Annotated in this window: 39 protein-coding genes (1 of these 39 cut by a window edge); 18 read left to right on the top strand and 21 right to left on the bottom strand. The window is 55.0% G+C overall.

Going from position 1 to position 43,779, the window contains the following annotated elements:
• Positions 1-393: 393 nt before the first annotated feature.
• The 13 genes from fcl to cutA all read right to left on the bottom strand — a co-directional run bounded on the left by fcl (position 394) and on the right by cutA (position 13,309).
• Positions 394-1,365, bottom strand: a complete 972-nt coding sequence (gene fcl, locus AC0IM9_RS14210) for a GDP-L-fucose synthase (RefSeq protein WP_482804444.1) — start codon at positions 1,363-1,365, stop codon at positions 394-396.
• 7 nt (positions 1,366-1,372) lie between these two features.
• On the bottom strand, positions 1,373-2,494 hold the full coding sequence (gmd, locus tag AC0IM9_RS14205) for a GDP-mannose 4,6-dehydratase (RefSeq protein ID WP_482804443.1): 1,122 nt from the start codon (positions 2,492-2,494) through the stop codon (positions 1,373-1,375).
• Positions 2,495-2,580: 86 nt separating this feature from the next.
• The gene (xrtD, locus tag AC0IM9_RS14200) at positions 2,581-4,188 is read right to left on the bottom strand and encodes a VPLPA-CTERM-specific exosortase XrtD (RefSeq protein WP_482804442.1); all 1,608 of its coding nucleotides are present in this window, start codon (positions 4,186-4,188) and stop codon (positions 2,581-2,583) included.
• Between the two features lie 186 nt (positions 4,189-4,374).
• On the bottom strand, positions 4,375-4,902 hold the full coding sequence (locus AC0IM9_RS14195; RefSeq protein WP_482804448.1) for a hypothetical protein: 528 nt from the start codon (positions 4,900-4,902) through the stop codon (positions 4,375-4,377).
• A gap of 195 nt (positions 4,903-5,097) precedes the next feature.
• Entirely contained in the window at positions 5,098-6,294 is a 1,197-nt protein-coding gene (locus AC0IM9_RS14190) for a class I SAM-dependent rRNA methyltransferase (protein WP_482804441.1), read from the bottom strand.
• A gap of 6 nt (positions 6,295-6,300) precedes the next feature.
• Positions 6,301-6,939: a zinc-ribbon and DUF3426 domain-containing protein gene (locus AC0IM9_RS20445; protein WP_505331667.1), complete on the bottom strand. Its 639-nt coding sequence runs from the start codon at positions 6,937-6,939 to the stop codon at positions 6,301-6,303.
• Between the two features lie 3 nt (positions 6,940-6,942).
• On the bottom strand, positions 6,943-7,827 hold the full coding sequence (gene prmA / locus AC0IM9_RS14175) for a 50S ribosomal protein L11 methyltransferase (RefSeq protein WP_482804440.1): 885 nt from the start codon (positions 7,825-7,827) through the stop codon (positions 6,943-6,945).
• A gap of 57 nt (positions 7,828-7,884) precedes the next feature.
• The gene (gene accC / locus AC0IM9_RS14170) at positions 7,885-9,228 is read right to left on the bottom strand and encodes an acetyl-CoA carboxylase biotin carboxylase subunit (protein ID WP_140912175.1); all 1,344 of its coding nucleotides are present in this window, start codon (positions 9,226-9,228) and stop codon (positions 7,885-7,887) included.
• A gap of 20 nt (positions 9,229-9,248) precedes the next feature.
• The gene (accB, locus tag AC0IM9_RS14165) at positions 9,249-9,692 is read right to left on the bottom strand and encodes an acetyl-CoA carboxylase biotin carboxyl carrier protein (protein ID WP_140912174.1); all 444 of its coding nucleotides are present in this window, start codon (positions 9,690-9,692) and stop codon (positions 9,249-9,251) included.
• A complete protein-coding gene (gene aroQ, locus AC0IM9_RS14160) occupies positions 9,682-10,143 on the bottom strand; it encodes a type II 3-dehydroquinate dehydratase (RefSeq protein ID WP_140912173.1) in 462 nt (153 codons plus the stop codon). Before aroQ ends, accB begins: the two co-directional genes overlap by 11 nt.
• A gap of 114 nt (positions 10,144-10,257) precedes the next feature.
• Entirely contained in the window at positions 10,258-10,671 is a 414-nt protein-coding gene (locus tag AC0IM9_RS14155; RefSeq protein WP_482804439.1) for a TlpA family protein disulfide reductase, read from the bottom strand.
• A gap of 113 nt (positions 10,672-10,784) precedes the next feature.
• A complete protein-coding gene (locus AC0IM9_RS14150; protein ID WP_482804438.1) occupies positions 10,785-13,010 on the bottom strand; it encodes a protein-disulfide reductase DsbD in 2,226 nt (741 codons plus the stop codon).
• Complete coding sequence (cutA, locus tag AC0IM9_RS14145; RefSeq protein WP_482804437.1) at positions 12,992-13,309, bottom strand: divalent-cation tolerance protein CutA; 318 nt, start codon at positions 13,307-13,309, stop codon at positions 12,992-12,994. The genes AC0IM9_RS14150 and cutA overlap by 19 nt, the downstream gene beginning before the upstream one ends.
• Positions 13,310-13,379: 70 nt before the next feature.
• Here cutA and AC0IM9_RS14140 point away from each other — a divergent pair, with 70 nt between their 5' ends.
• On the top strand, positions 13,380-13,817 hold the full coding sequence (locus AC0IM9_RS14140; RefSeq protein ID WP_445372909.1) for an FxsA family protein: 438 nt from the start codon (positions 13,380-13,382) through the stop codon (positions 13,815-13,817).
• A 51-nt stretch (positions 13,818-13,868) separates the two neighbouring features.
• Here AC0IM9_RS14140 and AC0IM9_RS14135 read toward each other — a convergent pair whose 3' ends face one another.
• The gene (locus AC0IM9_RS14135) at positions 13,869-14,123 is read right to left on the bottom strand and encodes a YgaP family membrane protein (RefSeq protein ID WP_140912168.1); all 255 of its coding nucleotides are present in this window, start codon (positions 14,121-14,123) and stop codon (positions 13,869-13,871) included.
• Between the two features lie 103 nt (positions 14,124-14,226).
• On the opposite strand from AC0IM9_RS14135, the gene uvrD reads away from it, so the two are divergent.
• Positions 14,227-16,389, top strand: a complete 2,163-nt coding sequence (gene uvrD, locus AC0IM9_RS14130; RefSeq protein WP_482804436.1) for a DNA helicase II — start codon at positions 14,227-14,229, stop codon at positions 16,387-16,389.
• A 96-nt stretch (positions 16,390-16,485) separates the two neighbouring features.
• Here uvrD and AC0IM9_RS14125 read toward each other — a convergent pair whose 3' ends face one another.
• The 3 genes from AC0IM9_RS14125 to gap all read right to left on the bottom strand — a co-directional run bounded on the left by AC0IM9_RS14125 (position 16,486) and on the right by gap (position 20,780).
• Positions 16,486-17,913, bottom strand: a complete 1,428-nt coding sequence (locus AC0IM9_RS14125; RefSeq protein WP_482804435.1) for a tyrosinase family protein — start codon at positions 17,911-17,913, stop codon at positions 16,486-16,488.
• Between the two features lie 410 nt (positions 17,914-18,323).
• Positions 18,324-19,757: a pyruvate kinase gene (gene pyk / locus AC0IM9_RS14120; protein WP_482804434.1), complete on the bottom strand. Its 1,434-nt coding sequence runs from the start codon at positions 19,755-19,757 to the stop codon at positions 18,324-18,326.
• A gap of 9 nt (positions 19,758-19,766) precedes the next feature.
• Positions 19,767-20,780, bottom strand: a complete 1,014-nt coding sequence (gene gap / locus AC0IM9_RS14115; RefSeq protein ID WP_140912164.1) for a type I glyceraldehyde-3-phosphate dehydrogenase — start codon at positions 20,778-20,780, stop codon at positions 19,767-19,769.
• Between the two features lie 190 nt (positions 20,781-20,970).
• On the opposite strand from gap, the gene ylqF reads away from it, so the two are divergent.
• From ylqF to AC0IM9_RS14100, 3 genes are all read left to right on the top strand, one after another.
• Entirely contained in the window at positions 20,971-21,879 is a 909-nt protein-coding gene (ylqF, locus tag AC0IM9_RS14110) for a ribosome biogenesis GTPase YlqF (RefSeq protein WP_482804433.1), read from the top strand.
• 153 nt (positions 21,880-22,032) lie between these two features.
• A complete protein-coding gene (locus tag AC0IM9_RS14105) occupies positions 22,033-22,674 on the top strand; it encodes a DUF2076 domain-containing protein (RefSeq protein ID WP_482804432.1) in 642 nt (213 codons plus the stop codon).
• A gap of 258 nt (positions 22,675-22,932) precedes the next feature.
• On the top strand, positions 22,933-24,924 hold the full coding sequence (locus AC0IM9_RS14100; RefSeq protein ID WP_482804431.1) for a HAMP domain-containing methyl-accepting chemotaxis protein: 1,992 nt from the start codon (positions 22,933-22,935) through the stop codon (positions 24,922-24,924).
• Positions 24,925-24,984: 60 nt separating this feature from the next.
• Here AC0IM9_RS14100 and AC0IM9_RS14095 read toward each other — a convergent pair whose 3' ends face one another.
• Positions 24,985-28,836: a DUF1631 family protein gene (locus tag AC0IM9_RS14095; RefSeq protein WP_140912160.1), complete on the bottom strand. Its 3,852-nt coding sequence runs from the start codon at positions 28,834-28,836 to the stop codon at positions 24,985-24,987.
• A 430-nt stretch (positions 28,837-29,266) separates the two neighbouring features.
• Between AC0IM9_RS14095 and dusA the strand changes: the two genes are divergently transcribed.
• From dusA to AC0IM9_RS14060, 7 genes are read left to right on the top strand one after another with little or no spacing between them, the layout of a single operon-like run.
• Positions 29,267-30,259: a tRNA dihydrouridine(20/20a) synthase DusA gene (gene dusA, locus AC0IM9_RS14090; protein ID WP_140912159.1), complete on the top strand. Its 993-nt coding sequence runs from the start codon at positions 29,267-29,269 to the stop codon at positions 30,257-30,259.
• A gap of 39 nt (positions 30,260-30,298) precedes the next feature.
• Complete coding sequence (gene folE, locus AC0IM9_RS14085; RefSeq protein ID WP_140912158.1) at positions 30,299-30,844, top strand: GTP cyclohydrolase I FolE; 546 nt, start codon at positions 30,299-30,301, stop codon at positions 30,842-30,844.
• 4 nt (positions 30,845-30,848) lie between these two features.
• A complete protein-coding gene (gene hemH / locus AC0IM9_RS14080) occupies positions 30,849-31,826 on the top strand; it encodes a ferrochelatase (RefSeq protein WP_482804430.1) in 978 nt (325 codons plus the stop codon).
• A 32-nt stretch (positions 31,827-31,858) separates the two neighbouring features.
• Entirely contained in the window at positions 31,859-33,451 is a 1,593-nt protein-coding gene (locus AC0IM9_RS14075) for a MutS-related protein (RefSeq protein WP_482804429.1), read from the top strand.
• Positions 33,448-34,644, top strand: coding sequence for a formate-dependent phosphoribosylglycinamide formyltransferase (gene purT, locus AC0IM9_RS14070; RefSeq protein WP_482804428.1), 1,197 nt, complete (start codon positions 33,448-33,450; stop codon positions 34,642-34,644). The genes AC0IM9_RS14075 and purT overlap by 4 nt, the downstream gene beginning before the upstream one ends.
• Positions 34,645-34,669: 25 nt before the next feature.
• Positions 34,670-35,245, top strand: a complete 576-nt coding sequence (locus AC0IM9_RS14065; RefSeq protein WP_140912154.1) for a lytic transglycosylase domain-containing protein — start codon at positions 34,670-34,672, stop codon at positions 35,243-35,245.
• Positions 35,246-36,094, top strand: coding sequence for an HDOD domain-containing protein (locus AC0IM9_RS14060; RefSeq protein WP_482804427.1), 849 nt, complete (start codon positions 35,246-35,248; stop codon positions 36,092-36,094).
• Here AC0IM9_RS14060 and AC0IM9_RS14055 read toward each other — a convergent pair.
• Positions 36,091-36,693 carry a Maf family protein gene (locus AC0IM9_RS14055; RefSeq protein ID WP_140912152.1) on the bottom strand — a complete coding sequence of 201 codons (603 nt, stop codon included), beginning with the start codon at positions 36,691-36,693 and terminating at the stop codon, positions 36,091-36,093. The genes AC0IM9_RS14060 and AC0IM9_RS14055 overlap by 4 nt on opposite strands.
• A 57-nt stretch (positions 36,694-36,750) precedes the next feature.
• Here AC0IM9_RS14055 and AC0IM9_RS14050 point away from each other — a divergent pair, with 57 nt between their 5' ends.
• From AC0IM9_RS14050 to fabG, 6 genes are all read left to right on the top strand, one after another.
• Entirely contained in the window at positions 36,751-37,269 is a 519-nt protein-coding gene (locus AC0IM9_RS14050) for a YceD family protein (RefSeq protein ID WP_482804426.1), read from the top strand.
• A 1-nt stretch (position 37,270) separates the two neighbouring features.
• Positions 37,271-37,453, top strand: coding sequence for a 50S ribosomal protein L32 (gene rpmF / locus AC0IM9_RS14045; RefSeq protein WP_054763470.1), 183 nt, complete (start codon positions 37,271-37,273; stop codon positions 37,451-37,453).
• Between the two features lie 202 nt (positions 37,454-37,655).
• Positions 37,656-38,684, top strand: coding sequence for a phosphate acyltransferase PlsX (gene plsX, locus AC0IM9_RS14040; RefSeq protein WP_482804425.1), 1,029 nt, complete (start codon positions 37,656-37,658; stop codon positions 38,682-38,684).
• Positions 38,681-39,649, top strand: a complete 969-nt coding sequence (locus AC0IM9_RS14035; RefSeq protein ID WP_482804424.1) for a beta-ketoacyl-ACP synthase III — start codon at positions 38,681-38,683, stop codon at positions 39,647-39,649. Before plsX ends, AC0IM9_RS14035 begins: the two co-directional genes overlap by 4 nt.
• A gap of 8 nt (positions 39,650-39,657) precedes the next feature.
• Positions 39,658-40,608, top strand: a complete 951-nt coding sequence (fabD, locus tag AC0IM9_RS14030) for an ACP S-malonyltransferase (RefSeq protein WP_482804446.1) — start codon at positions 39,658-39,660, stop codon at positions 40,606-40,608.
• Positions 40,601-41,329 carry a 3-oxoacyl-ACP reductase FabG gene (fabG, locus tag AC0IM9_RS14025; protein ID WP_482804423.1) on the top strand — a complete coding sequence of 243 codons (729 nt, stop codon included), beginning with the start codon at positions 40,601-40,603 and terminating at the stop codon, positions 41,327-41,329. The genes fabD and fabG overlap by 8 nt, the downstream gene beginning before the upstream one ends.
• Positions 41,330-41,408: 79 nt before the next feature.
• Here the strand turns inward: fabG and AC0IM9_RS14020 are convergent, their stop codons facing one another.
• Complete coding sequence (locus AC0IM9_RS14020) at positions 41,409-42,338, bottom strand: response regulator (protein ID WP_140912147.1); 930 nt, start codon at positions 42,336-42,338, stop codon at positions 41,409-41,411.
• Positions 42,335-43,779: the end of a hybrid sensor histidine kinase/response regulator gene (locus AC0IM9_RS14015; RefSeq protein ID WP_482804422.1), read on the bottom strand. Its footprint extends 1,927 nt past the window's final position; the window shows 1,445 of its 3,372 coding nt (coding positions 1,928-3,372); its start codon lies beyond the right edge, outside the window — the gene reads right to left on this strand; its stop codon occupies positions 42,335-42,337. The genes AC0IM9_RS14020 and AC0IM9_RS14015 overlap by 4 nt, the downstream gene beginning before the upstream one ends.

The raw sequence follows: 43,779 nt of genomic DNA, 5'->3' as shown, positions 1-43,779 counted from the left end.
ACTCGATTACAGAACGTAATTTATAAGCTTAAATTGACGTGGTCTGTACCGATAATTTCTAACAGAAATCGATCGCTACACATACCCACACAAATTATTTCGATTCAGTTTGTTAAAGAGCCAGAGCATTTCGCCCCGTTGAGCCGACATATTCTACAGCAATCAGGAATCGTGTCAACCACTTTTTTCAGCGACTTTCGATTCAAACCCTCCAAATCGAAATCACCAGCTCACCAACCCCAAAACAACAGAGCCAGTAAAGCCACCACCAAACCAGGATCCAACTTTCAATCCCAAAGCCGCCAGCAGTGAAGAGCCGCTCATTCTAGCCATAACTCTCCACTCTGTCAACACTTAACTTAATTTTAGCCGTTAAGGTGCGGCGAGAGACGGCTAATGACTCTTAAAGTGCCCCTGATGAGCCAAAAACCATTTATAGGTACCGCTTAGACCTTCTTCCAAACCAATCTTGGGCTCCCACCCCAAAGACTTCAGTTTGGATACATCCATCAACTTACGCGGCGTACCGTCAGGCTTACTTGTGTTCCAACTAATTTCGCCCTGAAAACCGACGACTCGACCGATAGTCTCTGCCAGTTCTCGAATAGTCACATCCGTACCAGTGCCAACATTCAAATGCGACAACATAGGCTCGGTGCAAGACTTGTATTCCGCCTCGGATAAGCCCATGACGTGTATACAAGCCGCCGCCATATCATCGACGTGTAAAAACTCGCGCATAGCCTTGCCAGTTCCCCACACCTCGACCGTCTGAGCATTGTTTATTTTTGCGTCGTGAAATTTCCTGACCAAGGCCGGAATAACGTGACTGTTCTCCAAATGAAAATTATCATTCTCGCCGTATAGGTTGGTCGGCATGACCGAACGGTAATCAACGCCATATTGGCGGTTGTACGATTCGCACAATTTGATCCCAGCGATTTTGGCAATCGCGTAAGGTTCGTTAGTCGACTCCAGCACTCCCGTTAGCAACGCATCCTCCCGCATAGGCTGCTCCGCAAACTTCGGATATATGCAAGAACTTCCTAAAAACAAAAGCTTACGACAATTCGCCAACCAAGCGGCATGAACGACATTAGCCTCAATCATCAAATTCTGGTATATGAATTCAGCCGGATACTCGTTGTTGGCATGAATACCGCCAACCTTGGCGGCAGCCAATACCACCCAATCGGGTTTCTCGGACGCCAAAAACTCGCGAACAGCGGCTTGATCAGTCAAATCCAATTCCGCATGGGTTCGAACCACAATATTCTGATAGCCGGCATCCGATAACTGGCGATATATGGCCGATCCAACCATACCGCGATGACCTGCCAGATAAATTTTCGAATTTTTATCCATTACAAACTTACTCCCTACTGACGGCTACACTATACCCTTGCTTTTTGAGTAAGGCATGCTTCTGCGCCTGCTCCAGATCATACGCCACCATTTCCGCGACCATTTCTTGCAGCGTAATTTGCGGCACCCAGCCCAACTTGTTTTTGGCGTTAGCTGGATCGCCCAACAAGGTTTCAACTTCTGCCGGTCTGAAATAACGGGGATCAATCGCCACGATGTTTTGGCCGACCGTCATTGCCGGGGCTTTGTCGCCGGTAATAGTCTCGACAAACCCTTTTTCGCTAACGCCTTTACCCTCCCAGCGAATGGTTACCCCTAATTCTTTAGCTGACATTTCGATGAATTGTCGCACCGAATATTGCACGCCGGTAGCGATTACAAAATCTTCCGGCTGTTCCTGCTGCAGCATCATCCACTGCATCCGCACATAGTCCTTAGCATGCCCCCAGTCACGCAGAGAGTCCATATTGCCCATGTACAAACATTGATCCAAACCAATGGCTATATTGCTAAGCCCTCGGGTAATTTTCCGAGTTACAAACGTTTCGCCACGACGTGGCGACTCATGATTGAACAGGATACCGTTGCAAGCATACATACCATAGGCTTCGCGGTAATTGACAGTAATCCAGTAAGCATACAGCTTAGCCACCGCATAGGGCGAACGAGGATAAAACGGCGTCGTTTCTCTCTGCGGGATTTCTTGGACCAAGCCATATAACTCGGAAGTCGATGCCTGGTAAAACCGAGTAGTTTTCTCCAATCCCAAAAATCGAATCGCTTCCAACAACCTCAGGGTACCTATTGCATCGACGTCGGCCGTATATTCGGGAGACTCGAACGATACAGCAACATGGCTCATCGCCCCCAAGTTGTAGACTTCGTCGGGACGGATCTCGCTGAGAATCCGCGTCAAATTCGAAGTATCGGTTAAGTCGCCATAATGCAAAAAAAACTTCGGATCCCTGATATGAGGATCTTGGTAAATATGATCGACGCGCTCAGTGTTAAAAAGCGAAGACCGTCGCTTGATACCGTGCACCTCATAACCCTTTTCCAATAAAAACTCAGCCAGATACGACCCGTCCTGGCCGGTAATTCCGGTAATCAACGCTTTTTTAGTACTCACTTAAAGCTCCTTTTCTGTAGGACAACATTCGAAAAATCCAATTTAGACTCAGCCACTTTAGAACCGACGCGGCTGTTCTTGCTCAATCAACCTGAAGTAGAAACATCTGTAGCTGGAACTATCGTTTTCCCAGGCAAATAATTTCCTAACTCAGGTAATAAATCGCGCAAAAAACTTTGCAAGCGACTGTCGGCCAACGCTATGTCTTCAGCCTTATTCACCGGAGTGACTAATCTTACCAACGCCCCGTCCGTCCGATTCATCATAATAGCATCGTAAAACAAATACCATTTGACCATGTATTCGTTAGTTATCGTTCTACCCCGTTGTTGAAACCAGAAATACACCAATTGGCGACTGTCGCCTTTTTGAATAACAGCCCGGTTCAATTCAAGCGAATGGCCGTCCAAGGCAAATTCAGGAAACTCTTTCTGACTGTAGCTAATAATTTGCCAACCGTCGCCCGGGATACAACTGCGCGGCGAATGCACCGCAGCGCCTTTACGCTGAGACTGATAGTAAGCGCTGTAAAAATTGACGCTGTTTTGGGTACCCAATTGGTTGAAATTAATAATCACATAGTCGGTCAACTTCAACTCGTTCAAATAGAACTGGCTTAAATAATCGTTGCGGCCCTGCCAATCGCCTAGCGTAGTCGGAAAATTTAAGAACGCTTTGCGCTGCGGAATTACATCTTCCCTACCTTTGGACATTTCCGCGACACTGGCTCCGGTAACAAGCAATATTGCAACTACAAATACCGACCGATTCAATTGCCCGACGGAAGAGCCAATGACCGGAGCCTTCCCCCATTCCGCGGGGATCTGCACCAATTCACCAAATGCCAGCTTTCTGCCGCTGATCCGACTAAAAATCCACATCTCGATGAACAACAGCACCATGCACAACAGAAATACAGCCCAACCTTCAAAATCGTGCAAAAAGCCTTCCGCCATCTCAGTACCCCAATTATCGACCAACACACCAATCACGCCGATACGAAAACTGTTCATGAGGATAGTCAACGGCATGGCCGACAAAAAAATCAGCAGCTTCTGCCAAAACGGCCCTTTAAACAGATAGGCGCACAAGAACGCCAAACTGGCCAGGGGGAACAGATAGCGCAAACCACTACAGGCATCAACCACTTGCAACTTATAATTGCCCAAGTCGATCACGTTACCTTCAAGGTACACCATGATGTCACAAGCCCGAATAAATTCAACACCGAGCCAAGAGGATATTAGCTGCAATTTTGATGACAAATTATTCAGAATAAATGCCGGGAAAGGCACCATAAAAACCAAAAACAATAAAGGTACAGAGGCAGTCTTTAACCCTGTTAGACCGAATGCACACACAAACATGCCGGTCAATACAATCAAGAACGCGTATTGCTCCATCGTCTTGATTGTCGCCAGACCACCCAATATAAAAATCAGTAGGCCCAAAACAATCACAGCCAACCCGGGCGTCGATTCTCTGAAGTTTTGTGCCAAGCTCAGCTCGCTACGCCGCATCCAGATCAGATAAACCGTGATACACGGAATGAAGAAACCGTGGCTATACTCCTCAACGTTAGTCCAGGTGTTAACCATTTCGGCCAAGCTGTCGCGAAAGACCAAACACAGCAGCAAAAAAGCCGCCCCCCAACAAGACCACACAACGGCCGCTCTAGTATTCTCTGTATTCATTCCGTGTCGACAATAAGAATTGGTTTTTAGACTCTGTAGGTTATGAGAGTTTGCGGCTAATGAATTTAACCAGCCTTCTCAACCACCCATCCCGGTCAAGTGCCGAAAAACTATATAACTCCAGCACCAGACCGATCCGCCATTATCCCTGGGCCGGATTAAGGCACTATGACAATCGCGGAACCACTAGGCATCCGGGTCGGCGGTAAAAATCGGATTGCTTTTATCCTCTTCATGCAACTTGGCCTTCTCTTCCGGGTAAATGTGCCAAAAAGACTGATCAATAGCACCTTGGGTGTAGCTGTTCTTACGATCATGGGTAAAAGGGCACCACCAATTTTCCACCACTTTCACCATGTAGGCATGCCATTCAAACAAACCCACGCTGTAAGGGCAATACCAAGTGCAATTTAAAATCCAAAATAGCTTGGACTGCGACATACTCAACTTGAACGAGCCGTCCATCGTAATCTGGCTTTTCAGATCATAGCGATGACTCGATCTGGCCGGCAAGAAATCACCCCAGGTTTTGACATTTTGCGCACCGACCAATTTCAGACTGAAGTAGGTGAGATAAGCGCTGCTAATGACAAAAGGCAAAGTCAGAATCGGCAAGTAAATAAACAACAAACCGACGGCCCTGGACCACACCGGCATCTGTTTATGATGGCAACCGATATTGACGCGGTCTGTACACGATTCGCAGGCTTTTATGCCCCCTTGGGTAGTCATGTTTGTTTCTCCTCTGTTGTCGTTATTATTATTTGCTCGGCATTGAGCAATTGAAAAATGCTGCGACAGCCCTCGCAGCAGAATTTTTTCGGCCCTTGCACGGTATTCAACTTGAATCCGCCAATCAACACCGGCTGCCCACACAGATCGCAGCCCGACTTCTGCGCCGGCATCTGGTCAGATACGTGCGCTAACCGCGCAAAAGAACGCTTTCAAATATTCGGTTTCGGCCATCGCCGGATGTATCGGATGGTCCGGGCCTTGGCCACCGGCGGCAAAAAACACCAAATGCCGATCAATATGCCGTGCCGACGATCGCAAAATTTCTTGCAGATTTTCCCGACTCAAATGGTGAGAACAAGACGCCGAAACCAAAATACCGCTGCCGGACAAGACCTGTAACGCCAAATGGTTCAAGCGTCGATAAGCTTCATAACCGGATTTAAAATCTTTCTTGCGTTTTATCAAGGCCGGCGGATCCAATATGATGACGTCGAACTGTTCGCGTTGCTCTCGAGCCTGCTTTAAAAACTCAAACACATCGCTGCGCACAAAACGCATTTTACCGGCGACACCGTTTAACTCGGCGCTGGCTTCGGCCAGTTTCAACGCGCTTTCAGAACTATCGACGCAACAGACTTCGGCCGCCCCGCCCATTGCTGCCGGAATGCCCCAGGCCCCGGCGTAACTGAACAAATCCAGCACCCGCATGCCGCCCACCAACTTTGCCAGCCGGGCACGGTTCTCCCGGTGATCGTAAAACCAGCCCGTCTTTTGACCCTCGGCAACATTCACCAAAAATCGGGAACCGTTTTCCTCGACCACCAAATGCTCCGGCAATTCCCCAAAAACCAACTCCGGCACCAGAGACAAGTTTTCAAGCTGGCGTTGGCCGGTATCATTTTTCAACAGTACCGCTGTCGGTTCAGCCAACTCGCATAAAACCTTGACCACTAAATCCTTGTGCCGCTCCATGCCGGCCGTGGTGATTTGCACCGACAATACCGAGCCGAACCGGTCCACCACCAAACCAGGCAGCCCATCGCTTTCGCCGAACACCCAGCGGTAAAACGGTTTGTCGAACAAACGCTGACGCAGATTCAGCGCCTGGCTCAGCCGCGATTTGAAAAAACTCTCGCCAATTTTCAGATTGCTTTTACGAGTCAACAACCGCATGCAAATCAAAGCATTGGGATTGACATAGGCTAGTCCGATCGGCTTAGCCTCGACATCGCATACGGTAGCCAAGTCGCCCGGACTAAATTGCTCCAGCGGTGAACGCCGGCAATCGACTTCATTGCTGAACACCCATAAATGGCCTTGGCGCAAACGTTTGTCTTCGTTCTTTTTCAGAAACAGTTCGGGATAACTCATGCGTATTTACGATAACTTAAAAACATAACCGCCCACCTGAGCCGCAGGTGCGGCGATATGCAATCGAATCGGCAATGTCTGGTCCGGCTTTAGCGCAGCGACACCGGCCAGTTGCGACAATGAAAAAGCCCGCTCCGCAATCGCTTGGCCGTTAAAGCCGAGCAGAGTCAACCTTAACATCGTACCTTCCTGCGACAAAACGGCATGATTGGTGATTGCCGCGCTGAAAACGTAACTATTGTCGGCTTGGCGCTGTAAATCGGTATGCGATACCGATAACTCAAGGTCATTGTTATAACCGGGAGGTCGGCAACCGACCATTCCGCACAAGCGCTGCCAATTCGCGGCAACGGTAGGCAAGCGGTAGAGTTTTTCGCCTTCAAAATAAAAAACTTGAGCGAGCAATACAGCTAATGCCATCGCGCCAGCCCATCGCCAGCCCTTGAAACTTGACTGTCCTGGTTTCGTAACGATCCCATTTGGCTCTCTAGAACAATCCGACGCTTCGCTGCCGTCCTCGCTTAACTCTGCCAGACCGTCGAAACGCTGACCGCAACTCGAGCAGGTGAACAATCCTCGCTGCCGACGCAATTGCCCGACCGTTACGGCTTGTGGTGCTTGGCAATTCGGACAGAGGGTGAACATTCGTCAACCAGGCTTGCAAACATCTAGCCGACACCAATCTTCACGACGCACCGGTTCGGCAACCGACAAACCGAGCGCGCGGTAGGCGTCGGCCACCACTTCGGCCTGTTCGTCCAAAATCCCCGATAACACCAGTTGGCCGCCGGGTTTGACCAATTCGGCGATCACAGGCGCCAATTCGACTAACGGTTTGGCCAGAATATTGGCGAGCACCACATCCGCGGCAAACGCCGAGAACTGTTCCGGCAGATAATAACTGATCCGGTCTTGCACCCCGTTCTTCTCGGCATTGTAACGGCTGGCAGTCAAGGCCTGCGGATCGATATCGATGGCGTGCGCGTATCCGGCGCCCAATAACAAGCCCGCCACCGCCAATATGCCGGAACCGCAACCAAAATCGATCAAGACTTTGCCGTTAGATTCGTGACTAGCCAGCCATTCCAGGCACAAGGCCGTGGTCGGGTGGGTTCCGGTCCCGAAAGCCAACCCCGGGTCCAAGGTCATGCACACCGTATCCGGCTCCGCTCTCTCCTGCCCACTAGGACAAATCCAAAGCTTGCCGCCGAACTTCATCGGCTGAAAATGCTCCATCCACGCCCTTTCCCAAGCCTGATCCTGCAACACTTCCGCCGACCACTCCTGCAAAGGTTGACCGATGAATTGATTGAACAACAGTGACTGCACGATATCCGGATCCGAGTCCAATTCGAACAGTGCCGTCACCCGCGTGCGGCTCCAAACTTTGGTTTGGTCGATAGCCGGTTCGTAAACCGGCTCGTCTTCCGCATCGCTATAGGTTACCGAAACCGCTCCCAATTCGGAAAAGAAGTCCGAGATTTCCGGAGCGGTGGTTTCGTCGGTTACGACCGAAAGCTGATGCCATGCCATAAACAAGCCCTGACTGGAGAATTAAACGGCGTACGCTTTGCCTTGGCCATTTACGGCTTAGTGGATGCCCAGTTTCTTTTCCAAATAATGGATATTTTGTCCGCCCTGAGCAAATGCCGCATCTGCCATGATGCTTTGCTGTAGCGGAATATTGGTTTTGATGCCGTCGATCACCATTTCGCTCAGCGCCGTCTTCATCCGGGCAATTGCGCTGGCTCGATCATCGCCGTGCGCGATCAGTTTACCGATCATCGAGTCGTAATACGGCGGTACCCGATAGCCGTTATAAATATGGGTCTCGCAACGAATGCCAGGACCGCCCGGCATATGGAATTGCTCGATCAGGCCCGGACTCGGCATAAAGGTTTTCGGATCTTCGGCGTTCAAGCGACACTCAATGGCATGGCCGGTGAACGTAACCTGCTCCTGAGTGATAGACAAAGGTTCGCCGGCGGCAATTCGCAACTGCTCCTTGACGATGTCGAAACCGGTAATCATCTCGGTGACCGGATGTTCGACCTGGACCCTGGTATTCATCTCGATGAAATAAAATTGGCCTTTTTCGTACAGAAACTCGAAAGTTCCGGCCCCCAAATAACCGATTTCCCGGCAAGCCTTGGCACAACGTTCCCCCATCAACTGACGCTGTTCCTCGGTGATGCCCGGCGCCGGTGCTTCTTCGACCACCTTTTGGTGACGGCGCTGCATCGAGCAATCGCGTTCGCCCAAATGGATGGCATTGCCGTGCGAATCGGCCAGCACTTGAAACTCGATATGGCGCGGATCCTCCAAAAACTTCTCCATATACACCGTACTGTTGCCAAATGCGGTACCGGCTTCAGCCTTGGTCATTGCTATCGCGTTCAACAAGGTGCTTTCGGTATGCACTGTACGCATGCCCCGGCCGCCGCCGCCGCCCGCAGCCTTGATAATCACCGGATAACCGATTTCCCGCGCCATTTTTAGGTTGGTTTCGTCGTCGTCGCCCAATGGGTCGCCGTTACCGGGAACGCATGGAATACCGGCCGCTTGCATCGCTTTCTTCGCAGAGATTTTATCGCCCATCATCCGAATGGTATCCGGCTTGGGCCCGATAAATACAAATCCGCTCTGACTGACTTTTTCCGAAAAATCGGCATTTTCCGACAGAAAACCGTACCCAGGATGAATCGCCTCGGCATCGGTAACTTCGGCAGCACTGATGATGGCCGGGATGTTCAGATAGCTGCCGGAAGAAGCCGCCGGGCCGATGCAAACCGCTTCGTCGGCCAGACGCACATGCTTCAGGTCGCGGTCCGCTTCGGAATAGACCGCCACAGTTTTAATACCCAACTCGCGGCAAGCCCGCAAAATGCGCAATGCAATCTCGCCACGATTGGCGATAACAATTTTTTCAAACATAAGCCAAGCCTCGAAACAGGTTATTCGATAATGAATAGAGGCTGGCCGTATTCGACCGGATGACCATTCTCCACCAGAATCTGCTTAACCTTGCCGCTTTTGTCGGCTTCGATCTGATTTAGAATTTTCATCGCTTCAATGATACACAAGGTCTGACCAACGCTAACGCTTTGACCGACTTCGACAAACGCAGCCGATCCGGGCGAAGCGGAACGGTAGAACGTTCCGACCATCGGCGATTTGACGGCGTGGCCGCTGATTTTCTCTTCCGCCGGAGCCGCAGCGGGCGCTGCCGCTGCAGGAGCCGGTGCAGCCGCTACCGGCGCAGGAGCTGCATATTGCATCGGCGCAGCCGCGGAGTAGCGGCTGATGCGTACCGACTCTTCGCCTTCGCTAATTTCTATCTCAGCAATATCGGATTCTTCGATAAGATCGATTAATTTTTTTATTTTTCTAATATCCATCGTTCTGAGTTCTCTCTTGTAATAACTGATGAGCGGCTTGAACAGCCAATTCGTAACCGGTAGCCCCTAATCCGCAGATAACGCCGACGGCGATATCCGAAAAATAAGAATGTCTTCTGAAAGGCTCACGGGCATGCACGTTCGATAAATGAACTTCTATGAATGCAATCTTGGTAGCCAGCAGGGCATCGCGAATCGCCACGCTGGTATGGGTAAACGCAGCAGGATTGATGATGATGAAATCGACACCTTGCCGGTAAGCTTGATGAATCTGTTCGACGATTTCGTGTTCGGCGTTGCTCTGCCAAAAACTCAGCTGATGCCCCAACGACCGCGCCAAACTCTCAACGCTGCCTTGGATATCCTGCAAAGTTTTGCTGCCGTATAACCCCGGTTCCCGAACGCCTAACATATTCAAATTGGGTCCGTTCAGAACGGTAAGGATCGCCATGAAAATATCGAACAAGAAAGAATCAAATAAAGCGAAATTCTGCCTAATTCGCAGGTTTTTGTCCAGATAAACCGCTTTCTAGCTGTCTAAGCAACGCTTTCCCTGTATTTGGCGTTAATTAGGCGGCAGTAGCGGCTCAATCACTTCCAGGATTTTTTCCCTGGACAATTCGCCTAATTGGCGGTGCACGATTTTGCCTTGCGGATCGACAATCACGGTAAACGGCACGGTATTGATCAAGTTACCCAAGCGCTGCGCCAACATCGCCGCGTCCTCGCCGCCGATCAGCAGCGGATAATTGACCTTCACCCGACTCTGGTAGTCCAACACCGGCTGCTTATCTTCCAGGGCAATACCGACAAATTGCACGCCGCGATCTTGATATTCGGCCTGCAATTTAACGAATTCGGGGATCTCCTTCAAACAGGGAGGACACCAGGTCGCCCAAAAATTGACTAGCAAAATCTTACCGCGCCATTGCGCTATCGACTGCGGCACGTCCTGCAAATCCGGCAGACTAAAATTCAACTCCGGTCCGGGCTCGGTTGTTGCAGGCGGGGTTTGGTCCCGGTACCCGTAAAAAGCGATACCCGCGACGACGGCTATTAACGCAACCAAACAAAAAACCAGTATTTTCCGCTTCATAATTGCTGCAAAGTGTTCAAAAAAGTGGCGGCATCCTGATAGCCGATCACGCGCATGCCGCTACGCTCATGGCCATCTGCGCCGAAGAAGATAATGCCGGGCGGCCCGATCAGATCGAAGCGTTTCAACAAGGCCTGGTCCGCTTCGTTGTTGGCTGTGACATCGGCCTGCAACAATACGGTATTGGCCAAGCGTTGTTTTACGCGCGGATCGGTGAAGGTATAAGCCTCCATCTCTTTACAGGACACGCACCACTCCGCATAAAAATCCAACATCACGCTACGGCCGCTGGCAGCGGCTTGGTGTATCCGCTGCTCGAGTTCCGGCAGGTTCGCCACTCGCTCAAAGCGCAGCCCCTCCGGTTCGGACTTCGAGCCACCACCGCCAGCCAAGCCTTGCAGCGGCTGCAATGGATTGGAATTGCCGGCGCTCAAGCCGATCAGTTGTAAAATGCCGAACACCAGCATGACCAACCCCAGGCCTTTCCATAACTTGCGCCAACCGCCGGCGGCTTCCGGCAATGGCTCAATCGCGCCAAGATAGATAGCCGGAATCACCAACAGCAAAGCCCACAACAGCATCGCCACGGAGGCCGGCAAAATACGCGACAGCATCCAGACCGCCACCGCCAACATCACCACACCGAACACGGCCTTGGTCGAATTCAGCCAACTGCCGGATTTAGGTAACAACTTGCCCGCCGACGCACCGAGCAACAACAACGGCGCCCCCATGCCCAAGCCCATCGCGAACAGGGCCGCTCCGCCCAGCACCGCATCGCCGGTCTGGCCGATGTAAATCAATGCCGCTGCCAACGGCGCCGCCACACACGGCCCGACGATCAGCGACGACAAAGCGCCCATGATTGCCGCCCCCCAATAAGAACCGTCTCGATGGCGATCGCTAGAGCGATGCAGCATGGTTTGAATCGACTTGGGCACTTCCAAATTGTAAAAACCGAACATCGACAAGGCCAGCAACACGAACAAGCCGGAGAAGGTCGCAATCACCCAGGGCTCTTGAAACGTTGCCTGCAAATTACTGCCGAACAGCGCGGCCAGAATGCCGAATGCGGTGTACATCAACGCCGAGGCCAAGACGTAACTCAAAGACAACAAAAACCCTTTGCGGACGCTGACCTGATGGCCGTGGCCAACGATAATCCCGGACAAAATCGGGATCATCGGAAACACGCACGGGGTAAAAGCCAGCAGTAAACCGAAGCCGAAAAAGCTGAGCAAGGTTAACGCCAGACTGTCGTGGCGCAAAGCATTGACGATCCGGTCTTGCTCCGACTCCCGCGGGTTGGCTGCCGCCGGTTCAACCGGTAACGAACCCGCCTCCGGCAAATCCAGGCTGACCGTCTGCTGCATCGGTGGATAACACACGCCGCGGTCGGCGCAGCCCTGAAATTTTGCCAGCAATTGGACGGTTTCGGCCGCCGATTGGCCGCGTATTAACGGCACATCGACATTAACCTGGTTACGGTAGATCTGCACTTGGCCGAATTCGGCATCGTGGTAGGCATCGCCTTCAGGCAGCGGGAGTTTGCCCAATTGCGCCGTCGTCGGCACCTGTAGCGCCAACGACAATTTGTCCTTGTACAGGTAATAACCGTCCGCAATCAGCCACGAGGCCTGCAGGGTATGCCCATCCTTGACGCTGGCAAAAAACCGGAAGGCTTGTTCGGCCGGCAACAAGTCTGCGGAAAATACATTGGCCGTCAAACCTTTCAAGCCCTTGACGAATTGTTGCACCGTTTCACCGCCGACGACCGCCGCCGTTGGCGCTGCCGGCAAACCGATATCCAGCACCACTTTTTGCGGCGGGTAACAAACGCCGGCGTCGGCACAGCCTTGATACTTCACCAGCAGTTTGAGCTGAGGCAAACCCTTGTCGTTTACCAGCGGCAACCCTACCTGAAACGAATTGCGGTAGACCACGACATCGCCCAAGCTGGGATCGTGTTCGCTAGCACCTTCGGGCATTTGCGCCTGACCCAGCACGATGCCCTCGGTCTGCGACTGAAACTTGGTCTTGTCCCGGTAAAGGTGGTAACCGTCGGCGATCTGCCAGTTAAGCTCGACACTATTGCCGCTTTGAGCGCTTGCGCTTAACTTAAACGCCTGCTCCGCCGGCAAAAAATCCTGGCTGTCTTCAGCCGCGACCAGCGATGACAACGCGACTAAAACCCAGAAAAAAATCAAACGCCAATCAAACATGAATTTATCCATTGCAAATAATCCTGAGACCCGCGTTCAATGTCGAGCGCGATGATTTCCGGAACTTCATAGGGGTGGAGTTTTGTCACGGCAGATTCGATCGCCGGATAACGGTCCTGCCGACTCTTGATCAGCAGCAAATGTTCCTGAGCGGTTTCTATTTGGCCTTGCCATTGGTAAACCGAACGGACGCCGGGCACGATGTTGACGCAAGCCGCCAGCTTTTCGGCGATGAGCGCATGCGCCAAATTTTCGGCGCAATCCGCATCGGGACAGGTACAGAGTATCAATTGGTACATCGCGATATTATCCTGGAATTTCTACTGGGATGCTCTTAGTATTAGCCGCTTTTTTCCCGGCCAGCTCACCATGAAAATCATGCACGCCCTGTTTCTGACTTTTCTGATCGTACCGTTTGTGGAGATTTACCTGTTGTTGCAGGTCGGTAGCGTCATAGGCACCTTTCCGACCGTGCTTTTGGTGGTGTTGACCGCGACCCTGGGAGCATGGCTATTACGGCAACAGGGCTTTGCAACCTGGAACCGGTTCCAGAACGGTTTGAGACAAGGAGAAATTCCGGCTTATGAAATGGTGGAGGGCCCGGTCTTGTTGGTCGGTGGGGCCTTATTACTGACGCCGGGATTCTTTACCGACTTATGCGGCTTCGCCTGCTTGATTCCGGCGGTCCGGCGAAAAATAGCCGATTATCTGATCGAGCGGCATTTATCCACCACCCAGGCTGGTTCGATATTCCGACACACTACCCGCGACCGGTCTGTGATTGACGGCGAATACGAGAAACACTAAAAATGACAGCAGCCTGAATTCGCGCTATCGCGAATTCAGGCTGCCCCGCATTTACTGGCCGTTGTCGGTGCTGGCATCGGTGGCGGCAAAACCGCCGCTCAGCGTGTTTTTTCCAAAACCTGAATACGCCGGGCACCAGCCGGAGTAGCTGGTGGCGACCAACACCAAACCGACCAGCAGCATTAACACGCTGGCGGTAAACAAAGACACGCTCAGCAAAACCACTCCTGAAACCATGCGCACTTTTTTGTCTTTATCGCCGATATTGTGCTCAAACTTGACCAAACGTTTATAATCGAAGCTCATTTCCAATCCTCTCTGTGTTGTATTTATTTAGTCCTGACGCAAGGCTCTCCCTTTAAAGGCAAGCAAATATACACAGCTCCCCGAAATCTGCAAGCTATAAAAAATGGATGTCTCTTCTATCATTGCTCCGTTGAACGACCAGCAACGTCTGGCCGTTTCGGCCCCTTCCCAAGCCATGCTGGTGCTGGCCGGCGCCGGTAGCGGCAAAACCCGGGTGCTGGTACACCGCATCGCCTGGCATATCAAGATCAACCACGTCTCGCCCTACCACATCCTGGCGGTAACCTTTACCAACAAGGCCGCCAACGAGATGCGCGGCCGGATCGAGGATTTGCTGAACACCTCTGCCCGCTCGATGTGGATCGGCACTTTTCACGGCCTGGCCCACCGATTGCTCAGGCAACATGCCAAGCAAGCCAAACTGCCGGAAACGTTTCAAGTGATGGACAGCGACGACCAATTGCGCATCGTCAAACGCCTGATCAAGAATCTGAACCTGGACGACAGCAAATGGCCGCCGAAACAAGCGCAATGGTTCATCAATGGGCAAAAGGACGAAGGCATCCGCGCCCGCCACATGCAGGACAGCGGCGATTTTTACCTGCGGCAGATGCGCCAGATCTATTTGGCTTACGAGGAATTGTGCGATCGCTCGGGCTTGGTCGATTTCGCCGAACTGCTGCTGCGCGCCCACGAACTGCTGCGCGACAATGCCGATTTATTGAGCTTTTACCGCGAGCGGTTCCAGCAAGTCCACGTCGACGAGTTTCAGGACACCAACACCATCCAATACGCCTGGCTGCGGCTGTTGACCGAAGGCAACAACAACCTGTTCGTGGTCGGCGACGACGATCAATCGATTTACGGCTGGCGCGGCGCCAAAATCGAAAATATCTACGCCTTCCAAAAACACTATCCGCAACATGGCGTGATCCGCCTGGAACAGAACTACCGCTCCAGCGGCCACATTCTGAAAGCCGCCAACACGCTGATCGCCAACAACGACAACCGGATGGGCAAGGAATTGTGGACCGATGCCGGCGACGGCCACGCTCTGGCCTTGTACTCTGCGTTCAACGAACAGGACGAAGCCTATTTCGTCGTCGAAAAAATCCGGCAATGGGTGCGCGAGGGCGGCCTACGCAGCGAAACGGCGATTTTGTACCGCTCCAACGCCCAATCCCGCCAGTTCGAAGAACGTTTGATGACCACCGCCACCCCATACCGGGTTTACGGCGGCCTGCGCTTTTTCGAACGGATGGAGATCAAGAACGCCCTCGCCTATCTGCGTTTGTCCAGTAACCCGCACGACGACGCCTCGTTCGAACGGGTCGTCAATACGCCGACCCGCGGCATCGGCGCCAAAACCCTGGACGACATGCGACTCCTGGCCCGCGAAAAGCAATTGTCCTTGTGGCAGGCGGCGCAGGCCATGCTGGAACAAAACCAGTTGCCGGCCCGCGCTGCCAACGCGCTGCGCGGCTTCATGAATCTGGTGCTTGAGCTGGCCCGGGCTACTCAGGATTGGAGTCTGCACGAAACCGTCAAACATATCGTCGAAACCAGCGGCCTGATCGAACTGTATAAAAAGGAAAAGCAGGATAAAGGCGAAGCCCGGGTGGAAAACCTGGAAGAGTTGGTCAACGCCGCCCGATTGTTCGACTATGATCGCGAGAATGCGGAAAACCTGTCTGAGCTGGACATGTTTCTGGCCCACGCCGCGCTGGAAGCCGGCGAAATGCAAGGCGAAGCCGACGAAGATTGCGTGCAGTTGATGACGCTGCATTCCGCCAAGGGCCTGGAGTTCAAGCTGGTGTTTCTGGTCGGCATGGAAGAAGGCCTGTTTCCGTCGCAACAGGCACTGGACGATCCCGGCCGGTTACAGGAAGAACGCCGGCTATGCTATGTCGGCATCACCCGCGCCATGCAACAACTGTATTTGACCCACGCCGAATCGCGCCGGCTATACGGCAAAGACAGCTATCCGCGGGCCTCGCGCTTTTTGCGCGAACTGCCGCAGGAATCGATACAGGAAATCCGCTTGCGCGCCAACGTCACCCGCCCTGCCGCCGCTGCACCGTCGGCGTCCGCCACTCTGGGCGGCAGCAGCTTCAAACTCGGCCAAACCGTCCGCCACGAGAAATTCGGTGAAGGCGTCGTACTGCAAACCGAAGGCGAAGGCGATCAAGAGCGGGTACAAATCAATTTCCGCAACGCCGGCTTGAAGTGGCTGATGTTGGCTTATGCCAAATTAGACAGGCTATAAGCGAATTTTGCGGCAGAATTGATGCCGACGCCTGGTCAATTTTAGTTCGGAAGAAGCGTTAATTCCGGCATCGGTACCTTTCCAATTCCGCTCTCACTAGCGAGTCACCGAAATTCCGTAAGCCCCGGTACCGGTTGGACTGTAATGACGCACCCTAACGAAATACTGACCGGGCAGCAGGACCCGAACAATTTGCGAATTAGTGCCGGGTCCGCTATCGTCGTCTTGCGTCACAAAACTGGTTTGGCTGTTGGGTCCATACAGACTGATAAAGGTATCTGTCGAACCGGATGTCGTAATCGCATGTCTGACGGCAGCGGAAACCATAAAGGTATATACATCGCTTTCGTTCGCAGCGGCGATATTACCTTGCACCACCGGACCGTTGACCAAAATTTCCGGCAACCCAGGCGGTGGATTGGGCGATACATTGCCGCCCACTGCAATGCCGTATGGACCGGTGCCGCCAGCCTGATAATGGCGCACCTCGATAAAATAGGTACCTGCCGATAATTGGGTTTCGATTCGAGCATTGGTTTCAGGGCCGCTATCGTCGTCGCTGGTAACCAGATCGGTCTGATTGTTAGGCCCGAATAGCGACATGAATACATCGGTAGGCCCACTTGTTTCCAGCGTATAGATCCCGGCTGTCGGCGCCAAAAAGCGATACCAGTCGCGCTCGCTGGCGAGTCCGATATTGGCCGACCGCGAAGCCGCCCCCACCGTCAAATCGATAATTTGCTGAGGTTGCGCCAATTCGTCGTCGTAGCTGTATCCCAGGGTCGTATGGTTAATAACACTCCCCGGCGTCGGTGGCGACACTTCATTTTGCCAGGGCTCTAGCGGCGTGTTCAAATTGAAATTGACATCGCCTTGGAACGCTGCCTGATCGGGGTGTTGGCGTTGCCACAGCGCCCAAAGCCGGTCTACATTGCAATGCAAAAGAAAAAAGATCGGATCGTTGGGCGAACTGGCGGTACCCGCGGCACCGCCGACCGACGTATGCACCGTGTTATGGCTTTGGTTCTCCGCGTTGCGCACGAATACTCGATAAGGCACGCTAGCCAATACGGCACGCACTGTATTGGCAGTGGGTAACTGACTGAGTTGCAGGTCGCGAGTAAGTTCGACGGGATCGCTAGGGGAATCGCGCTCAGTCAACGGCCACCGACCGCTACCGAATGCGAACGGGCCGTTTTGCACTGCGCCGCCGCGCGGAACGCCGTTGCCGCCCATGAAATCATCATCCCAAAGACTCGAGTTGGCGTTGCGGTCGGTAGTCCAATCCCAATAGGGTAAGCTTACTGAGGCGTCAATAGCCTGCAGGTCAAGTTCAAGTCGCCGCAAAAACTCCCGGTGCCATGGCAAAAACAACACGCTGCTATGAATCCCACTGTTGAACAGCTCACGGTGATGACGCACATATCGGTCGTAGACGCCGTTAGCTTTGAGTTGCAAAAGAGCGGCAATGAAACGCGCCTTTTCGTCCGGCGTTAATGTGGTGTGATTTTTTCTGATACCCATGGCAGATCCTCCTCTGAGTAACTACGGTAAGCTCACATTTTGAGCATCGTCACTCTAAAACAATCGTCGCGACTTGTCATGGCACCCGCGTACCGGTACGAAAGTACCTGGTAAGTCTATGAACTTACAGCGCGATATTCGGTGGTTCGTGCCTCGGTCTGGCCAGTGAATAATTTGCCAAGCCGTAATGATTCGCCGAATTTATCCTGGAATCCCGGTCGGGCTAAGCTGATGGAAGCCAGAGGAGACGGGATCTTCGACACGTTCAGGGCAAACGGTATTTAAGTACGGAGTTAATGGCACATAGAATAACCCAAGCCCCCACACTCCCGCTCGCCGATCCCACAAACAAAAAACGCGGCGTCCGGCCGAAGCCGGAACGCCGCGTTTTGATTTAGGGCAAAAACCGATCAGTCTTCTACGGTGACCACTTTCAGCGAGTTGGTACCGCCTTGATGGCCGGTCGCGTCGCCTTTGGTGATGATGTAGGTATCGCCTTTGTTGACCACACCGCGGGTACGGAGCTTATCGATGATGGCTTTGTTGACTTCGGCTTTTTCCATCGATTCGCGGCTGAACGGAATCGGGAATACGCCGCGGTACAACGTCACCCGGCCCAGCGTTTTTTCGTGGCTGCTGAACGCGTAAATGGGGATATTGGAGTTGATCCGCGACATCCACAACGGGGTCGAGCCGGACTCGGTCAACGAGGCCACGCCGCTGATCTTGGTGTGGTTGGCCATGTACATCGCCGACATCGCGATGGCTTCGTCGATCGCCGAGAAGCTATCGGTCATGCGGTGATGTGAATGAGTCACGCTCGGTTGCTTTTCGGTCTCCCAGCAGATGCGCACCATGGCTTGCACGGTTTTCACCGGATGCTTGCCGGAAGCGGTTTCCGCCGACAGCATGATCGCATCGGTACCGTCGACAATCGCGTTGGCAACGTCGAACACCTCGGCGCGGGTCGGGATCGGATTTTCGATCATCGACTCCATCATCTGCGTTGCAGTAATCACGGCCCGGTTCAATTCGCGCGAACGTTTGATCAAGTGCTTTTGCGCCGCCGGCAAGTTGGCGTCGCCGATTTCCACACCCAAGTCGCCGCGGGCGACCATGATCGCGTCGGACGCCATGATGATCTCATCGATCACGTCCATCGCTTCGGCCCGTTCGATTTTCGCCACCAAACCGGCATAGGAGCCGGCCGCTTCCAACAAGGCACGGGCTTCGTGCATGTCGTCGGCGGTGCGCGGGAAGGAGATAGCCACATAATCGGCCTGAATCACCGCGATGGTTTTGATGTCTTCCTTGTCTTTTTCGGTCAACGCCGCCGCCGACAAACCACCGCCCAGCAGGTTGATGCCCTTGTTGTTGGACAAGTCGCCACCGACCACCACTTTGGTGTTGACGCGGGTGCCGTTCTCGACGTTGACCACGTCCAGCACCACCCGACCGTCGTCCAGCAGCAGGCGAGTGCCCGGCTTGACTTCGCGCGCCAGCGGTTCGTAGCTGATACCGACCTGAGTATGGTCGCCGTCGTATTTACCAAGATTGATGTCCAGGGCAAAGTCTTGGCCTTCGTCCAGCCAGACTTTGTTTTCCTTGAAACGCTCGATCCGGATTTTCGGGCCTTGCAGGTCGGCCAGAATACCGACCCTGCGGCCGGTTTTCTTGCTCAGTTCCCGCACGCGGTTGGCACGGTCGATATGATCCTGAGCGGAACCGTGCGAGAAATTCAAACGGACGACATCGATACCCGCGTCGAACAATTCCTCGAGTACGCCCGGCTTGTCCGTGGAGGGTCCCAGCGTCGCCAGGATTTTGGTTCTTCTTAACAGCATGTAATCCCTTTATTTGGCGTTATGCAGCGCAATGGTGGTGTCCAACATACGGTTGGAGAAACCCCACTCGTTGTCGTACCAGGACAAGACTTTAACGAAGTTACCGCCGGTCACTTTGGTCAAACCCGCTTCGTAAATCGATGAGTGCGGATTGTGGTTGAAATCGGAAGACACCAAAGGCTCATCGTTGATCGCCAAAATGCCTTTCAAAGAACCGTTAGCCGCTTCGCGCAGAATGCTGTCGATTTCTTCCTTGGTGGTGTTGCGCGAGGCCTGGAAGCACAAATCGACCACGGAGACGTTGATGGTCGGAACCCGCATCGCGAAACCGTCCAGTTTGCCTTTCATTTCCGGTAATACCAAACCCACTGCGGCAGCGGCGCCGGTTTTGGTCGGGATCATGGACTGGGTCGCAGAACGGGCACGGTGCAAATCGCTGTGGTAAACGTCGGTCAGCACTTGGTCGTTGGTGTACGAGTGGATCGTGGTCATCAAACCGTGGTCGACGCCGATGGTGTCCATCAACGGTTTAACCAGCGGTGCCAAGCAGTTGGTGGTGCAAGACGCGTTGGAAATCACGGTATCGGACGCTTTCAGGGTTTGGTGGTTGACGCCGTAAACCACGGTGGCGTCGACGTCGTTACCGCCTGGAGCGGAAATGATGACCTTTTTGGCGCCGGCAGAGATGTGCGCGGAGGCTTTGGCTTTGCTGGTAAAGAAACCGGTGCACTCGTGCACGACGTCGATGCCCAGTTCACCCCAAGGCAATTTAGCCGGATCGCGCTCGGCGAAAACCCGGATGCGGTCGCCGTTAACCACAATGTAATCGCCATCTACTGTCACATCAAACGGGAACTTGCCATGAACGGTGTCGTATTTGGTCAAATGCGCATTGGTTTTGGAATCGCCCAAATCGTTGATCGCAACCACTTGAATTTCGTTGGTGCGACCGGCCTCGTACAGTGCGCGCAGAACATTGCGACCGATACGGCCGTAACCGTTAATTGCAACTTTAATTGCCATAGAATTTTCTCCGGGATGATTGTGAAGGACTGGGGTTGAGATGTGCCGAAAGCACCAAAAATTCGGCAGATTGTAGCAAACCCTGGCAAACAACGTCTACCGCCGAGACCGGATTAGCGCCGCTCGCCGCTGCCGCACCTACGCAACTACGTTACAATTGCGCTCCATTCCCGACCGCAGACAACCGCTCATGCAAATCCAGTGGTACCCCGGCCATATGCACAAGGCCAGCAAAGAAATCAAATATGCGCTGCCTGAGATCGATCTGCTGATCGAAATCCTCGACGCCCGCATCCCTTACAGCAGTCAAAACCCGATGCTGGCCAGACTGCGCGGCAGCAAACCCTGTATCCGGGTATTGAACAAAACCGACCTGGCCGATCCGGAACTGACCAAGCAGTGGCAGGCGTATCTGGAACGCGAGCAAGCGGTGAAAACCCTGGCGGTAACCACGCAACAACCCGACAAAATCAAACAGATCATAGACCTGTGCGGCAAAATGCTACCGGACAAAACCGCCGCCGGCAAAGTGGTCAGAACCATGATCATGGGCATCCCGAATGTCGGCAAATCGACCATCATCAACGTGCTGGCCGGCAGGACCATCGCCAAGACCGGCAACGAGCCGGCCGTGACCAAACAGCAACAACGCATCAACCTGGGCAAGAATATCGTGCTGTCCGACACGCCGGGCGTGCTGTGGCCTAACGTCGAGAACCGGCACAGCGGTTACCGGCTGGCCGCCACCGGTGCCGTCAAGGATACCGCGTTCGAACACGCCGATATTGCTTTGTATACGCTGGATTACCTGCGTCGTGTGTATCCGGAACTAATGCGCCAACGCTATCGAATGGAAACCCTAGGGGAAGAATCGCAGGCCTTGCTGGAAGCGATAGGTGCCAAACGCGGCTGCTTGCGCGCCGGCGGCATCGTCGAACTGGACAAGGCGGCCAAACTACTGCTGACCGAGTTGCGTGCCGGCACCATAGGCCGAATCACATTGGAAACCTCGGAGATGATAGAAGCCGAAATGACTGAACTGGCCGCTATCCGGGCCGAAAAAGCCGCCGAGCGCGAAGCGCGCCGGCAACGCTCCTGACCGGGACCTGCGCCGAGCCGGGCCGCCGTCCACGGTTTAAGCGTTGAAAATCGGCGCACCTTGCCCCATATCGTTTCGGAACCTTTAAGCCACCCCTGAAGTCTGCAGCGCAACCGCTAAGCGGCCAATATTCTCAAAGACGGAGCCATTCGAATGAATCCTCAAGAACGCGATCAACTCAACCTGTTCTTAAAGCAATTGACCGAGGCCAGAATCAGCGCCAAAGATGCGGAAGCCGCACAGTTGATTGCCGATAGCGTCGCCAAACAACCCGATGCCGCCTACCTGCTGGTGCAACGAGCCATGTTACTGGAACAAGCATTGAACAGCGCCAAAAGCCAGATCGCCGACCTGCAACAGCAACTGCAAAATAGCGCCGCGGCGGCACCGCGCGGCGGATTTTTGAGCAACGATCCGTGGGCGCCAGCACCGGCTGCCGGCGGCGTACCCGGCGCCGGCAATTACCAAATTCCGCGCAACGCGCCGATGCCGCCACAAGCCAGCGCGTTCGGCGGCGGCTCGAGCTTTCTGGGCAACATCGCCACCACTGCCGCCGGCGTCGTCGCCGGATCGTTTCTATATCAAGGCATCGAAAGCCTATTGGGCCACCACGGCGGCGGCCAATCGCTGTGGAGCCAACCCTCGCACGATAGCTTGGCGGAACCGACGGTCATCAACAACTACTACGGCGACGAGGCGATTGCCGCCGCGACCGCGGACGAGCCGAACGATTATGCCAGCGACGGATCGAACGACTTCGATACCGCCGGCTCCGACGACTCCGACTGGATTTAACCCATGCACTGGCCCGAGCCGAAACCTTGAAGTATCGGCCCGGGCCAGCGCGTCAGCCACCTGCCAAGCCCCAAAACCACTAGCGCCAACCTCGCTCCGTCCTCAACTCCCAGCAAGGCGGAGGCTCGCTGTGACTGAGCGCGTCACCGCCTTACTTCCCCAAAAATATGGTCTACACTTTCGAAAAACCGGCGCAAGCCGGCGAATTGTCTAGCCTAGCAGCCGTCTGATACGCCTTCAACCTTTGGAAAATCTTTAATGCAACTAACCATACGGAACAAATTGATCGCCAGCTTTTCGGCTCTGGTCCTGATCTTAGTCATATTCGGGCTGTTAGCCTGGATCTATATCGGCCGGTTGGGATCAAGTCTCGACGAAATCGCAGAATGGAAGGTGCCGGCCGTTAAACTGGCCGTCGACGTGCACGCCGGCGCCTACGACGCGACGATAGAACAGCTCAATTACCTGCTCTACGAACGCGAGGAAACCTATACCCGCGCCAAGCAGGTGTTGAACACCATGGACGATAACCTGAACAAAGTCGACAGGATAGGCAACACCTTCTCCGATAAAGCCTTGTTGGAACAATCGGCGTCGGTGCGCAACAATGTCAAAGATTTCCGCGAGTTATACGATAACGGCGTCGCCGCATTGAAAAACAATCGGCAAGCGGTCGACACCATGGTCAACAGCGGCAGAGCGGTACTGGCCGAAGCCGACGCCTTTGCCGAAAAGCAAGAAACGGAATATGCCAAACTGTTGGAAAACGGCGCCAGCCAGACCGAACTGAACGGCAAGGTACAAAAATACATTCTGGTCAACCGCATCAAGTCGCTGGCGCAGACCATCATTCAACACGAAAAGGAAGAACGGCTGTACAAGGACCGCCAGTATTACCAACAAATGCAGCAGGAATTACCGGCATTGATGGTGTTGTACGACAAACTCGCCGCAATTACGCCCGAACCGACCGAACACGAACGCATCGATAAAGCTCGGGCCGAAACCGCAAAATACCAAAACGCCGCGGCGCAATGGATCGACAACGACACCCGCCTGAAACAAATCGTCGCCAAAATGGACCAAATCGCCGCCAGCGCCCGGCAATCGGCCGCCGCCGCGGAACAGGACGGCTGGAGTAAAGCTCAGGAAATCGCCGGCAAAACCGTGGCTCTGGTCGGCCAGGCCAATACCATCATCGTGGTGTGTCTGATCTTGGGCATTGTCATCGGCGTCGGGATGGCGTTCACCGTGCCGACTAACATAGTCAATTCGATCAATGCGCTCAGCAAATTCGCCAAAGCCTTCGGCACCGGCAACCTCACCGTCCGCACCCGATTCTCGCCCAGCGACGAAATCGGCGTCATGGCGCAAGACTTCGACCACGCCGCAGAAAGTATTCACAAAATTGTCGGCAAGGTCAGCGGCTACTCGCAAACCTTACAACGGAATGCCGAAGTACTGCTGCGGGCCGTAGAGAACAACTCAGCCGGGGCTCAGTCGCAAAAAGAATATATCGAACAGGTTGCGTCGGCCATGACGGAAATGGCTGCTGCGGTGCAAGCGGTGGCCCGCAATGCTTCGCAGGCGGCCGGAGCCGCGGCGGAAACCGACCGCCAAGCCCGCGCCGGGCAGACCGTAGTGCAGCAGGCAGTCGGCTCGATAAACGCACTGGCCCGAGAAATTGCCGATGCGGCGGGAACGGTCAGCAATCTGGAAAACCACGTCAACGACATCAGCAGCATTCTGGATGTGATTCGCAGCGTTTCCGAACAAACCAATCTGCTGGCGCTGAACGCGGCGATTGAAGCGGCCCGCGCCGGAGAACACGGCCGCGGCTTCGCCGTGGTCGCCGACGAAGTACGTACGCTGGCCAGCCGCACGCAGTCATCGACCAGCGAAATCCAGAGCATGATAGAAAAGCTGCAATCAGGCTCGAAACAAGCCGTCGTCGCGATGAATGCCAGCCGAACACTGGCCGAACAGAGCGTGGAAAAAGCTCAGGCATCGGGTCAGGCCCTGGGCGCAATTACCCAGTCGGTGGCGACCATCAGCACGATGAACACCCAGATCGCCACCTCTGCCGAGCAACAAAATGCGGTGACCGAGGAAGTCAGCCATACCGTGATCAAGATCACCGAGATCGCCGAAACCGGCGTCGATACCGCAAGGGCCTCGCTGAAATCCGGCATAGAATTGACCGATCTGGCCAAGGAACTGGAACAAGCGGTGTCGCAATTCAAGGTATAAGCCCGAACTACCGGCCGCGACAGGGTTCCGCCGGCCGGTAACTGGCGGATTTCACAGCGATCAAAATCCCCAAAATTCGACGTTTTCGAACGAAAACGACTCGCTGGGCGGCAGCTTTTCGCTCAATTCCAGCAGCCGGATCGGCTTTTCGATGCCGTAGCCCTGGCAAAAGTCCACCCCTATCCCTTTCAATAGCGTCCTGATTTCGTCGTTCTCGACGTATTCGGCGATAGTTTGCAAGCCCATGGAATGAGCAATTTCGTTCATCGACTTGACAATGGCAACGTCGGCCTTGTTGTTATGCATGTCTTTGACAAAAGCGCCGTCTATCTTCAGATAATCGACGTTGAGATTTTTCAGGTAGGAATAGGACGAGTATCCGGAACCGAAATCGTCGAGCGAAAATTTACAGCCGAACTGTTTGATCGCGCCGATAAATTTCTTGGTAAATCCCAAATTTTCCGCCGCCACGGTTTCAGTGATTTCGAACGTGATTTTTTCGCAAGGTACGCTGCCTGCCGCCAACACCGATTTCAGAAACTCCAGAAAATCCTCACTATTGATCGACTGCCCGGACAGATTGATCGAGAAACCGTCGATTCTATTGAATAACTCGCGATTGTTACCGATCCAGTCGAATACATTGCTGACCACCCATTGATCGATTTCCGGCATGCGCTGACAACGTTCCACCGCAGGGATGAAATGGTCGGGGGCAATGACGTTGCCGTCCTCGCCGGTGACGCCAAGCAATATCTCGTAATGCAAATGGCTGGCGGTGACGGGATCGGTGCCTGCGATCATCTGGCAACGGGCAAACAAACGGTTTTCGGCAAAAACTTTGTCGATCCGGCCGATCCATTCGTGCAGTTTTTCCTGATAACGCAAATTCTCGTCGTCGCTGGAAAACACCAATACATTGTTCGGCCCTGAGCGTTCGGCCGACATGCTGGCTGAATCCGCCCGCCGCAGCAATTCCTGTACGTCGTAGCATTCGGCGGCGAACGGCACCAAACCCAGGCTGACGCTGATCGAAAAGCTGCTTTCCTGCCATTGAAAATGTGCCTCGTTAACCACTTTCACCAGCTTACGCGCCGACGCCAAACCCTCCGCCGCGGAACAGTTTTTGAACAAAATCGCGAACGATTCATCGCCCAACCGCGCCAGCAAATCGTTGTGTTCGACGTGTTGCGATAACGTTGCCGCCAAACTCTTCAACAATTGCTCGACCCCGGCAGTGCCGCAAATATTGGCGATCACCCGCAAATCCAAGACTTCCATATGACACAGCATATGGTGGGCTTCACCGATTCTGGCGGTCTCGTTTTTGAGCTGCTTACTGAACTCGTCCCTGGTAAACAGTTCGGTCACCGGATCGTGCGTGGCATTGAACAGCAGTTTTTCATGCATCTTCTGCAGCATCAAATTGGTCGTTCTGTCGACCAAGGGCGAATCCAGACTTTCCATTTTTATGGCTTCGCCTTTACGCATCAGGTCGGCCAGCTCCTCCCGGCTCAACTCCAATTTATTCAGCCCGTCTCGATTAACGAACACATACAATTGCAACAAATCACCGACCCACACCAATTTCATCGATTCGAAGCCTTGGCCGTCGCGCAGCAAGGTAAACCAATCGCCAACACTGAGCTGCTCGACCTGCGCCATCCAGGCGTCTTCCTTGAGCGGGCGTTCTTTATGACTTCCGGTATCGGCCGGCGGAATTCTGACCGTCTCGACCGGTTTGCGTACCTTCGGGTCGCCGCTACCCAGCAACAACGCGGTCAATTCATCGACCACACTGTCCAGTAAAAACACGTTGGTACATACCGAGGTCAACTGCTCCTTGACGTAATCCAGCGTGGTCTGGATCGTCGCCGCCTGAATTTTCAGCATCGAATCCTGTTCGAACAGCCAGAACAATAGATCGTCGAACACCTTCAAATAGGTGCGTTTTTCCTCGGGTTTACGTTCGCAGTTCAATTCGGCGATCAGCAGCAGGTGTTGCCAGCCGTATTGCAATAATTCCGGGATGACTTTAGGCACCACCCGGCCGGCAATACGCTTGTCGATTTCGTCCTGTACCGAATGCCGGGCCTTTTCCAGCTTCTGTTGGCCTTCGTAAGTTTCTATGATGCGTTTGACATTGGTATCGACCGATCGGGTCACTTGCCGGGTAAGTTCGCCCAACTCGCGCTCGGCTTGCTTGAAGACCTCGGGGTTGGTTTGAGATTCGCTATTGATCCGGGCAACAATATCGTCTACCGCGGTTTTAATATTGATATTTTTTACCACCCGATTACTTTTGACCGCCGGCTCCAATACCGACAATTGGTTCAAAATGCTTTTTACCGGATGTAAATCGGCGTTTAAAAAATCGTCGCCGCGCAATGCCAGAGACAGTAAAGGCAAGTGGATACGTTCCAGCGCCGGTTTGATCTCGGACTCGGGCGCCACGTCGTTGAACAAGGTTTCGAAAAACCGGCCATAGAGATCGAGATGTTGCATATCGGACGCGGAAATCGATTTCGCCCCCAGCCCCAAGCCGCTCAGCGTATCCTGCAAGCGCTTTTTCAGCAGCGACGCATCCCAGTGCAACTTGGGTTCTCCGGCCAGATTTTCCTGCAACCGGGCGATGGCCGTGGCAATTTCATCGCGGTCGAACAGCGCCGCGGCCGACGCCTGGCGCGCGGTCGCGGCAGGTGCGGCAAGCTCGGGATAGTCGATGCCGGTCTCGGTCAACAAATCCAGCAACGTCGCCGCGACCTGGCCTAGCGGCCGCCGTTCCCGAGTGTCGCCGCCTCCCGTTACCTGACTCAATTCAGTGGGCGTTTGCTGTTCGCCGAGCCCTGAGCGGTCGGCGACGTTCCCTCCGCCTAGCCCCCTGGATTTGCCGATATCGCTCCAATGCGGCTGCCGCGGAGTTCTCTTGTCCGCAGATTGGTTCCGCGACAAAAACATGTAAGTTTTCTGGTAAACGCCGTTCAAGTCATTGAATAGCACCTTGCCGAATGCGCTATAGACCAGACTATTGATTTTCCGCGTCAAATCCAGCTGGATCACCAACTCGCGAAAACTGTCGCACAACACCGCTGGGCTGAGGGGGTTAACGACGCCACTCTCGCTGAAACCGAATATCCGGCCGATCTCGCCGGCGACCAGATTGATTTGCTCGTCGTAATGGTTAGCCAGCTTTCTGATGATCAACGACATATTCAGCCAGTCTTCGAAGTCCTCTTTCTCGACCAGGGAAAGCACGTTGTAGTCGGGAATCAAACGCTCTTTATCGGGCTCGTTCCGGGCAATGCCGTCGACATGGGACAATACCGAAGTACAGAATTCGCTTATAAATGTTTCCCGCCCGGTTTTCAATACCGTGATTAAATCGTCGAGCATCGACTGATTGGTAAAGCATTCGCTGTATTGACTGGAGTCGGCGATATAGTTGCCCACCATCTCGTAATAGTGGTTCAGCACCGGCGGCAGGTTTTCGATCAAGAACACCTTGAACAGATTTCTCAACTTCTCCTGATCCAACTTACCCGGCTGGTTCAGGTTTCCGGGTGCCAACAACGCATTCAATGGCGCGCTGGCATATTTTTTCAATGCATTAAACGTATCCCGCGGCATATCCTCGACCGCGACGCCGATGCCACCGCCGGCAACATGTAAGGCGCGGGCATCGATCCGATATTTCTCGCCGTTGACCGCCGAATCCAGGGAAAACTGGATTTTCACCGCTTTGTCCAATGGTATTTGCTCGGGCGCCTTCAGCGCCAAGAAAAATCCGCCCAAGCAAAAATCCAAAATCACTGCGTCGAACTGCAAACGGTTATCGACCACCAACACGGCTTCCAGCTCGATCGGATAGCGAATGTACCTGCGCTGTTTTTGTTTATTAATGTTGGTAGGCATGTAAAGCGAAAATTGAAATTCTATCGATCGCGAAAATCCGCCGCGGGGATCGAACAAGATCGACTTGGGCAGCCCGTCCGGGCTGACTGCACCAGGTACCGGACTCGAGCGATACTGGACCAGCCGGGGTAAAGCGTCTAACAAGGGCGCTAACTCTAAAATCGAATACTACATCAGCTCTCCGGAACGCACAAATGGGGGCAAAGCCGCACAAAAACGCCTCCTCATGGCTAAGCCTAAAGACTTAACCCTGCACCACAAGTGGGCCCATCGCTCCGTCATGCATCGATCTTAACCCAAAATATCCCGTATCTCCTGTGTACAATAATAGTCGGTAGCCGCAGGAATGCCTTTGTAAAAATTTAGCCGAAACGACCCCGCCGCCCGCTGGAGCAAACCCTGATTCCAGCCGAAATTAACCAAACACAGTATGACAAATACCCCGTCCGTCCCGCCGCCGTTTGCGGCATCCCGGTTCAGCGTCGCGCCGATGTTGGACTGGACCGATCGCCATTGCCGTTATTTTCACCGCTTATTAAGCCGGCATGCTCTGCTGTATAGCGAAATGGTGACCACCGGCGCAATATTGCAAGGTAATGCCGAACGGCATTTGCAATTCGACGCAGCCGAACACCCGGTTGCCTTGCAATTGGGCGGCAGCAATCCACAGGAACTGGCGCAATGCGCCAAAATTGGCGCCCGCTATGGCTATGATGAAATCAATCTAAACGTCGGCTGCCCCAGCGACCGGGTGCAAAACGGCCGCTTCGGCGCCTGCCTGATGGCCGAACCGCAACTGGTCGCCGACTGTGTCGCGGCCATGCGCGATGCGGTTTCGATTCCGGTGACGGTCAAATCCCGCATCGGCATCGACGACCGCGACTCCTATACCGAATTGGTCGATTTCATCGCGACAGTCGCCCGTGCCGGATGTAAAACCTTCATCGTCCATGCCCGCAAGGCTTGGCTGTCCGGGCTGTCTCCGAAAGAAAACCGCGAGATTCCGCCCTTGCGTTATGACGTGGTGTTCCAGTTGAAGCAAGATTTTCCGGAACTTGAGATTGTGATAAATGGTGGCATTAATACTCTGGATGCGGCCGAAGCCTTATTGAGCCAAGTCGACGGCATCATGCTCGGCCGCGAGGTTTACCATAACCCGTTCCTGCTGGTGCAGGTCGACGCTCGGATTTTCCGGGATGAACGGCCGCTACCCAGCCGGCAGCAGATCGTGATGGCGATGCAGGATTACATAGAACAGCAAATTCGGTCAGGCCAACGTCTGCATAACATCACCCGGCACATGCTCGGCTTGTTCCACGGCGTGGACGGGGCCCGGGCCTGGCGCCGGCATCTGAGCGAGAATGCCGGCAAACCCGGCGCCGGTTTTGAGGTGATTTTGGACGCTCTGGCATTTACTTTTTGATCCTGTATACTCACGGCATTTTTTTACCCAGGGGCGGCGATGGAAGAATATTTCTCCAAAATCATTCAGGCAATAGGCGAAGACGTGAACCGGGAAGGTTTGCGCGATACGCCGAAACGGGCCGCGAAAGCCTTTAAGTTCCTGAACAACGGTTACGAAAAAAACCTGGACGACGTCTTGAACGGGGCCATTTTTCAAGCCGATACCGAAGACATGGTCATCGTCAAGGACATCGAACTGTATTCGCTGTGCGAACACCATCTGCTGCCCTTCATCGGCAAATGCCACATCGGTTACCTGCCGCAAGGCAAGGTACTGGGCTTGTCGAAATTGGCGCGCATCGTCGACATGTACGCCCGCCGGCTACAGATCCAGGAACAACTGACCCGGCAAATCGCCGACGCGGTGGAAACCGCTATCGACGCCCGCGGCGTCGCGGTCGTGATCGAAGCTAAACATCTATGCATGATGATGCGCGGCGTCGAAAAACAAAACTCGGTGATGACCACCTCGGTGATGAGCGGCATTTTCCGCCAGGAAATCAGCACCCGCTCCGAGTTCCTCAATCTGATCAACCGAAAATAGCCCGATGAGCGAAACTCCTGCCAACAAAACCGGCGTCTTGCTGGTCAATCTCGGTTCGCCGGCTTCGCCGAAAACCGGAGACGTCAGGCGTTTCCTGCGCGAGTTCCTGGGCGACCCACGGGTCGTCAACCTGCCGCGGCCGCTGTGGTGGCTGATATTGAATCTGTTCGTGCTGCCGTTTCGGCCGCGCAAATCCGCCCATGCCTACCAATCGATCTGGACCGAGCAAGGTTCGCCGCTGATCGTGTTCAGCCAGCAATTGACCGAAAAACTGAAAGCGCGTTACGGCGGACCGTCGCTAGCCATCGACTGCGCGATGCGCTACGGCAAACCGGCCTTGCGGGACAAATTAAGGGATCTGAAAAAACAAGGCGTCACCGAAATCGTGGTATTACCGCTCTACCCCCAGTATTCGTCGACTACCACGGCCTCGATTTTCGACATCGTCGCCGACGAATTCGTCGACTGGCGGCATATGCCCGGCCTGCGTTTTATCAGCGATTTTCACCAGCACCCGGCTTATATCACTGCTGTCGCCGAGTCGGTGCAACAGCATTGGCAGGAAAATGGCCAAGCGCAATTGCTGGTAATGTCCTTTCACGGTTTGCCGGCCAAATTGACCGAATGGGGCGACCCTTACTATTACCAATGCCAAACCAGCGCCCGCTTGATTGCCGAGCAATTGGGCCTGACCGAAACGCAATGGAAACTGGTGTTTCAGTCCCGATTCGGTCGTGCGGAATGGTTGAAACCCTATTGCGTAGAAGTGCTGGAGGAATTACCCAAACAAGGTATCCGCCAAATTGACATGATCTGTCCCGGATTTTCGGTAGACTGCCTGGAAACGCTGGAAGAAATCGCAATCGCCAATCGCGAACTGTTTCTGGAAGCCGGCGGCGAAAGCTACCGCTACATTCCGTGCCTGAACGACAGCGACGCCCACGTCGAGCTGATGCTAGAGTTAATAAGAACCGCACGCTGACGTTGCGGCCGATAAAAAACGGGGGAGGCAGCATGCAACAGAACATTCTACAAAGCTGGAACGGCGAATGGCCGAAGGCCCGCTCTACCGAACCGCTGGCAACCGGTGCCGGAGTGATCGACCCGGGCGCCTTCAATACGATCGAGGTCGACGAACTGTTCGACAACGTCAATTACGCCAGCACCCTGGCCGGCCAAGCCGTACTCTACCGTTCGCTGGCTCAGCCCATGAACGACCGCGAAGCCATTGCCGCCAAACAGGACGCCGCGCGCGAAATTCGCGACAACCCTGCCGTCCGGGAAAACATCGAAAACATTGTGGCCAATGCCGCCGCCGGCGAAAACCGCTTGTATCTGCTGCTGTTCGGCGAATTCCTGGGCGGTTTCGGCACCGCCCGCGAAGACAATCAGATCGAGGGCTACGGCTACAAACAATATGTGCGCGGGATTCGCGTGGTGCTGAATCTGGTCGGCGCCATTTACAATTCCGGCCGGCCGCAAAGCCCTTATCTGCAAAGCGTATTCGACAAAATCGGTAATTTCGCCCAAAGCAACGAATACTCGCTGATGGTCGGCCCGGTCTACAACAGCGAAAAAGGCCTGCAAAGCAAGGAACAACGTAAAAACTCGTTTGCTCCGGCCACGATTTTCCGGCCCACACTATTCAAACCGTTACTGATCGCAATGTTGGTTGCCGCAATTTGGGGCTTGACCCGGATTTTCCCCAGCGACATGTTCCAGGTCACCCGCGACGGCCTGTCTGTAGCCTCGGTATTCTTCCTGCCGTTGGCCTTGGCTTACATTCCGGTGGTCGGCGGCTACGACCGCGACAACTGCATCATTCCGCTACGCGAGATCTACAAAAACTCTGCCGCGCTCGGCGAATTGCTGGACGGCCTGGGTCAGCTCGACGAACTGTTAGCCTTTATCAAGTATGCCGAGAACTACGGCAGCGAAACCGTATTGCCCGAGTTGACCGCGGGAGACCGCCACTCGATTGAATTGCACGACGCGAAGAATCCGGTGCTCGGCCACAAAAATCCAAACTACGTCGGCAACGATTTCAGCATGAGCGAGGAACGGCTGGTCTGCGTCACCGGGCCGAATAGCGGCGGTAAAACCGCATTCTGCAAAACCGTCACTCAAATTCAATTGCTGGCCCAAATCGGCTGCTACGTGCCGGCCCGGGCCGCCAAACTGAGCGTAGCGGATCGGATTTTTTACCAGGCGCCGGAAATCAGCCATCTCGACGACGGCGAAGGCCGCTTCGGCACCGAGTTGAAACGCACCCGCGACATTTTCCTGGCAGCCAGCAGCAACAGCCTGGTCGTGCTTGACGAAATGGCGGAAGGCACTACTTTTGAAGAGAAAATGCAATCGTCGATCGACGTGCTGGACGGCTTTTACCGCAAAGGGAACAGCACCATCCTGATTACGCATAACCACCAATTGGTCGACGTGTTCGTCAATCGCCGGGTGGCGACGCCGAAACAAGTGGAATTCGCCGACGACATGCCGACCTTCAAGCTGATCGACGGCATTTCCCGCGTCAGCCATGCCGATCGGGTAGCAAAGAAAATCGGCTTTTCCAAACAAGATATCGATAACTATCTAGCCAATTCATGAACATAGGTACCCCCGACACTGCCACCGCCACCAAAGCCCTGCTGCTCGGTAGCGGCGAACTGGGTAAGGAAATCGCGATCTCGCTGCAGCGTTACGGGGTGGAAGTGATAGCGGTCGACCGCTACCCCGGCGCCCCGGCAATGCAGGTGGCCCACCGCCGCCATGTGATCGACATGACCGATGCCGCGGCGGTCAAGGCCTTGATCGCGCAGGAGCAACCGCACTTCATCGTGCCGGAACTGGAAGCGATCGCCACCGATGCACTAGCCGAAATTGAGCGAACCGGGCACACCACGGTGGTACCAAATGCCCGCGCCATCCAATTGACGATGAACCGGGAAGGCATCCGCCAACTGGCAGCCGCGGAATTGGGCTTGCCTACCTCGAAATACGCCTTTGCCGAATCCTTCGAGCAATTGCAAGCCGCCGTGGATAGCGGCATCGGTTACCCTTGTTTCGTCAAACCGACCATGTCCTCATCGGGCAAGGGCCAGTCGATGGTGAAAAGCGCAGACCAATTGCAAGCGGCTTGGGATTACGCCAAAGCCGGCGGCCGCACCGATACCGGCAAAGTCATCGTCGAAGCCAAAATCGACTTCGACTTCGAGATCACCTTATTGACGGTACGGGCGCTGGATGCGGAAGGCCGGGTGCAGACTTATTTTTGCGAACCGATCGGCCACCGTCAGGAACACGGTGACTACCGGGAGAGCTGGCAACCGCAAGCCATGAGCGAAAATGCCATCGCGCTGGCGCAACAAATCGCCGGCAAAGTCACCGATGCCTTGGGCGGACTCGGCCTGTTCGGTGTGGAACTGTTCGTCGCCGGCGACCAAGTCTGGTTCAGTGAAGTCAGCCCGCGGCCGCACGATACCGGCATGGTCACAATGGCCAGCCAACGCCAGAGCGAATTCGATCTGCATGCCCGGGCGATTTTGGGTTTACCGGTCAATACAGCGCTGGACAGAACCGCTGCCAGCGCCGTGATTCTGGGCGGCATCGACGCCAAAGCGGTTAGCTACCAGGGATTAGAGCGAGCCTTGGCAATACCGGATACCGATGTCCGCCTGTTCGGCAAACCGGAAGCCTTCGCCGCCCGGCGCATGGGCGTCGCGTTGGCGACCGGCGAGACGGTCGAAGCGGCGCGGGCCAAGGCCGTACAGGCCGCCAGCTCGGTCGCGGTTCAGCAATGATCTGATATTTCGGGAGGGTAACGCGATGAAACGCCTGCTGATCGCCATCTTATCCTTCGCGCCAATCGCCGACTCCGGGGCGGATATCTATAAATACGTGGACCCGGACGGCCGGGTTTATTACACCGACGAGCCGAAAAAAGGCTTCGATTACCGCCTGATCATCCGCACCCGGCCGCGCACCTATAGCCGCGACTTGAAGTACATGTCCGGCAACAAACTCAAATTCAACGATTTGATTGCCAAAGCCGCAGCCAAACACCAAATGGACCCGAAACTGCTGCACGCCGTAATTCAAGCGGAATCGGCCTACAACCCGCACGCAGTATCTTCTGCCGGCGCAGTGGGCTTGATGCAGTTGATGCCTGACACCGCCCGTCGCTACGGCGTAACCGACCGGCGCGACGCCGAACAGAACGTCGACGGCGGCACCCGTTATTTGAAAGACCTGCTGGCCATGTTCAACTCGAATTTGACCTTGGCCGTAGCCGGTTACAACGCCGGCGAGGGTGCGGTGATGAAATACGGCAACGCCGTGCCGCCCTACCCGGAAACCCGCAACTACGTACAGCACGTACTGTCGCTATATCGGAAAAGCTGAGTGAAGGTCGCCGCAATCAGGCAACTGGTCGCCGACGCGACAAACCTGTTCTCGTTGCCCGACATCTATTTCCAACTGAATGAAATGATCCGGGACTCGCGGTATTCGCCAGCCGATATCGGCGCGGTGATCGCAAAAGACCCCGTACTTGCGGCGCGGCTGCTACGCGTCGTCAATAGTCCTTTCTACGGCTTCCAGGCCCGGATAGACACATTGTCGCGAGCCATTACCGTAATCGGCGTCGACGACCTGTACAGCCTGGTCGTGGCAACCTGCATCGCCGACCGGTTCCGGCAAATACCGGGCGAATTGGTGGACATGGCCAGTTTCTGGCGCCGCAGCATCCATTGTGCGATTTTGGTGCGGGCCTTGGCCAAGCGCTGCGCGGTTTTGCACGCCGAACGGCTGTTTATCGCCGGCCTGCTGCACGATATCGGCTCGCTGCTGCTCTATCACCGCTTGGCGGAACCCAGCCGCCAGGCGCTGCTGGCCGCCAACGGCGACCGCCGTTTGGTTCCCGGCCTCGAACAAGCCCTGCTCGGCTTCACCCATGCCGAGGTTGGCCGCGAATTATTGAAGAACTGGGGCCTGCCCGAATCCCTGTACGAGACAGTAGGCTGTTACCTGGAACCGGAGCAAGCTTTACTGCATAAGCTGGACTCGCACCTACTGCACATTGCTTGCCGGCTGGCCGACTGCAAATCGGCCACCGAACGTCAAGCCACTGCGACCGGTTTTGCGAAGCAAACGCTGGTCTTGGTCCGAATCAGCCGTGAACAGATTCTGGAAATCGCCGACCAAGTCGACCAGGACTTAGCGCAAATGCTGGATTTATTCAGCCCGCCCTAACCCGCCGCCGGGTTCAGCACGTCGACACCGAATTTCTTCAGCAAACCGGCCAATTTAATCAAGGGCAGGCCAACCAAGGCATTCGGATCTTCGCCGCAAATTTTATCGAACAAGGCGATACCCAGGGATTCGGATTTGAAGCTGCCGGCGCAATCGTAGGGACGGTCGATGTCCAAGTAATATTCGATCTGCTGCAGGCTTAAGGATTTGAAGTGCACCTCACACTCGACCAGATCGGTAAAATACTGTCCGCTGGCGCTATCCAATACGCAAAGCCCGGTGTAGAAAGACACCACTCTGCCCGATTGGCGCTGCAGTTGGGCAACTGCCCGCTCCCGATTCCCCGGCTTTCCCAGGATTTCGCCGTCGAACGCTGCCACCTGGTCGGAGCCGATCACCAGATGTGCGGGATGGATACTGCCAACTGCCAGCGCTTTTTCGACGGATAAACGCAGTGCCAAATCCGTTGGCGGCTCGTTCGGCCGGGGCGTTTCGTCGACGTTCGCCGGGCAACAATTGAAGTCGACAGCCAATTTTTTCAATAGCTCTCGACGGTACGCGGAGCTGGATGCCAGCACGATGGAACTAGTCTCGGTCATGGAATAGCAAGTTGTCAGTTTGACGCAACAGTCTGATATCTGTATGATTGTACAGTTATGTCAGATAAGTTTCCCGACCATATTGATCCTCTGCTGTTCGCTGAAAGACGTAGCGTATTGGCCGGAGAATTGAATATCGCTACGCTCGAACGCTTGACCGATAGCGTAGTTGACCGTAGCGGTGTCTTGGCCGTCCGCATCGAGTTCGGCAAAGAGGGTAAACGGGTTACCGTGTCCGGCCATATAGGGGGCGACCTCCAATTGGAGTGTCAATCCTGCCTGCAGGCGCTGGCATGGCCTGTAGATATCAGCTTTAAATTGTCTGTTGTGTCTTCGCTACAGGAAGCCAAGCAACTGGACGATTCCGAGCCGTTAATGCTGGACGGCGATACGATTTCGTTAACCGCCTTGGTCGAGGACGAAATTCTACTGGCGTTGCCGGATTATCCGCGACACCCGTTCGACTGCATCGAACGCAACCGTTCCGAAGACGCCGAATACGGCGCGACCGATAGTCAGATCAAGGCGAATAACCCTTTTTCTGTTTTAGCAAAACTTAAAAAAACTGGAGATTGAAATGGCAGTACAAAAGAGCAAAGTATCGCGTTCCAGACGCGGTCAACGTCGTTCACACGATGCATTGGTCGGCAAAACCCTGGCCCAGGACCCATTGACCGGCGAAACCCATCTGCGCCACCACATGACACCCGACGGTTATTTCAAAGGCCGTCAAATCGTCGGCGCACACGAAGAAGATTAATCGTAGCGTTCCGCCGGGTATCTACCCGCGCCGGATTTATACCGAATAAACCGCTCCGGTCCGCGAACCGGGACCGGCGCTTTCGGTCTCGGCGGCCGGGAAGACAAACGGCGCATTTCGGCAGCACGATAGTCTCTGGGTAAAGCCAACTTGTTGTTCGGCAACAGTTGGCTTCTTTTAACTTATGGGGTTAGTCATAAGCGTGAGCTCAACTCTCTCAATCGACGCCATGGGCGGGGATTTCGGTCCGCAAGTAACGGTTCCCGCCTCTCTGGCCTGTTTAAGAAAAAATCCGGATCTGAATCTCATCATGGTTGGCGACGAGGCGGTTCTGCGCAAACTGCTGGAACCGGCGCTTGCCGAATTTGCCGGCCGGATCAGCATTCAACACGCCTCACAAGTCGTGGAAATGGACGAAACGCCGCAAAAAGCGCTGAAGAACAAAAAAGATTCTTCGATGCGGGTAGCGATCAACCTGGTCCAGGAAGGCAAAGCCGACGCTTGCGTCAGCGCCGGCAACACCGGAGCCCTGATGGCAACCGCCCGTTTCGTGCTGAAAATGATCCCCGGTATCGATCGTCCCGCGATTATTTCCACCCTGCCTTCGACCTTCGGCCATACCCACATGCTGGACTTGGGCGGCAACGTCGATTCCAGCGCCGAACATCTCTATCAATTCGCCGTGATGGGCGAGGAAGTCGTCAAAGCGGTGGAGAACATCGAGCGGCCGCGTATCGGCTTGCTGAATATTGGCGAGGAAGACATGAAAGGCAACGAGCAAGTCAAAGCTGCCGCCAAATTACTGGAAAATTCCTCGCTAAATTACATCGGCTACGTGGAAGGTAACTCGATCAACGCCGGCAACGTCAAAGTCGATTTGATCGTCACCGACGGCTTCGTCGGCAATGTCGCCTTAAAATCGATCGAAGGCGCCGCAAAAATGATCGGTTCCAAATTGAAAGATAGTTTCTCGAAAAACTGGCTGACCAAACTGGCCGGTCTGGCGGCCTACCCGGTTCTGAAACAATTCAAAGACAGCATCGATCCGCGCCTCTACAACGGCGCCAGCTTCATCGGCTTGCGCGGACTGGTGATCAAAAGCCACGGCGGCGCCGACGCCCTGGCCTTCGAGACTGCCATTCATCTGGCCGAACTGGAAGTGGCGCAAGGCGTTATCCGTAAAATCAGCGAAAAACTGGAAGTCGCGCTCGCGCAGAAGGTCGCCTCATGAGCCGCTGGACCAAGGTAATCGGCACCGGCGGCTATCTGCCGCCGATCGTCCGCACCAACGACGATATCTCCAACATGGTCGACACCTCCGACAGCTGGATTTACGAACGTACCGGCATCAAAAGCCGCCGCATCGCCGGCCCGGAGGAAACGGCCTCCAGTATGGCCGAAATCGCCGCCCGCCAGGCCATAGCCATGGCCGGTATCTCTGCCGCAGACATCGACATGATCGTCGTCGCCACCGGCACGCCGGAGCGGGTCTATCCCAGCACCGCCTGCCTGCTGCAGGAACGACTGGGCATCAAACACTGCGTCGGCTTCGATATCCAGGCCGCCTGCTCCGGTTCGGTTTACGGCCTTAGCATCGCCGACCAATACATCAAAACCGGCTTCGCCAAAAACGTCCTGGTGGTCGGTAGCGAAATCTGCTCACGGATTGTCGACTGGAGCGACCGCAGCACTTGCATTCTATTCGGCGACGGCGCCGGCGCGATCCTGCTGACGGCCAGCGCTGAGCCCGGCATATTGTCCACTCATATTCACTCCGACGGCGGTTACGAAGACCTGTTGTATTGCCCAAACCCGCAAGTGGCAGCCGAAGCCAAACAGCAAGAGCCGGCCTTCATCAGTATGCGCGGTAACGAAGTGTTCAAAGTTGCGGTCAACACGCTGGGCCGGATTGTCGATGAAACCTTGGCCGCAAACGGCTTGCAGCAAAGCGATATCGACTGGCTGGTGCCCCATCAGGCCAATACCCGCATCATAGCCGCCACCGCGAAAAAACTCGGCATGTCGATGGATCAAGTGATTCTGACCTTGGAAAACCAGGGCAATACCTCCTCGGCATCGGTGCTACTCGCCTTTAACGAAGGCGTGCGCGACGGCCGCATCCAACGCGGCCAGACCGTGCTGATGGAAGCATTCGGCGCCGGTTTCACCTGGGGCTCCGCATTACTGAGGTACTAACGATGACAATCAACGAACAAAGTTACAACCTGGCCTTCGTCTTTCCCGGCCAGGGCTCGCAAGCCGTCGGCATGCTCGGCGCGTTGGCGGACGCCACCCCGGTGGTGAAACGAACCTTCGAACAAGCGTCCGACGCGCTGGGTTTCGATTTGTGGAATCTGGTCGCCAACGGCCCGGAAGCCGATCTCAATCAAACTCACAATACCCAACCGGCCATGCTGGCGGCCGGCGTGGCCGTCTGGCGGGCTTGGTGCGAGCTATCGGCGATCCGCCCTGCCTGGATGGCCGGCCACAGCTTGGGCGAATATACCGCCCTGGTGTGTTCCGGCGCACTGGGCTTCGACGACGCAATCAAATTAGTTGCCGCCCGCGGCCGCTTGATGCAGGAAGCGGTACCGGCCGGCGAAGGTGCAATGGCCGCCATCCTGGGCCTGGAAGACCACCAAGTGGTCAACACTTGCACTGAAGTCGCCCACGGCGAGATCGTCGCCGCCGCCAACTTCAACGCGCCCGGCCAAGTCGTCATCGCCGGCCAAACCGCCGCCGTCGACCGCGCCATTGAGGCCTTGAAAGCCCTGGGCGCCAAGCGCGCCTTGAAACTGCCGGTCAGCGTACCGTCGCATTGTGCCTTGATGGAAGCGGCCTCCGACCAGCTCAACGAGATTCTGCAAGGCCTGAACGTCGACATGCCCAATACCACGCTGATTCACAATGCCGACGTCAAATCGCACGGCTCGCCGGAAGTGATTCGCTACGCGCTGAAAGAACAATTATTCAAACCGGTGCGCTGGGTGGAAAGCATCAAATTCATGCACGAGCAAGGCGTTACCGCCTTCGTCGAGTGCGGCCCCGGCAAAGTGCTGATGGGCTTGAACAAGCGCATCGCCGCCGATGCCGCCCACTTCACCTTGTACGACATCGAAACCATCAACAACGTTGTGGAGCAACTCCGTGGATAAGAAAACCGCCATCGTTACCGGCGCCAGCCGCGGCATCGGCCGGGCCATTGCCGAAAGACTGGTCGCAGACGGCTTTTACGTACTGGGCACCGCCACCTCCGACAGCGGTGCCGAGGCTATTTCCGCCTACCTGGCCGATAACGGCAAAGGCTATAAACTGAACGTTGCCGACGCCGCCGACATCGAAGCCTTTATCAAGGCCACCGCTGACGCATACGGCACCCCGGCCGTTCTGGTCAACAACGCCGGCATCACCCGCGACAACCTGTTGATGCGGATGAAAGACGAGGAATGGGACGACATCATCAACACCAACCTGACCTCGATCTTCCGGATGAGCAAAGCCGTGTTACGCGGCATGATGAAAGCCCGTTACGGCCGCATCATCAATATCTCGTCCGTCGTCGGTTCGACCGGTAACGCCGGCCAGACCAACTATGCCGCGGCCAAGGCCGGCATGGTCGGCTTCGCCAAATCGATGGCCAAAGAAGTCGGTTCGCGCGGCATCACCGTCAACACCGTTGCGCCGGGTTTCATCGACACCGACATGACCAAAGAATTGTCGGAAGAGATCAAAACCGCCCTGCTCGGCTCAATCGCGCTGGGCCGCCTCGGCCAACCGGACGAAATCGCCCACGCGGTATCCTTCCTGGCCTCCGAACAAGCCTCCTACATCACCGGCGAGACCTTGCACGTCAACGGCGGCATGTACATGCCTTAACAGCAGCCGGTCAAGCCTGACAAAAAGGCCTGTCGCCGAAAAGGCTTCAGGCCTTTTTATTGCCCGCCGGCCGAACATCTCAACCTTGCTGCATCGCCATCGCCACCGCCGCCGCCCTGGTCGACACGCCCAGTTTTTCGAAGATATGTTCCAGGTGTTTGTTCACGGTGCGGGGACTGGTACCGAGGATAATGCCGATCTCCTTATTGGTCTTGCCGCGGGCAATCCACATCAGAATTTCGGCTTCGCGAAAAGTCAGTTTCAGTTTTTCACGTAGCGTCTGCGGACTCCACTGCGCATCGTCGCGCTGCAACAGCAGCAGGTACTCGCCCGGCTGTTCGCAGGCATTGACTGTGACCGCAAATCCCGGCACCAGCCGATGCGGTTCCGAGTCGGCCTCAGTCCGGCCGGACTGGCGCAACCAGCGTTGAAACCAGCCCAGCATGCCCTCCGGCAACACACTGTCGCCGGCAAGCGCTAGGTCCAGCCCCTGGAATGCCTTGAAATCCGCCAGCCATTGCGCCCCGGCCGGCGTCCGCCAGTGGATTTGGCCGCCGGCGTCGACCGCCAACGCGGCAAACTCGCCGTGGTTCAGCAATTGTTCGGCTCGGAGCAGGTTGCGGGTCTGGCTCAGATGTACTTCGATCCGCGCCAAGACTTCGGCCGGCCGGATCGGCTTGACGATGTAATCCAGCGCGCCTTCGCCGAAGCCGCGCAGCAAGTTTTCCAATTCGCTGAGGCCGGTCATGAACAGTACCGGAATCGCCGCCGTGGCCGGATCGGCTTTCAACCGGCTACAGGTTTCGAAACCGTCGATGCCCGGCATCATCACGTCCAGCAAAATGATGTCGGGTTTGACGTATTGGATTTGTTCCAGCGCCGAACTGCCGTCGGTAGCGACCAGCACCCGGTAATTGGCTTCCGACAGCGTATCGGACAGCAAAGCCAAATTACCCGGCGTATCGTCGACGATCAATACCGTGCCGTTGCTGAGAGCCGCTTCCATCATCGCCCTGCCTCCTGTTTGTTCATATTCAACAATTGCCGAATTTGGCCCAACTTGAATTCGTTGGCCAGATTCAGCAACTTGGCAAAAAACAACGCATATTGTGGTTGTTGCACCGACAGACGTTGCAAGACCTTTTTCAGGCCCATCAAATCGCCGATCCGCACGCAGTCGATGCAGTCGGCCAGCAATTCCGCCGGCGGCACCGCTAGCGCCCGCTCGGCATCGGCTGCCGGCACCGCTTCGTCGCGATACAGCCAAGTCAAGGCCAGATAGAGTTTCAGCTTGTGCATCAGTTCCCGCACCTGGATCGGCTTGGCCAGAAAATCGTTGCAGCCGGCATTTAGCGCCGCCATCCGGTCGCTGGCGTAGGCATTCGCGCTCAGGATCACGATCGGCATACTACAGCCGCCTTCCCGCAACAGCATCGCGGTTTCGATGCCGTTCATGCCGCGCATCGAAATATCCAGCAAGATCAAATCCGGCCGCTCTTCGGCCACTTTTTCCAGACATTGCTCGCCGGAATCGGCTTCGCTCAGATAAAAACCCAGCGGCTCCAGCATGTCCAGCAACAACTCCCGGTGCTCGCGCTGGTCGTCGACCACCATGATTCTGCGTCTGGCACCCCGGTAGCCGGCGATCGCGGCGGCTTGATCCGGCTCGGTATCGGCACCCTGACTGGGCAGCAGCAAGCGCACGGTAAAGGTCGAGCCCTGGCCCACCTGGCTTTTCACTGTCAATTCCCCGCCCATCACCTCGGTCAGGATTTTACTGATGGTCAAGCCCAGCCCGGCACCGGCCACGGCGTTGCCAGTCGGCTGGCTGACGCGGGTAAACGGCTGGAAGATATTCTGCAAATGTTCCTCATCAATCCCGGCACCGCTGTCGATGACCTGAAAACTGGCGACGCCGCCGCTATAACCGATGCGAAACACGATCTCGCCTTGCTCGGTGAACTTGACCGCATTGCCCAACAGATTGATCAGAATCTGCCCCACCCGCTTCTCGTCGCCGCGCACCCGCTGCGGCAACTGGTTGCCGATCTGGCAATTGAAACTCAAACCTTTATCCTCGGCCTGGACCCGGTAGGTATGCACCAAATGCTCGATAAACTCCGGGAAATTGAAGGTTTGATATTTCAATTCGAACTTGCGCGCCTCGATCCGGGCGATGTCCAGGATGTCCTCGACCAGCGCGCACAAATGCTCGCCGCTGCGCTTCAAGGTTTCAACGGCCTGTTTGCGGTGCGGCGGAATCTCCGGGTCCTGATGCAGAATATGGGCGTAGCCGATGATGCTGTTCAGCGGCGAACGGATCTCGTGGCTCATGCTGCTCAGGAAGCGGCTTTTGGCCTGATTCGCGCTGTCGGCCAGCTTCATCGCTTGTTGCAGTTTGCTGTCGGTCTTCTTGTGCTCGTCGATTTCCTGCAGCAATAACTGGGTTT

The sequence above is a fragment of the Methylomonas sp. Uni0011 genome (genome assembly GCF_056850255.1).
The sequence above is the reverse complement of the archived record's forward strand: the minus strand, read 5'-3'. Positions and strand labels throughout refer to the sequence as shown.

Coding starts and splice junctions, on each gene's coding strand:
- AC0IM9_RS14125 (WP_482804435.1), bottom strand. CDS start 17,913: ATGGGTATCAGAAAAAATCACACCACATTAACGCCGGACGAAAAGGCG.
- uvrD (WP_482804436.1), top strand. CDS start 14,227: ATGGATGTCTCTTCTATCATTGCTCCGTTGAACGACCAGCAACGTCTG.
- ylqF (WP_482804433.1), top strand. CDS start 20,971: ATGCAAATCCAGTGGTACCCCGGCCATATGCACAAGGCCAGCAAAGAA.
- dusA (WP_140912159.1), top strand. CDS start 29,267: ATGACAAATACCCCGTCCGTCCCGCCGCCGTTTGCGGCATCCCGGTTC.
- AC0IM9_RS14035 (WP_482804424.1), top strand. CDS start 38,681: ATGAGCCGCTGGACCAAGGTAATCGGCACCGGCGGCTATCTGCCGCCG.
- AC0IM9_RS14050 (WP_482804426.1), top strand. CDS start 36,751: ATGTCAGATAAGTTTCCCGACCATATTGATCCTCTGCTGTTCGCTGAA.
- AC0IM9_RS14065 (WP_140912154.1), top strand. CDS start 34,670: ATGAAACGCCTGCTGATCGCCATCTTATCCTTCGCGCCAATCGCCGAC.
- cutA (WP_482804437.1), bottom strand. CDS start 13,309: ATGTACCAATTGATACTCTGTACCTGTCCCGATGCGGATTGCGCCGAA.
- pyk (WP_482804434.1), bottom strand. CDS start 19,757: ATGCTGTTAAGAAGAACCAAAATCCTGGCGACGCTGGGACCCTCCACG.
- AC0IM9_RS20445 (WP_505331667.1), bottom strand. CDS start 6,939: ATGTTCACCCTCTGTCCGAATTGCCAAGCACCACAAGCCGTAACGGTC.
- AC0IM9_RS14055 (WP_140912152.1), bottom strand. CDS start 36,693: ATGACCGAGACTAGTTCCATCGTGCTGGCATCCAGCTCCGCGTACCGT.
- AC0IM9_RS14135 (WP_140912168.1), bottom strand. CDS start 14,123: ATGAGCTTCGATTATAAACGTTTGGTCAAGTTTGAGCACAATATCGGC.
- AC0IM9_RS14140 (WP_445372909.1), top strand. CDS start 13,380: ATGAAAATCATGCACGCCCTGTTTCTGACTTTTCTGATCGTACCGTTT.
- AC0IM9_RS14150 (WP_482804438.1), bottom strand. CDS start 13,010: ATGTTTGATTGGCGTTTGATTTTTTTCTGGGTTTTAGTCGCGTTGTCA.
- aroQ (WP_140912173.1), bottom strand. CDS start 10,143: ATGGCGATCCTTACCGTTCTGAACGGACCCAATTTGAATATGTTAGGC.
- gap (WP_140912164.1), bottom strand. CDS start 20,780: ATGGCAATTAAAGTTGCAATTAACGGTTACGGCCGTATCGGTCGCAAT.
- folE (WP_140912158.1), top strand. CDS start 30,299: ATGGAAGAATATTTCTCCAAAATCATTCAGGCAATAGGCGAAGACGTG.
- AC0IM9_RS14075 (WP_482804429.1), top strand. CDS start 31,859: ATGCAACAGAACATTCTACAAAGCTGGAACGGCGAATGGCCGAAGGCC.
- AC0IM9_RS14020 (WP_140912147.1), bottom strand. CDS start 42,338: ATGATGGAAGCGGCTCTCAGCAACGGCACGGTATTGATCGTCGACGAT.
- hemH (WP_482804430.1), top strand. CDS start 30,849: ATGAGCGAAACTCCTGCCAACAAAACCGGCGTCTTGCTGGTCAATCTC.
- AC0IM9_RS14105 (WP_482804432.1), top strand. CDS start 22,033: ATGAATCCTCAAGAACGCGATCAACTCAACCTGTTCTTAAAGCAATTG.
- xrtD (WP_482804442.1), bottom strand. CDS start 4,188: ATGAATACAGAGAATACTAGAGCGGCCGTTGTGTGGTCTTGTTGGGGG.
- purT (WP_482804428.1), top strand. CDS start 33,448: ATGAACATAGGTACCCCCGACACTGCCACCGCCACCAAAGCCCTGCTG.
- rpmF (WP_054763470.1), top strand. CDS start 37,271: ATGGCAGTACAAAAGAGCAAAGTATCGCGTTCCAGACGCGGTCAACGT.
- accC (WP_140912175.1), bottom strand. CDS start 9,228: ATGTTTGAAAAAATTGTTATCGCCAATCGTGGCGAGATTGCATTGCGC.
- fcl (WP_482804444.1), bottom strand. CDS start 1,365: ATGGATAAAAATTCGAAAATTTATCTGGCAGGTCATCGCGGTATGGTT.
- AC0IM9_RS14190 (WP_482804441.1), bottom strand. CDS start 6,294: ATGAGTTATCCCGAACTGTTTCTGAAAAAGAACGAAGACAAACGTTTG.
- AC0IM9_RS14095 (WP_140912160.1), bottom strand. CDS start 28,836: ATGCCTACCAACATTAATAAACAAAAACAGCGCAGGTACATTCGCTAT.
- accB (WP_140912174.1), bottom strand. CDS start 9,692: ATGGATATTAGAAAAATAAAAAAATTAATCGATCTTATCGAAGAATCC.
- AC0IM9_RS14100 (WP_482804431.1), top strand. CDS start 22,933: ATGCAACTAACCATACGGAACAAATTGATCGCCAGCTTTTCGGCTCTG.
- prmA (WP_482804440.1), bottom strand. CDS start 7,827: ATGGCATGGCATCAGCTTTCGGTCGTAACCGACGAAACCACCGCTCCG.